Origin of the sequence: Planotetraspora phitsanulokensis, from assembly GCF_016863295.1 — a bacterium.
GTDB lineage: Bacteria > Actinomycetota > Actinomycetes > Streptosporangiales > Streptosporangiaceae > Planotetraspora > Planotetraspora phitsanulokensis.
The window spans coordinates 56950-113634 of the sequence record NZ_BOOP01000031.1; the positions used below are offsets into that span (position 1 = coordinate 56950).

The 56685-nt window shown below is 71.0% G+C and carries 51 protein-coding genes (1 of these 51 only partly in view); 27 read left to right on the forward strand and 24 right to left on the reverse strand.

Going from position 1 to position 56685, the window contains the following annotated elements; all coding sequences use genetic code 11:
* The first annotated feature begins 6 nt into the window (after positions 1-6).
* The 4 genes from Pph01_RS30870 (at position 7) to Pph01_RS30885 (ending at position 3482) form a co-directional block, all read left to right on the forward strand.
* Positions 7-810 carry an ABC transporter ATP-binding protein gene (locus Pph01_RS30870; protein ID WP_204076696.1) on the forward strand — a complete coding sequence of 268 codons (804 nt, stop codon included), beginning with the start codon at positions 7-9 and terminating at the stop codon, positions 808-810.
* A gap of 121 nt (positions 811-931) precedes the next feature.
* Positions 932-2119: a thiolase family protein gene (locus tag Pph01_RS30875; RefSeq protein ID WP_204076697.1), complete on the forward strand. Its 1188-nt coding sequence runs from the start codon at positions 932-934 to the stop codon at positions 2117-2119.
* Positions 2116-2793 (forward strand): 3-oxoacid CoA-transferase subunit A, encoded by a 678-nt coding sequence (locus tag Pph01_RS30880; protein WP_204076698.1) that lies wholly within the window; start codon positions 2116-2118, stop codon positions 2791-2793. The genes Pph01_RS30875 and Pph01_RS30880 overlap by 4 nt, the downstream gene beginning before the upstream one ends.
* The gene (locus Pph01_RS30885) at positions 2790-3482 is read left to right on the forward strand and encodes a 3-oxoacid CoA-transferase subunit B (RefSeq protein WP_204076699.1); all 693 of its coding nucleotides are present in this window, start codon (positions 2790-2792) and stop codon (positions 3480-3482) included. The genes Pph01_RS30880 and Pph01_RS30885 overlap by 4 nt, the downstream gene beginning before the upstream one ends.
* A 13-nt stretch (positions 3483-3495) precedes the next feature.
* Here Pph01_RS30885 and Pph01_RS30890 read toward each other — a convergent pair whose 3' ends face one another.
* From Pph01_RS30890 to Pph01_RS30900, 3 genes are read right to left on the reverse strand one after another with little or no spacing between them, the layout of a single operon-like run.
* Positions 3496-3858, reverse strand: a complete 363-nt coding sequence (locus Pph01_RS30890; protein ID WP_204076700.1) for a nuclear transport factor 2 family protein — start codon at positions 3856-3858, stop codon at positions 3496-3498.
* A 14-nt stretch (positions 3859-3872) separates the two neighbouring features.
* Positions 3873-4871: a sigma-70 family RNA polymerase sigma factor gene (locus tag Pph01_RS30895; RefSeq protein WP_204076701.1), complete on the reverse strand. Its 999-nt coding sequence runs from the start codon at positions 4869-4871 to the stop codon at positions 3873-3875.
* Positions 4868-6289 carry a DHA2 family efflux MFS transporter permease subunit gene (locus tag Pph01_RS30900; protein WP_204076702.1) on the reverse strand — a complete coding sequence of 474 codons (1422 nt, stop codon included), beginning with the start codon at positions 6287-6289 and terminating at the stop codon, positions 4868-4870. Before Pph01_RS30900 ends, Pph01_RS30895 begins: the two co-directional genes overlap by 4 nt.
* Positions 6290-6416: 127 nt before the next feature.
* Between Pph01_RS30900 and Pph01_RS30905 the strand changes: the two genes are divergently transcribed.
* The 4 genes from Pph01_RS30905 (at position 6417) to Pph01_RS30920 (ending at position 11388) form a co-directional block, all read left to right on the forward strand.
* A complete protein-coding gene (locus tag Pph01_RS30905; protein ID WP_204076703.1) occupies positions 6417-6719 on the forward strand; it encodes a hypothetical protein in 303 nt (100 codons plus the stop codon).
* A gap of 187 nt (positions 6720-6906) precedes the next feature.
* Positions 6907-9078 (forward strand): phosphocholine-specific phospholipase C, encoded by a 2172-nt coding sequence (locus tag Pph01_RS30910; protein ID WP_204076704.1) that lies wholly within the window; start codon positions 6907-6909, stop codon positions 9076-9078.
* A gap of 219 nt (positions 9079-9297) precedes the next feature.
* Positions 9298-10401 (forward strand): acetamidase/formamidase family protein, encoded by a 1104-nt coding sequence (locus Pph01_RS30915; protein ID WP_204076705.1) that lies wholly within the window; start codon positions 9298-9300, stop codon positions 10399-10401.
* A gap of 153 nt (positions 10402-10554) precedes the next feature.
* The gene (locus tag Pph01_RS30920) at positions 10555-11388 is read left to right on the forward strand and encodes an oxidoreductase (RefSeq protein WP_204076706.1); all 834 of its coding nucleotides are present in this window, start codon (positions 10555-10557) and stop codon (positions 11386-11388) included.
* A gap of 34 nt (positions 11389-11422) precedes the next feature.
* On the opposite strand, the gene Pph01_RS30925 is transcribed toward Pph01_RS30920, so the two are convergent.
* Both Pph01_RS30925 and Pph01_RS30930 read right to left on the reverse strand, forming a co-directional pair.
* The gene (locus tag Pph01_RS30925; protein ID WP_204076707.1) at positions 11423-12259 is read right to left on the reverse strand and encodes a helix-turn-helix domain-containing protein; all 837 of its coding nucleotides are present in this window, start codon (positions 12257-12259) and stop codon (positions 11423-11425) included.
* Between the two features lie 66 nt (positions 12260-12325).
* Complete coding sequence (locus Pph01_RS30930) at positions 12326-12772, reverse strand: MarR family winged helix-turn-helix transcriptional regulator (RefSeq protein WP_239117143.1); 447 nt, start codon at positions 12770-12772, stop codon at positions 12326-12328.
* A gap of 59 nt (positions 12773-12831) precedes the next feature.
* Between Pph01_RS30930 and Pph01_RS30935 the strand changes: the two genes are divergently transcribed.
* Entirely contained in the window at positions 12832-13206 is a 375-nt protein-coding gene (locus tag Pph01_RS30935) for a hypothetical protein (RefSeq protein WP_204076708.1), read from the forward strand.
* A gap of 28 nt (positions 13207-13234) precedes the next feature.
* Positions 13235-13570: a YrdB family protein gene (locus Pph01_RS30940; RefSeq protein WP_204076709.1), complete on the forward strand. Its 336-nt coding sequence runs from the start codon at positions 13235-13237 to the stop codon at positions 13568-13570.
* A 31-nt stretch (positions 13571-13601) separates the two neighbouring features.
* Here Pph01_RS30940 and Pph01_RS30945 read toward each other — a convergent pair whose 3' ends face one another.
* Positions 13602-14384, reverse strand: coding sequence for a GNAT family N-acetyltransferase (locus Pph01_RS30945; RefSeq protein WP_204076710.1), 783 nt, complete (start codon positions 14382-14384; stop codon positions 13602-13604).
* A 336-nt stretch (positions 14385-14720) separates the two neighbouring features.
* Here Pph01_RS30945 and Pph01_RS30950 point away from each other — a divergent pair, with 336 nt between their 5' ends.
* On the forward strand, positions 14721-15242 hold the full coding sequence (locus Pph01_RS30950) for a cupin domain-containing protein (protein ID WP_204076711.1): 522 nt from the start codon (positions 14721-14723) through the stop codon (positions 15240-15242).
* Between the two features lie 74 nt (positions 15243-15316).
* On the opposite strand, the gene Pph01_RS30955 is transcribed toward Pph01_RS30950, so the two are convergent.
* On the reverse strand, positions 15317-16333 hold the full coding sequence (locus Pph01_RS30955) for a LysR family transcriptional regulator (RefSeq protein ID WP_204076712.1): 1017 nt from the start codon (positions 16331-16333) through the stop codon (positions 15317-15319).
* Positions 16334-16506: 173 nt separating this feature from the next.
* On the opposite strand from Pph01_RS30955, the gene Pph01_RS30960 reads away from it, so the two are divergent.
* The 5 genes from Pph01_RS30960 (at position 16507) to Pph01_RS30980 (ending at position 21371) form a co-directional block, all read left to right on the forward strand.
* Positions 16507-17334 (forward strand): thioesterase family protein, encoded by an 828-nt coding sequence (locus tag Pph01_RS30960; RefSeq protein ID WP_239117144.1) that lies wholly within the window; start codon positions 16507-16509, stop codon positions 17332-17334.
* Positions 17331-18077 (forward strand): SDR family oxidoreductase, encoded by a 747-nt coding sequence (locus Pph01_RS30965; RefSeq protein WP_204076714.1) that lies wholly within the window; start codon positions 17331-17333, stop codon positions 18075-18077. The genes Pph01_RS30960 and Pph01_RS30965 overlap by 4 nt, the downstream gene beginning before the upstream one ends.
* Before the next feature lie 54 nt (positions 18078-18131).
* Complete coding sequence (locus Pph01_RS43455) at positions 18132-18614, forward strand: alpha/beta hydrolase (protein ID WP_204076715.1); 483 nt, start codon at positions 18132-18134, stop codon at positions 18612-18614.
* Positions 18556-19086 (forward strand): alpha/beta hydrolase fold domain-containing protein, encoded by a 531-nt coding sequence (locus tag Pph01_RS42980; protein ID WP_275412893.1) that lies wholly within the window; start codon positions 18556-18558, stop codon positions 19084-19086. The genes Pph01_RS43455 and Pph01_RS42980 overlap by 59 nt, the downstream gene beginning before the upstream one ends.
* Positions 19087-19172: 86 nt before the next feature.
* Positions 19173-21371, forward strand: coding sequence for a hypothetical protein (locus tag Pph01_RS30980; protein ID WP_204076717.1), 2199 nt, complete (start codon positions 19173-19175; stop codon positions 21369-21371).
* A gap of 95 nt (positions 21372-21466) precedes the next feature.
* Here the strand turns inward: Pph01_RS30980 and Pph01_RS30985 are convergent, their stop codons facing one another.
* Positions 21467-23383 (reverse strand): Xaa-Pro dipeptidyl-peptidase, encoded by a 1917-nt coding sequence (locus tag Pph01_RS30985; protein ID WP_204076718.1) that lies wholly within the window; start codon positions 23381-23383, stop codon positions 21467-21469.
* A gap of 306 nt (positions 23384-23689) precedes the next feature.
* On the opposite strand from Pph01_RS30985, the gene Pph01_RS30990 reads away from it, so the two are divergent.
* From Pph01_RS30990 to Pph01_RS31000, 3 genes are all read left to right on the forward strand, one after another.
* Positions 23690-24430 (forward strand): haloacid dehalogenase type II, encoded by a 741-nt coding sequence (locus tag Pph01_RS30990; protein WP_204076719.1) that lies wholly within the window; start codon positions 23690-23692, stop codon positions 24428-24430.
* A gap of 93 nt (positions 24431-24523) precedes the next feature.
* On the forward strand, positions 24524-25423 hold the full coding sequence (locus tag Pph01_RS30995) for a LysR family transcriptional regulator (RefSeq protein ID WP_204076720.1): 900 nt from the start codon (positions 24524-24526) through the stop codon (positions 25421-25423).
* 159 nt (positions 25424-25582) lie between these two features.
* Positions 25583-26344 (forward strand): SDR family NAD(P)-dependent oxidoreductase, encoded by a 762-nt coding sequence (locus Pph01_RS31000; RefSeq protein ID WP_239117145.1) that lies wholly within the window; start codon positions 25583-25585, stop codon positions 26342-26344.
* A gap of 158 nt (positions 26345-26502) precedes the next feature.
* Here the strand turns inward: Pph01_RS31000 and Pph01_RS31005 are convergent, their stop codons facing one another.
* Complete coding sequence (locus tag Pph01_RS31005; protein ID WP_204076721.1) at positions 26503-29145, reverse strand: CHAT domain-containing protein; 2643 nt, start codon at positions 29143-29145, stop codon at positions 26503-26505.
* 103 nt (positions 29146-29248) lie between these two features.
* Here Pph01_RS31005 and Pph01_RS31010 point away from each other — a divergent pair, with 103 nt between their 5' ends.
* From Pph01_RS31010 to Pph01_RS31020, 3 genes are read left to right on the forward strand one after another with little or no spacing between them, the layout of a single operon-like run.
* Positions 29249-30562, forward strand: coding sequence for a S8 family peptidase (locus Pph01_RS31010; RefSeq protein WP_204076722.1), 1314 nt, complete (start codon positions 29249-29251; stop codon positions 30560-30562).
* Positions 30563-30582: 20 nt separating this feature from the next.
* Positions 30583-31185, forward strand: a complete 603-nt coding sequence (locus Pph01_RS31015) for an RNA polymerase sigma factor (protein ID WP_204076723.1) — start codon at positions 30583-30585, stop codon at positions 31183-31185.
* A gap of 16 nt (positions 31186-31201) precedes the next feature.
* Complete coding sequence (locus tag Pph01_RS31020; protein WP_204076724.1) at positions 31202-31660, forward strand: carboxypeptidase-like regulatory domain-containing protein; 459 nt, start codon at positions 31202-31204, stop codon at positions 31658-31660.
* Positions 31661-31719: 59 nt separating this feature from the next.
* Here Pph01_RS31020 and Pph01_RS31025 read toward each other — a convergent pair whose 3' ends face one another.
* From Pph01_RS31025 to Pph01_RS31050, 6 genes are all read right to left on the reverse strand, one after another.
* Positions 31720-32439, reverse strand: coding sequence for a C1 family peptidase (locus Pph01_RS31025; RefSeq protein ID WP_204076725.1), 720 nt, complete (start codon positions 32437-32439; stop codon positions 31720-31722).
* Positions 32420-34555, reverse strand: a complete 2136-nt coding sequence (locus Pph01_RS31030) for a hypothetical protein (protein ID WP_204076726.1) — start codon at positions 34553-34555, stop codon at positions 32420-32422. Before Pph01_RS31030 ends, Pph01_RS31025 begins: the two co-directional genes overlap by 20 nt.
* The gene (locus Pph01_RS31035) at positions 34552-34851 is read right to left on the reverse strand and encodes a hypothetical protein (protein WP_204076727.1); all 300 of its coding nucleotides are present in this window, start codon (positions 34849-34851) and stop codon (positions 34552-34554) included. Before Pph01_RS31035 ends, Pph01_RS31030 begins: the two co-directional genes overlap by 4 nt.
* 4 nt (positions 34852-34855) lie before the next feature.
* On the reverse strand, positions 34856-36022 hold the full coding sequence (locus Pph01_RS31040) for a transglycosylase SLT domain-containing protein (RefSeq protein WP_204076728.1): 1167 nt from the start codon (positions 36020-36022) through the stop codon (positions 34856-34858).
* A gap of 10 nt (positions 36023-36032) precedes the next feature.
* Positions 36033-37112, reverse strand: a complete 1080-nt coding sequence (locus Pph01_RS31045; protein ID WP_204076729.1) for a hypothetical protein — start codon at positions 37110-37112, stop codon at positions 36033-36035.
* Between the two features lie 147 nt (positions 37113-37259).
* Entirely contained in the window at positions 37260-39026 is a 1767-nt protein-coding gene (locus Pph01_RS31050; protein ID WP_204076730.1) for an ABC transporter ATP-binding protein, read from the reverse strand.
* A gap of 500 nt (positions 39027-39526) precedes the next feature.
* Here Pph01_RS31050 and Pph01_RS31055 point away from each other — a divergent pair, with 500 nt between their 5' ends.
* On the forward strand, positions 39527-41023 hold the full coding sequence (locus Pph01_RS31055) for a M1 family metallopeptidase (protein WP_204076731.1): 1497 nt from the start codon (positions 39527-39529) through the stop codon (positions 41021-41023).
* Positions 41024-41120: 97 nt separating this feature from the next.
* On the opposite strand, the gene Pph01_RS31060 is transcribed toward Pph01_RS31055, so the two are convergent.
* Positions 41121-41747 carry a response regulator gene (locus Pph01_RS31060; RefSeq protein WP_204076780.1) on the reverse strand — a complete coding sequence of 209 codons (627 nt, stop codon included), beginning with the start codon at positions 41745-41747 and terminating at the stop codon, positions 41121-41123.
* 8 nt (positions 41748-41755) lie between these two features.
* Positions 41756-42949 carry a sensor histidine kinase gene (locus Pph01_RS31065; RefSeq protein WP_204076732.1) on the reverse strand — a complete coding sequence of 398 codons (1194 nt, stop codon included), beginning with the start codon at positions 42947-42949 and terminating at the stop codon, positions 41756-41758.
* Positions 42950-43247: 298 nt separating this feature from the next.
* Here Pph01_RS31065 and Pph01_RS31070 point away from each other — a divergent pair, with 298 nt between their 5' ends.
* Positions 43248-44351: an acyltransferase family protein gene (locus Pph01_RS31070; RefSeq protein ID WP_204076733.1), complete on the forward strand. Its 1104-nt coding sequence runs from the start codon at positions 43248-43250 to the stop codon at positions 44349-44351.
* A gap of 8 nt (positions 44352-44359) precedes the next feature.
* On the opposite strand, the gene Pph01_RS31075 is transcribed toward Pph01_RS31070, so the two are convergent.
* Complete coding sequence (locus Pph01_RS31075; RefSeq protein WP_204076734.1) at positions 44360-45169, reverse strand: site-specific recombinase; 810 nt, start codon at positions 45167-45169, stop codon at positions 44360-44362.
* A 169-nt stretch (positions 45170-45338) separates the two neighbouring features.
* Between Pph01_RS31075 and Pph01_RS31080 the strand changes: the two genes are divergently transcribed.
* A complete protein-coding gene (locus Pph01_RS31080; protein ID WP_204076735.1) occupies positions 45339-46568 on the forward strand; it encodes an MFS transporter in 1230 nt (409 codons plus the stop codon).
* 30 nt (positions 46569-46598) lie between these two features.
* Here Pph01_RS31080 and Pph01_RS31085 read toward each other — a convergent pair whose 3' ends face one another.
* From Pph01_RS31085 to Pph01_RS31110, 6 genes are all read right to left on the reverse strand, one after another.
* Positions 46599-47576, reverse strand: a complete 978-nt coding sequence (locus Pph01_RS31085) for an aldo/keto reductase (RefSeq protein ID WP_204076736.1) — start codon at positions 47574-47576, stop codon at positions 46599-46601.
* A gap of 346 nt (positions 47577-47922) precedes the next feature.
* Positions 47923-48303 carry a hypothetical protein gene (locus Pph01_RS31090; RefSeq protein ID WP_204076737.1) on the reverse strand — a complete coding sequence of 127 codons (381 nt, stop codon included), beginning with the start codon at positions 48301-48303 and terminating at the stop codon, positions 47923-47925.
* Positions 48304-48311: 8 nt separating this feature from the next.
* Positions 48312-48764 (reverse strand): hypothetical protein, encoded by a 453-nt coding sequence (locus Pph01_RS31095; protein ID WP_204076738.1) that lies wholly within the window; start codon positions 48762-48764, stop codon positions 48312-48314.
* Positions 48761-49651, reverse strand: a complete 891-nt coding sequence (locus tag Pph01_RS31100; RefSeq protein WP_204076739.1) for a hypothetical protein — start codon at positions 49649-49651, stop codon at positions 48761-48763. The genes Pph01_RS31095 and Pph01_RS31100 overlap by 4 nt, the downstream gene beginning before the upstream one ends.
* A 238-nt stretch (positions 49652-49889) precedes the next feature.
* Positions 49890-50861: an acyl-CoA desaturase gene (locus Pph01_RS31105; RefSeq protein ID WP_239117146.1), complete on the reverse strand. Its 972-nt coding sequence runs from the start codon at positions 50859-50861 to the stop codon at positions 49890-49892.
* Between the two features lie 295 nt (positions 50862-51156).
* Positions 51157-54567 (reverse strand): S8 family serine peptidase, encoded by a 3411-nt coding sequence (locus tag Pph01_RS31110; protein WP_204076740.1) that lies wholly within the window; start codon positions 54565-54567, stop codon positions 51157-51159.
* 239 nt (positions 54568-54806) lie between these two features.
* Here Pph01_RS31110 and Pph01_RS31115 point away from each other — a divergent pair, with 239 nt between their 5' ends.
* Positions 54807-56024: a threonine synthase gene (locus tag Pph01_RS31115; RefSeq protein ID WP_204076741.1), complete on the forward strand. Its 1218-nt coding sequence runs from the start codon at positions 54807-54809 to the stop codon at positions 56022-56024.
* Positions 56025-56311: 287 nt separating this feature from the next.
* Positions 56312-56685: the 5' end (the start) of an Ig-like domain-containing protein gene (locus tag Pph01_RS31120; protein WP_204076742.1), read on the forward strand. 3607 nt of this gene lie beyond the right edge of the window; 374 of the gene's 3981 nt are visible here — the first part of the coding sequence; it begins with the start codon at positions 56312-56314; the stop codon falls past the right edge of the window.

Sequence of the window (56685 nt, forward strand, 5' to 3'; positions counted from 1 at the left end):
ACGCCCATGCTGGATGTGCGCGGCCTGCAGAAGGTCTACAACGGAGGCGCACGCCAGGTCGAGGCCATTCGCGACCTCACGTTCACGCTCTCCGCCGGAGAGCTCGTCTGCCTGGTGGGACCGTCCGGATGCGGCAAGACCACCCTTCTCAAGTGCATCGGCGGACTGCTCACGCCGACCTCCGGTGAGGTGCTGCTGCAGGGCAGGCGGGTCACCGGCCCGCCGCCCGGCATGGCGGTGGTCTTCCAGGAGTACGGCAGGAGCCTGTTCCCCTGGCTGCGCGTGGGCGAGAACGTCGAGTTGCCGCTGCGCCAGAAGGGCCTGCCGAAGGCCCGACGCAGGGAACTCGTCACCGAGGCGCTCGCCGCGGTGGGGCTGGCCGACGCGGAATCGGCGTACCCGTGGCAGTTGTCCGGCGGGATGCAGCAGCGGGTGGCGATCGCCCGGGCCGTCGCGTTCGAACCCGAGGTGCTGCTGATGGACGAGCCCTTCGCGGCCGTCGACGCGCAGACCCGGGCGGATCTGGAGGACCTGGTCCGCGCGCTGTGGCACAAGCTCGGGGTGACCATCCTCTTCGTCACCCATGACATCGACGAGGCCGTCTACCTGGGGCAACGTGTCCTCATCCTGTCCTCCTCGCCTACAGTCGTGCGGGAGGAGCTCACCATCGATCTGCCCGACACCCGCGACCAGCTGCACACCCGTGGCGACCCGCGGTTCACCGCGCTCCGCACCCATGTCCAGGAGCAGATCCAGGCCGCCAAGCGGGGGCTGCCGTCGCCCTCGACGGCCGGCGACGAGGAGGCGTGACGGGCACGCGGCCGTGGCCTCCCCCCTCTCGCCCGAATCGCCCGCGGAGGGCTGCAATACGCTGGCTTCGTTCACTTAGAGAACCATTGTTCGCATGCCAAACAGATGAGGAAGGGGTGGCATGGGTTCGGCCTACGTCTACGCCGCGGCGCGTACACCGTTCGGGAGGTTCAACGGGGCGCTCGCCGGCATCCGGCCGGACGACCTGGCGGACACCGCGTTGCGCGGCGTCCTGGCCAAGGTCCCGGAGCTGGATCCGGCGGAGATCGGCGATGTGGTGTGGGGCAACGCCAACGGCGCGGGTGAGGACAACCGCAACGTCGGCCGCATGGCCGTGCTGCTGGCGGGGCTGCCGGTGACCGTGCCGGCCACCACGGTCAACCGGCTGTGCGGGTCGAGCCTGGACGCGGCCATGATCGGCTCGCGGACCATCGAGAGCGGCGACGCCGACATCGTGGTGACCGGGGGAGTGGAGTCGATGACGCGGGCCCCGTGGGTGTTGCCCAAGCCCTCGCGCGCCTTTCCCGCGGGCGACGCGACCGCCGTCTCCACCACGCTCGGCTGGCGGCTGGTGAACCCGCGGATGCCCAAGGAATGGACGGTCTCTCTCGGCGAGGCCAACGAGCAACTGGCGGAGCGGTTCTCCATCCCGCGTGAGCGGCAGGACGCCTTCGCCGTGCGGTCGCACGCGCAGGCCGACGCGGCATGGAACGCCGGGTTCTACGACGACCTGGTCGTGCCGGTCGACGGCGTCGGCCTCGCACGGGACGAGGGGATCCGGCCCGGCACGACGCCGGAGGTGCTCGCCGGGCTGAAGCCGGCCTTCCGCCCTGACGGCACCATCACGGCCGGAAACGCCTCGCCGCTGAACGACGGCGCCTCCGCGGTCCTGCTCGGGTCGGAGGCCGCCGCGGGCCGCCTCGGAGCCGACCCCGTCGCGCGCGTCGCCGGCCGGGGCGCGTCCGCGCTCGAGCCCCAGATGTTCGGATACGCGCCGGTCGAGGCCGCCAACCAGGCATTGCGGCGGGCGAACATCGGCTGGCGCGACGTCGGCGCCGTGGAGCTGAACGAGGCGTTCGCCGTCCAGTCGCTGGTGTGCCTGGACGCGTGGAAGGTCGACCCGGAGATCGTCAACGCCAAGGGCGGCGCCATCGCCATCGGTCACCCGCTGGGCGCGTCCGGCGGGCGCATCCTCGGCACGCTCGCCCACGTGCTGCGCGAGCGGCGCGAGCGGTGGGGCGTCGCCGCCATCTGCATCGGCGTCGGCCAGGGCCTCGCCGTGGTCCTCGAGAACGTGAGCGCGCGATGACCGCGGTCCTCGGCGATCCCGACGAGGCCTTAGCCGGGATCGCGGACGGCTCCACCGTCCTGATCAGCGGCTTCGGCATGGCCGGCATGCCGGTCCGGCTCATCGACGCGCTGATCCGCCAGGGCGCGGCGGATCTGACCGTGGTCTGCAACAACGCCGGAAACGGGGACACCGGCCTGGCGGCGCTCCTCGCCGCCGGGCGGGTGCGCAAGGTGATCTGCTCGTTCCCGCGCCAGAGCGACTCGTGGGTGTTCGACGGGCTCTACCTCGCGGGGAAGGTCGAGCTGGAGGTCGTGCCGCAGGGCACCCTCGCCGAGCGCATGCGCGCGGCCGGCGCCGGCATCGGCGCCTTCTACTGCCCCACCGGGGTCGGCACCCCGCTGGCCGACGGCAAGGAGACACGCACCATCGACGGCCGCGACTACGTGCTCGAGTACCCGATCAAGGGAGACGTCGCGCTCATCGGCGCCCACATCGGCGACCGGATGGGCAATCTCGTCTACCGCAAGACCGCCCGCAACTTCGGGCCCGTCATGGCGACCGCGGCGACGTTGACGATCGCGCAGGTGAGACGGGTCGTCGAGACCGGCGAGCTGGACCCCGAGGCCGTGGTCACCCCATCGATCTACGTCGACCGGATCCTGGACCTGAGCGAAGCGGAGGCCGCCCCATGATCATCGCCCCGGACCCCGCCGGCCGTACGACGGAACACCTCGGCCGCGGCCCGCTCAGCCGGGACGAGCTCGCGGCCGTCGTCGCCCGGGACATCCCGCGCGGTTCCTTCGTGAACCTCGGCATCGGCCAGCCGACGATGGTCGCCGACCACCTTCCGGCGGACGCGGGGGTCGTCCTGCACACCGAGAACGGCATGCTCGGCATGGGGCCGGCCGCCGACGGCGACGAGATCGACCACGACCTCGTCAACGCCGGCAAGATCCCGGTGACCGAACTGCCGGGCGCGTCGTACTTCCACCACGCCGACTCCTTCGCGATGATGCGCGGCGGCCACCTCGACGTGTGCGTCCTCGGCGCCTTCCAGGTCTCCGAACGCGGCGACCTGGCCAACTGGCACACCGGCGCCCCCGGCGCCATTCCCGCCGTCGGCGGCGCCATGGACCTGGCCACCGGCGCCAAGGACGTGTTCGTCATGATGACGCTGTTCAGCAAGGACGGGACACCCAAGCTCGTCCCCGAATGCACGTATCCGCTCACCGGGCTGGCCTGCGTGAGCCGCCTCTACACCGATCTGGCGGTCTTCCGCATCACGCCGGACGGCGTCACGGTCGTCGAGACGTACGGCACGACCGTGCGCGAGCTCGCCTCCCGGCTGGACGTCGCCCTGCGCACCCTGGACGACGACTAGCGCGGGTAGCCGGTCAGGAACCGTCTGGGCCGCGGGCGCCCATGCCGGAGACGATCAGGCCGTCGCGGAAGGTCAGGACCTCGACGGCCGATTGACCGGTCTGATGCCGGTAATCGATCACGATGGTGTCGAGGCCGACGTACACCGCGACGACCTCGAACCGCAGGCCGGGATTGCGCCGCAGGCCCTCGGCCCAGTACGCGCGCAGCGCCTCGACGCCGCGGACGACACCGTCGGACCCGTCGATGATCCGTGCGGCCAACGGCGACCGGAAGACCACCTCATCGGCGTAGTGCGTCATGATCCGATCGAGGTCATGGGAATTCCAGCCCGCCGCCCACTCCTCGGCGAACCGCCGTGCCTCAGCGTGATCCATGCCTGCTCCTGCCATCACGATCCCGTCCCCGCCTGGACCTGCCCAAGGGCCGCCGCGCCCGCGCTCCTTGGCGGACGGTCGAGCGGGAGGCCGAAGGAGCTGAACAGGTCGGCGCGGTGGAAGGCGAGCACCGAGGACACGCCTTCTCCGGTCAGGGTGAGCACCTGGATCGAGTGCGCGTGGAAGACGCCGTCGCGGCCGCGGACGTACTTCGCGAACGCCGGCTGCCCGTTCGCGGACGTCTCCACCATGAGGCGCAGGCCCGCGCCTGGCGTCAACTTCGCCCGGATCAGGCGCAGTACGTCGGCGCGGCCGTCGAACCAGGTCGGGATCGGCGGCATCTCCCACCGGGTGTCCTGAGTCAGCAGATCTTCCAGGGCGGCCAGGTCCGCCGTCTCGAAGGCCTTGGCGTACTGGTCGAGCAGGGCACGGCGTGCGGGCTCGTCCGGTTCGCTGAACTGGTCCTCGGCGGGTGCGAGCCTGGCCAGTTCGGCCCGGGCCCGCTGGAGCGCGCTGTTGACCGCCGCGGTGGTCGTCTCGAGCAGACCGGCGACCTCGGACGCCTGCCAGGCGAGCACGTCACGCAGAATCAGAACCGCGCGCTGCCGCGGCGGCAGGTGCTGCAGCGCGGCGACCATCGCCAGCCTGAGGCTCTGCCGAGTCCCCACGACCTGAGCCGGGTCGGCGCTCATCAGCAGGTCGGGGAACGGCTCCAGCCAGCGGACCTCCAGGGCCTCCGCCTCGATGTCATCCGGGTCGATGCCGGGAGCGCCCAACGCCGACGGCACCATCCGGCGGCTGCTGTGCTGAAGGGCGTTCAGGCAGACCCGGGTCGCGATCCGGTAGAGCCAGGTCCTGACCGACGAGCGGTGCTCGAACTCCGCGAACCCCCGCCACGCCCGCAGGTACGTCTCCTGCACCGCGTCCTCCGCGTCGTGCAGGGACCCGGACATCCGGTAGCAGTGGGCGAGCAGTTCGCCCCTGTACTGTGCGAACTCGTCCTCGAGGTTCATCTCAACTCCTCGACCGGCTCCTGCCGGGCGGCCGGTGCGCCCGGACGTGTCGTACGCGGCATGGCGATCCCGAGTCCCGCGAGTGCTCCGAGCAACGACAGTACGCCGCAGACGGCCAAGGCTCGGGAGAACCCGGTGGTGAAGGATTCGTAGCCCCCGGCGGCGGCGAACACCGCGGCCAGGACGGCGACCCCGACGACGCCCCCGAGCTGCCGCATCATGCTGTAGACGCCGGAGGCGATGCCGACGGCCTCGCGGGGCAGCGCTCCGATGCTGGCGCTCTGCGTCGCCGGCATCGCCATCGAGACGCCGCAACCGGCGACGATGAGCGGTGGCACCAGTTCGGAGTAGTGGACGGCGCCGCCGCTGATCCGGCTGATCCAGAACATGCCGGCCGCCTGCAGGGCCAGCCCGGTCACCACCAGCGGACGTTCACCGATCCGGTCCACAAGACGGCCGGCGACGGGCGCGATCACGAACAGCGTGGCCGTCCATGGCAGGAGCTGCAGCCCGGCCTGCAACGGGCCGGAGCCGAACGCGGCCTGCATGAACTGGGCGAGGAAGAAGACGGCGCCGAAGAGCGCCGCGGTCAGGAAGAAGCCTGCCGCGTTGCCGGCGGAGAACGCCCTCAACCGGAAGAACGCCAGCGGCACCATCGGCTGCGGCGTGCGCCTCTCCCAGGCCAGGAACCCCAGCAGCAGGAGGCCGCCGAGCACGAACGACCCGATCACCTCCGGGCTGTTCCATCCCACAGCGGCCCCGCGGACGACGCCCCAGACGACGCCGAGGACGGCGAGGGTGATCAGCGTCGCTCCGCCCGGATCGAGCCGGCGAGCCGCTCCCGTGCTCTCGGGGATCCACCGCAGGACGAGGACGATCGCCAGGGCACCCACCGGCACGTTGATCCAGAAGATCCACTGCCAGGCGAGCCCCTCGGTGACGGCGCCGCCGATCATCGGACCGCCCAGCACCGCCAGACCGGTCAGGCCGCTGAAGACGCCGATCGCCCGGCCGCGGCTTTCTGGCGGGAAGGCCGCACCGAGCAGGCTCATCGCCAGCGGCATCACGATGGCCGCGCCGACTCCCTGGACGGTCCGGGCGGCTATCAGCATCGGCACCGAGGTCGCCAGCGCGCAGACGCCCGACGCGACGGAGAAGAGGGAGAGTCCGGCCGCGAACGTCCGGCGCCGGCCCCACCGGTCGCCGACCGCCGCGGCGGTCACCAGCAACATCGCGAGGCTGAGGCTGTAGGCGTTCACCGTCCATTCCAGCTGTTCGATCGAGGCGCCGAGATCCCGCCTGATGGTGGTCAGCGCCGACGCCACCACCAGGACGTCGAGCGCCACCATCACCGAGCCGAGCGAGGTCAGGCCCAGCACCCGGCGTTGCTCGACAGTCGTCCGTTCCTTGCCACTCACTGAGGTCCTCCAGAAGTTCGCCGTCACCGGTACTGACAGCGACGGGGGAGCGAATTCATCGCGGCGATGAGTTCGGAGTGCCGGCGTTGTCAGAAGGAGTGACAGTCGACGACCGAGGAGAACCGTGATGACCACAGCAGTGATCCGCTACCAGACCAGGCCCGAGGCCGCCGACGAGAACCAGCGCCTGATCGAGAACGTCTTCGCTGAGCTGGCGAGCACGGCGCCGCCCGGCCTGCACTACAGCTCCTTCCGGCTGGCCGACGGCGTCACCTTCGTCCACGTGGTCGATGGTGAGGGCCTGCCCGGACTGGCCGCCTTCCAGGAGTTCCAGCGCGGCCTCGGTGACCGGCTCGCCGTCGGTCCCGTCCGCGACGACGCCACCCTGGTCGGCTCGTACTCCTCCGCTGTGGTGCGAGTGAACGGGTAGCGCGAAGGCCCGGCGAGTCGGCCCGTCCCACGGGACGTCGCCCGGCTCGCCGAGCCGCTTCCGGCGCTCGCGTCACCTTGGTCTTGCGCAACCGGCAATTCGGGCGTCGGTTTGCCGTCGCTCTCGGGCAAGGTCGTGGGGCCACGATCTTCGGGCACGTCTTTTCGTTTTCGGAGGTCTTGAGTCAATGTCCAACTTGTCCCGGAGAAACTTCCTCGGCACGGCCGCCGCCGTCACCGGAGCGGCCGCCGTCGGCGCCGCGTTGCCCGTGAGCGCTGCCGAAGCCTCCACGCAGAGCAAGCCCGGCAACCAGCACAAGCCGCACGGCGACATCCGTGACATCAAGCACGTCGTCGTGATCATGCAGGAGAACCGCAGCTTCGACCACTACTTCGGCGCACTCAAGGGAGTGCGCGGTTTCGGTGACCGCTCGACCATCCTGCTCCCGGGTGGCAAGACCGTTTGGGAGCAGCCGAAGACGCTGACGGCCGGGGCCGACACGCAGTACCCGTGGCGGCTCAGCGGAGCGAAGACCTGGAGCGGGGCGACGCCGCCGAGCGCCGAGCTCGGCGCCGCCAACTACGGCGGCACCAGCCACGGCTGGACCGACCAGCACGGCGCCTGGTACGGCGGGCTCATGAACGGCTGGTACTACGCCAAGGGCGGGCCGACCACCCTGGGTTACATGGACCGCCGCGACCTGCCGTTCCACTACGCCCTCGCCGACGCCTACACGGTCGGCGACGCCTACCACTGCTCCGTGCTCAGCGCGACCGGGCCCAACCGCACCTACCTGTGGGGCGGCACCATCAACGCCGACCACAAGCACGGCACCTTCACCGCATACGACGGTGGCGACGAGCGCGGCAAGTTCCTGCCGTGGAAGTCCTACGCCGAGACGCTCCAGGAGGCGGGCGTCAGCTGGCGGGTCTACCAGTGCGCCGACGACTACGGCGACAACGGCCTGGAGTACTTCGACACCTTCGCCAAGCTCGACCCCACGCAGGGCGGGAAGGCCGCTCCGGGCAACGTCTACTACGACAACGGCGTGAAGAACGTCCCCGAGCCGATCACCGGGCTGTCGGGCAACGCCGACAACCTCATCGCCGCGATCCGCGCCGACGTGGTCAACGGCACGCTGCCGCAGGTGAACTGGGTCGTGAACAACCAGTTCTTCTCCGAGCACCCGGTCACGGCGCCGAGCAACGGCGCGTACTTCCTCCGCGGTGTCCTCGAGGCGCTCAACGCCGACCCGGACGTGTTCAACTCGACCCTGGTGATCATCAACTACGACGAGAACGACGGCCAGTTCGACCACGTCCCGCCGCCCATGCCGGCGCCGGGCGAGGCGGACGAGTTCGTCTCCGGCACCATGGCCGCCTACGGTGTCAAGGAACCGCTCCCGGTGGGGCTCGGTTTCCGCGTGCCGCTCCTCCTCATCTCGCCCTGGACCCGCGGCGGCTGGGTGACCTCGGAGGTCTCCGACCACACCTCGGTCATCCAGCTCCTCGAGAAGTGGACCACCGCGCTCGGCAAGCCCGCCGTCTCGCCCAACATCAGCGACTGGCGGCGCAAGGTCTGCGGCGACCTGACGGGCGCCTTCGACTTCGACAAGCCGGTGTACGGCATGCCCGACCTGCCGGCCACCGGGGCACTCGTCCCGGAGACCCGGTACACCCCGCTGCCCGGCGACAACACGATGCCGACCCAGGAGGCGGGGACCAGGCGGGCGCGCCCGCTGCCGTACCAGCCGAACGCCAACCTGGCCGGGTTCACCAGCGGAACCTCCGGTGTCGTCGCGAATCTGACGTTCAGCAACGAGGCCGAGTTCGTGACCAAGGCGAGTCACTTCGCCGTGTACAACAACCGGGGCGGAATCCCGACGCTGGCGCAGTACCCGGCCGCGTTCCCCGGTCAGTACACCGTCGACGCCCACGCGACGGCGTCCGGAACCGGCGCCGTGGGCGCCTCCGCGGGCGACACCGCGTACGACATCACCGTCACCGGGCCGAACCGGTTCCTGCGCCGGTTCGTCGGTGACGTCGCCGCCGCCGGCAAGGACCTCGTCGTCGAGGCGGACTACTACGACGGCAAGTTGACCAAGCACCCGAAGCTGAAGCTCTGGCTGCGCAACCACGGGGACTCGCGCGTGACGTTCACGATCACGCACAACAACTACATCTCCGGCCAGTCGCACACCGTGAAGGTCGACGCGCACGGCAAGGAGGCGTGGACGGTGAACCCGCTGAAGGAAAGCGACGGCTGGTACGACGTGACCGTCACGGCCGACTGCGACGAAGCCTGGTCGCAGCGGTTCGTCGGCCACCTCGAGACCGGTGAGGTCAGCGTCACCGGCTGACCCATCGCACCGGGGCCGGCCCTTCCCGCCGTGTTCGGGCGCATCGCGACCGAGCCCGCAGGGGAGGGCCCGGCCCTGTCCGGGCCACCGGTTCGGTCACTTCGCCGGGGCGAGTCGCGGCGGCGAGTTCGTCGTGCGGTATCAACAGGGCAATATCAAAACGGAACGCGCCCTGGCGAAACCCCTGGCGATCGTCCCTTCCCCCGGAGGCCGACTGACGTGAGACCACCCGAGTCGCCCGCGACACCGACCGACCCGCCCGGCTCTACGGAGGCCTTCGGCACCGCGAGGGGCGGGCCGTTCACCGGAGAGGTGGTCACGTCGTGGTCGCCACCGCCCGGCCATCCGGAACCGGTCGTGCTCGAGACCACCCGGGAGACCGCGATCTGGGGTCACTTTCCCACCGACCGGGCGCCGGTGCTGACAGTGGACTCCGGCACGGTGGTCAGGATCGACGCGGTGAACCAGGCCGGGGTGTCCGCCGCCGAGGGGCCGGTCGCCTACTTCGAGAAGCTGGGCGTGCCCGCCGACCAGGTGCTGCCCGAACTGGTGGAGGTCGCGGCCAACCCCCGCCCGGCCGGCTCCAGCGGCCACATTCTCACCGGGCCGATCCACGTGAGGGGCGCCGAACCCGGAGACGTGCTGGAGATCCGCATCCTGGACGTCTCCCCGCGCGTCCCGTACGGCGTGAACAGCACCGGCCCGGGCGCGGGAGTCTGCGGAGATCTGCTGGACACGGCCTCGACCCGCCTGCTCCGGCTGGACGATTCGGGCCGTCATTACTCGTTCGGCCACGGCATCAAGGTCCCGTTCAGGCCCTTCGCGGGGATCATGGGGGTCGCGCCGCCCACGTCTGCCGGCTTCGTCTCCGCCAACCCGCCGGACCGGTGGGGCGGCAACCTGGACTTCCGCGACCTTGTCGCCGGTACGACGCTGTACCTGCCGGTCTTCCAGCCGGGCGGCATGTTCTACACGGGCGACACGCACGGCGCACAGGGCCACGGTGAGGTCGACCAGACCGCCGTCGAGCACTCGATGGCGCTCACCGTGCGGTTCGTCGTCCGCAAGGGCGGGGGTCTGGAGTGGCCGCGGGCGGAGAGCGACGAGTATTTCTGGTGCATGGGCATCGACGCCGACCTCGACGTCGCACTGCGGATCGCGGTCAAAGAGGCCGTCGCCCATCTCGTCCAGGTCACCGGAGGCGAGCTGACGATCGCCGACGCCTACGCCCTGTGCAGCATCGCCGTGGACTTCGTCGTCGCCGAGGCGGTCGACGGCAACAAGGTCGTCGTCGCCTACATCGCCAAGTCCCTGCTGCCCTGACACAGGCCTTCCCGCCGGTCCAGGGGACGTACGGCCGGGCTCCCGATCACGGGCGCCCGGCAGGACCCCGGTGCCATGTCACCCGTCACCCTCGCCAAGAATGTCTTCGCGGCCTCATGACAACCAGCACCAGAGAGAAGGAAACCGATCACCATGTCCACCTGGCTGATCACCGGATGCTCGACCGGCCTCGGCAGAGCCCTCGCCGAAGCCGTGCTCGCCCGCGGCGACAACGCCGTCGTCACCGCCCGCGACGCGTCGAGCGTGCTGGACCTCGCGGCCGCCCACCCCGGAACCGCGCTCGCCCTCGCTCTCGACGTGACCGAGCAGGCCCAGGTCGAGGAAGCGGTGCGCCGCGCCGAGGAGCGCTTCGGCGCGGTCGACGTGCTCGTGAACAACGCCGGCTACGGATACCGCGCCGCCGTCGAGGAAGGGGACGACGCGGACGTGCGGCGCCTGTTCGCGACCAACTTCTTCGGCGCCGTGGCCATGATCAAGGCCGTTCTGCCCGGGATGCGTGCCCGGCGCTCCGGCGCCATCGTGAACGTCTCCTCCATCGGCGCCCGGATGACACCCGCGGGCTCCGGGTACTACGCGGCGACGAAGGCGGCGCTCGAGGGCATGACAGGCTCGCTGCGCAAGGAACTGATGCCGCTGGGTGTCACCGCCTTCGCCGTCGAACCCGGCGCGTTCCGCACCGACTTCGCCGGCCGTTCGCTCACCCAGTCCGCCGAGGCCATCCCGGACTACGCCGAGACCGCCGGAAGGCGCCGCAAGGAGCACGACACCGTTCACGGCACCCAGCCGGGCGACCCGGGCAAGGCGGCGCAGGCGATCATCACCGCTGTCAGCTCACCGGAACCGCCGGCTCTTCTCCTGCTCGGCACGGACGCGGTCGACGCGTTCCGCGGTGTCCTCGACGCCGATCAGGCCTCCCTGGACGCGTGGGCCGAGCTCAGCACCGGCACCGACATCGACGAGCGATGACCACCTGAGCGCCGGGAAGTCGAGGTCCGCCCCGTCAGTGCCGATCGGCGGGACTTCCGGCGAGCCTGCCCAGCCTGCGGAACGCGCGTTCGGAGGAGGTGTACGGCTCGGCCTGGCCGACGACGAGCTGCTGGGCGGTGGGGCTGCCGACGCGGAACATCTCGTAGTGGAGGGTGATTTCACCGACCACGCCATGGCGATAGGAAATGGACCAGTGCGTCCTGGTGCGGACCTCGTGGCGGGCCCATATCTGCTGAAAGTCCTCGCTCCCGTGCGAGAGTTCCTCGACGAGATCCTGGACGAACGGGTCGTCTCCGCCTGTTCCCAGTGCGGCCCGGAAGTGGCCCGTCACGTCCTCGGCCTGCTGTCTCCAGTCCAGGTAGAACTCGCGCGCGACGGGGTTGAGGAAGATCAACCGCAGCAGGTTGTCGCAGTCGTCCAGCCCGTGGTACAGAGCTGAGGCCAGCGGGTTCTTGACCAGGATGTCAAGACGGCGGTTAAGCGCGAACGCGACCGCGTGATCGCAGCCCTCGATGAACTGCAGCACGTACGGGCGCAGCCAGTCGTAAGGGCCGACCGGACCGTGCCGGGACGCCCGGTGGCGCGCAAGATCATGAAGGTGCTGGGTCGCCTCGGCATCGAGCCGGAAGACCCGTGCCAAGGCGTCGAGCACCTGATCCGACGGATTGCGTTCCCGCCCCTGTTCCAGCCGGATGTAGTAGTCGGCACTGACGCCGGCCAGCAGCGCGACCTCGTCCCGGCGTAATCCAGGCGTCCGGCGGCTGCCGATGTTCGGCAGCCCCACCTGATCAACGGTCGTGACCTGGCGTCGGGCGCGAAGAAACGCTCCAAGAGGGCTCTTGCCGTCCATATTGACAACCTACGACCCGGCCGGGTCAAGGAGTTTGCCAGGTCTGGGGGCCGGTTGAGTCGGCTCCTATGGCAGGCCCGCCTGTGCGGTGAGGACGGCGAGCGCCTGTCCGAGTGCCGCGGCCTGATCGGGGGTGAGGGCGGCGGTGAACTCTTCGTCGAGGGCGCGGGCCTCGGCCGCGCACTTCTCCAGCAGTTCCCGGCCGTGCGCGGTGAGGGTGAGCACCTGGCGCCGCCGGTCCTGCGGATCGCGCACGCGCTGGACCGCTCCGAGCGTTTCGAGATGGTCGGCCAGTGAGACCACGAGGCTGGGGGCGACGCCCATCTTCGCGGCCAGATCCTGCTGCGAGACGGCGGGACCGAGGCTGAGCACCGTCATCAGCCCCGCGTGCTTGACCTTGAGGTCGTAGGCCTCGATCTTCTCCGCGAACCGGTCACCGGCCAGCGTGCCCAGCGTGCCCAGCCGGAACACCACCGTCGCAGGCAGCCCGGCCGCCCCCTTGACGTCGTCCATGCCCACAATGATAGCGTCCCAGCATCATTCAGAGTGTGAATCATTCATGGAGAGATCGAATGAGTGCAATCGTCAGTGCCGACCATGTGATCGCTGTCGCCAACGGCGCGGTGGCGCTTCTTTCAGGGGTCTCCTCCGTGGCGGGCGTCATCAATCCGGGCCTGGGGCTGCCCAAGGGCGCTCCGATCACCGCGGGGGTCGACTTCTACGCCAGGGCGTACGCGGTGCGCGCCGTCCCGCTCAGCGCGGTCGCCCTGGTGATGCTCGCGGCCGGAGGCTCGGCCGGACTCGCCGCCCTGCTGACCGTTCTGGGCCTGGCTCAGGTCGGCGATTCCGTGCTCGGCGTCATGCGACGCCACCTCGGCATGTCCGTCGGCGCGGGGGTGTGCGCCCTCGTCCACCTGGTCTCGGCCTGGTGGATCGCCTCCCACTGATCTGTCTCACCGACCCCAGGAGCTCGCGATGTCGTGGACCGCTGTCAAAGACGCCGACCTGTTACTGGCCCTACTGCTCGAACTGGCGGTCTACGCCTCGGCCTGCTACTGGGGGTTCACCCGTGGCTCGACGAGGCTGATCAAAGTACTGGCCGGGCTCGGGGCGCCGGCCGTCTTCATCGTCGTGTGGGGCGGGTTCGGCGCCCCCACGGCGAGCCACCCGCTGCACGGCCTGGCCCGGGTTGCGCTGGAGATCTGCTGGTACGGGGGAGGGGCCGCCGCTCTGGCCGCCTCCCGGGGCCGCCGCGCGGCATCCGTCTTCGTGGCCCTCTATCTGCTCAGCACGGCCGTCCAGCACCTCTGACCCGCCTGGCGGGCGGCTCCGGCGGCGCGGGTCAGCTCTTGGGCTGATACACGTACGGGGTGGTGGTGCTCAACTGCGCGAACCCCAGGCGGGCGAGGATCGGAGCGCTCTGGTCGGACGCGTCGACCTGCAGGTAGCGGTAGCCGCGTTCGAGGGCGATGCGGGCGCGGTAGGCGATCAGGGCGCGGTAGATGCCACGACCGCGCCAGGCCTCGACGGTGCCGCCGCCCCACAGTCCGGCGAAGTCGGTGCCCGGAATGAACTCCGACCGCGCCGAGCTGACCGGCACGTCGCCGGCCATGGCCACGACGGCGACGACCGTGTCGGGAGCCTCGGTGAGCTGCTCGAGGAGTTGCCGCCTGATCCTCGAGCCGTCGGTGTCGAAAGCCTGATCGTGCACGATCGCCATGAGGTCGACCCCGGCCTCGTCGGTCACCTCGCGCAGCGTGATCCCCTCGGGAGGCGCGACGGCGGTGGACAGCTCACCGGCCTCGGCGACCATCACGGCCTCCTGCGGCTCGGCGGTGAACCCGGCCGCGAGGAGCCGCTCGGGCAGGTCGTGGGGGAGGTCATGGCTGTAGAGCTTCCATTCGAATTCCAGCCCCAGCCCGGCGAAGTGTTCCACCTGTTCGGCGATCGCCGCGTCCGCGGACTCCGCGTCGAGGGCGGACCACAGGACGCCGTTCCACCCGCTCTCGCCGCCGGTCTGCCGCGTCGTCGTCTCCGTCCTGTCGACCCGGGCTCCGGGGCTGTCGGGCCGGGCGTTCCTTCGCATCTGGGTGTCGAACGTCGCCAGTACATCGTCGTTATTCATCCGTACATCCGAGCAGTGATGGGATGAACGGCGCAATCGGGTTTCCGAGGACGTCGTGCCGCCAAGCGGCCGTCGGTCACCTGCCGTGTGCCGCGTGGTTCATCGCTGATCGCGATTGCCGGTAGCGCATCTGTTCATCTCCCGAGATTTCCCTTCACGGCAGCATCTAGGCCGAAACATCCCACTCGCGGTCATGAGGCGGTCCGCAACGCCCACGCGGCCGGACCCGAGATCGCTCGGCCGGCACCCGCTCGTCTCTTCGTCGACGAGATCTCGCCGCGCCCGCTCGAAGCGTACGGACGACCTCAGCGAATCCTCACAGGCAAGGAGAATCCCATGAGTCTTCCCTTCCAGGTCCCGGGCGGGACCGACACCCAGCACGTCAACGGCGCCATCCACGTGCCCGCGGGCGAGGGCATCACCAAGTGGGTGGTCGGCGACGTGTACACGCTCAAGATCCTCGCGGAGGAGAGCAACGGCTCGCTCGGATTCATCGAGGGCTCGATCCCGGCGGGCGCCGGGCCCGTGGCGCACATCCACACCGACGTCGACGAGGCGTTCTACCTGCTCTCCGGGGAGCTGGAGTTCCTCGACGGCGACCGCACCTTCATCGGCAGGCCGGGTGACTTCGTCTTCATTCCCCGGGGACACCGGCACCGGTTCAAAAACGTCGGCGTGCACCCCGCCCGGATGCTCTTCCTGTTCACCCCGGGAGGCCCGGAGGGAGCCTTCGTCGAGGGCGGAGACGACCCGCGGCCCGGTGAGCAGCCGACTCTCTGGGGGCCCGAGCGGTACGCGCCGATGATGGAGCTGGCCGCACGTTACGGCTCCGTCCTCCTCCCGGAGGAGAACCTGTAGCGGCCGCCCCCGTTCGAGCCGTTCGACAGGACGGTTGCCCGGGCGCCATGAGGCGGCCGCCCGGGCCGCCGCCGTCACACCTGGTGCGACCGCGAGTCCACCGGCCGGCCAGATGAGCCGGCCGGCTCGTGGGCGCGTCCGGGATGGACGTGGTCCGGGTGGCCGCCGCCCGGCGCGGACGGGAGGAGAGCCCGGTCGCGGCGCTCGGCGGCGGCCGTCGTCCGGATGGCCTCGAACAGGGCGAGTGCCGCCGGGGTGAGCTCACGGTCGGCGGGGGCGGCGATCGAGGTGGCGAACACCGGCGCGTGCTCGCTGATCGAGACGAGGCACACGTCGGCAGCCTCGTCGACGACCGATGGCGGCAGGACGGCGACCGCGAGCCCGTAGTGAACGAAGTCGACGATGCTCGACATGTCGCCGACCTCGTAGTGCACCTTGCGCTCGACGCCCGCCGCCTCGAAGGCGCGGTCGACGACGATCCTGCTGCCCCAGTTGACGGGAGAGTCGGCGAACGCCTCGTCGGCCAGCTCGTGCAGTTCGACGTCGTCGCGACCGGCGGCCCAGTGCTCACGAGGGCAGACCAGCCGCATGACCTGACTCGCGATCGGGGTGAGGGTGAGGGTGCGCGCCGCCCCGGCCGGGAGCGCGACGAAGGCCAGATCCAGGCGGCCCTCCCGCAGGTCCCGCGCATGTTCGGCGCTGGCGCCGCAGCGCAGTTCCACGTTCACGCCCGGGTATTCCTCGCGGAAGCCGGCCAGCAGCCTGGGGACGCTGACCCAGGGCGGGCGCTGGGACTGCATGACGCCGAGCCGCACCGTACCCCGCAGGCCGCCGCTCAGCTGGTCGACGACACCGCGCATGGCCTCGGCGGCGCTCAGCGTGCGCCGTGCCTCGGCGAGCAGCAGCCTGCCCGTGTCGGTCAGCTCGACCATGTGCGTGGTCCGCTCGAACAGCGTGACGCCCAGTTCGCGCTCCAGGTTGCGCACGGCGGCGGAGACCGCCGACTGGACCAGGTGCAGCCGTTCGCCCGCGCGGGTGAAGCCGCCCTCCTCCGCCACGGCGATGAAGGCGGCCAGATGTCGTAACTCCACCCTTCCAGGGTCTATCACGGTCTGCGATTACCGATAGCTCATCTGTTCATCTCCTGAGATCTCCATCTACGACAGCATTTGAACCGAAATGTCCGAACTAGTCAGTAAAGGCGGATTCGATCTGACGACCGGGACGACGTGAACCTCGCATTGAACGACGAACGGGGATGCATATGGGCACATTTCGGGAAGCCGTATCGGTCGTCCGGCGCGGCGACGTCTACGAGGCCGACCTGGACCCGCAGTGGAGCGTGGGCGGGAAGCTGCACGGCGGATACCTGCTCGCGGTGATGGGCCGCGCGGTCTGCGACGGCGCGGGCGACGGTCATCCGCATCCGAGCGTGGTCAGCGGGGTATTCGCCGCCGCGCCCGTCCCGGGCCCGGCCGAGATCCACGTCGAGCCGCTGCGGACCGGGAGGAGCGCCACCCAGGTGCGGGCCCGCCTGACCCAGGACGGCTCCGTCCGGGTCGAGGCCTTGATCACGCTGGAGCGGCTGGAGGAGGCCGGCCCGTGGTGGTCGGGACTGGAGCCGGTGGACCTCCCCGAGGAGCGGTACTGCCCGCGGACCCCGCCCGTGGCGCCGGGCGGAGCCTTCCCGGTGCCGCTGATGGAGGTGGTCGAGCAGCGGCTGGACCCCGGCCGCCTCGGATTCCTGTCCGGCTCGCCGTCCCGCCGCGGCGTCATCGCGGGCTGGCACCGCCTCGCCGACGGTTCCGACTGGGATCCGCTCTCGCTGCTCGTCGCCCTCGATCCCGTCCCGTCGGTCGGCTTCGACCTCGATCTGCCGGGCTGGGCTCCCACCATCCAGATGAGCGCCTACATCCGGCGCGTCCCCGCGCCCGGTCCGCTCCGCGTCCGCACGCAGGCCGCGGACGTCACGAACGGGCGGTTGGACGAGACCGTGTACGCCTGGGACGGTGAGGACCGCCTGGTCGGCCAGGCCACCCAGTTGGCGGCGGTCCGCATGCCGGCCTCCACTCCGGCCGCCCGAAGCCGATGACCGCCATCGAGGGAGCCGCGGTGCTGGTCACCGGGGGACAGCGGGGGCTGGGCGAGGCGTTCGCCGCCGAATTCCTGAACTTCGGCGCCGCGAAGGTGTACGCCACCGCGCGCGTGCCCGCACCGGCGGGCGACGCCCGGATCGAGCCGGTCGCCCTCGACGTCACGGACGAGGCGGCGGTCGCCGCGCTGGCCCGGTGCGCACGCGACGTCTCGATCGTGGTCAACAACGCCGGACTGCCCGCCCGGGGATCGATCATGGCCGAGCCCGTCGCGAACGTCCAGGCCGTGTTCGACACCAACGTCTTCGGCCCGTTGCGCGTCGCCCGTCACTTCGCACCGGTCCTGGCCGCCAACGGCGGCGGCGCGATGGTGAACATCCACTCCGCCCTGTCCTGGGCCGCGGGCGCGGGAGCGTACGGCGCGTCGAAGGCGGCGCTGTGGTCGGTGACCAACGCGCTGCGCGTCGAACTGGCCAGGCACGGCACCCAGGTCCTGGGCGTCCACCTCGGCTACACCGACACCGACATGACGAGCAGCCTCGCGGTGGTCAAGAACGACCCCCGCCAGGTCGCCCGGGACGTCCTGGTCGCCCTGAGCGAGGGGCGGACCGAGGTCCTGGCCGACGACGTGAGCCGGCGGTTCAAGGCCGCACTCTCCGGCCCCGTCGAGGGACTGTCCTGGGCAGTCGTCGACGGCGAGGTCGTCGTCGGCGACTTCCGCGCGAACCGCCGTGACACGTAGGGGCCGTCCGGCCCGCCACGGCGGGCGCATCACACCACAAGCAAGGGGCACATCGTGAACACCAGACACCTCGTCGACCCGCAGATGATCGCCTTCGTGGACGCCTTCCCTCCGATCGTCCTGAATCAGGAGACCCTGCCGCAGGTGCGCGTCATGGGACCGCGGCTGTTCCCTCCGGCGGCCGCCCAGGACGACCTGGTCATCCGCGAACGGCACGTGCCCGGCCCGGACGGCGCGCCGGACGTCCGCGTGATCGTCACCTCTCCGGCCGGACGGACCGGTGCGTCCCTGCCCGCACTGGTGTGGATCCACGGCGGCGGCATGGTGTCCGGGGCCGCCGAGCAGAGCCAGGCGCTGATCAACGAGTTCGCCGGCGAACTCGGTTGCCCTGTGGTCTCCGTCGACTACCGGCTCGCCCCCGAGACCCGGCACCCGGCACCCGGGACCGCTGGAGGACTGCTACGCCGCCCTGCGATGGCTGTACGCCGCCGCCGGCGAACTCGGCGTCGACCCGGGCCGCATCGCGGTCGTCGGTGAGAGCGCCGGCGGCGGGCTCGCCGCCTCCCTCGCCCAGCTCGTCCGGGACCGGGCGGAGATCCCGCTCCGGGCCCAGCTCCTCATCTACCCGATGCTCGACGACCGCACCGCCGCCGAGACCGACCCCAACCCCTGTACCGGCGAGTTCGTCTGGACCCGCGAGAGCAACCACTTCGGCTGGGCGTCCCTGCTCGGCCACGAGAACGGCGGCGAGCGGATCGCCGCGTACGCGTCTCCGGCTCGCGCCGACGACGTCGGCGGCCTGGCTCCCGCCTTCATCGCCGTCGGCTCGCTCGATCTGTTCCTCGATGAGGGCGTTCGCTACGCCTACCGCCTGATGCGCGCCGGAGTCCCGGTCGAACTCCACGTCCAGCCCGGAGCCGTGCACGGCTACATGTCCCTCGACGTCGAGGCGGGCAGGCGGCTGCGGCGTGACGCGGTCGACGCCCTTCGCGCCGCCTTCGCCGGATGACCGTCGTCTCTGCCCGAAGGGGACGAGGTGCTCGCCCCGAAGGGCAGGTCTGTTGACGCGCCTGACGCGATGGCGAACGTTCGTGGGTGATGGAGTTCTCTCAGGAACGACCCGTACGGCGACCGGAATCGGAGCGGCCGGTCGTTCCCCCGCGCATGGCCGTACCCGGCCTTCTCGGTGTGCAGCGGGAGGCGGGCAACCGGGCCGCGGGTGTGCTGGTGTCCCGGCAGACGGCGGCGGAGATCTCGAAGGAGATGGACACCTTCGCCTGCGAATACCTCGGGATGACGGGCGACCTCGAGGATCTGTGGAACAAGAAGGGCAGGGATCTGCCTGCTGCGGTGAACGACCCCGTCTTCCGCGATCTGTGGTTCAAATCCGTAAATAGCCGGAAGATGGACATCGACAACGCGTCACGCTCCTTGCGTGGCGTCTTCGAGGCCGACACGAAGAACGCCACCCGGGACCTGGCCTCGGCCAAGAAGCGCTCGCTCGAGGATCTGGCACGCGGGCTTGCCGCGGCAGCCAAGGAGAACCGGTCACGGCCCCCAGAGCCGACGGGCGTCGAGGACCATGACAAGGCGATGAGCCGGGTGGCCGGTGAGCGCAGGCTCAACGTGCGAGATCTGATCGACACCGCCACCCTCGTGGATTTTCTGCGCAATTGGGATGAGTTGCTGCGGTCCGTTCCGGTGGGAAGCAGGAAGCCGGACACCTTCCAGCCGTTCGGGCAGCAGCCCACCCCGCCACCGGCCGCCGGCGACCCGTTCGGCCTGATGGCGGGGCCGCGCGGCCCGGGCCCGATCCTGTTCGACCCGAGGGAGTCGCGCGAGAAGTTGCTGCAGCGCGGCGGAGAGGTGGTGATCGACGAGACCCGCCTCGCCGTGATCGGCAAGGTCTACGCCGAATGCGCCGCGAACGAGCGGGACTTCCGGCAGCTGGCCGACGCGCTCATCAACGAGGACGCCAACCTCGCCGCGCTGGCGCAGGCGCCGGACCCGACGCTGCTGCGTCGCGTGAGCGGCCTGAGAGGCTCGAGCGACGCCGAGGCCGGCAGCGTCATCACCCGGGTGACCAGGGAGAACATCAAGCATCTCGACGACCTGCTGGGGAAACTGCCGACCCTGGACTGGAAGGCGCTGCGGGTCACGCACGACCTGCTGCTCAGCGGGGCGTACTCCGGCCCCTCCGGGGTGTCCTGGCAGAACCTCACCGAGAAGACCTTCATCGAGGGGTACTTCAAACGGAAGGCCGAGGCGGAACGCGCCGCCGCCGAGCGCAGGATGTACGGCGAACTCGTGCTGGGCGGGCTGTCACTGATCGCGCTGCTCAGCCCGGCCGCTCCGCTCGCGGCCGCCGTCCTGGCCACGGCCGACGTCTACGGCGCGGCGACGGCGGTCGGCGCGATCGGCGAGTCCCGCAGAGCCGACAAGCGAGCCGACGACCTGGGCGCCGCGGCCGGGGCGGGATTCGGGGACCCGGAGGAGGCCAAACGGGCGCGTAAGGAGGCCGACGATCGCAAGGCGGGTCTGGCCATGGACCTGCTCATGGCGGCGCTGCCGTTCGTGCCGGGGGCGGCCAAGGGCGTGAAGACGCTGCACTCGGAAGGCAGGTTCACCGCCTTCGCCGACGAGGCCATGGCCATGGCCCGGGCGTTGCACAAGGATCAGCGTGGGGCCGTCCGGATCGACGTGCTGCTGACCGGCGGACTGTCGGCCGCCGTCGGCGTCCCCGCACGCAGGGAACAGGTGCTGGACCACATGGTCGGCATGATCAAGGCCGAGACCCGCCGGACGAGACCGGTCCTGGTCGCCCCGGCGCTCGCGGCCCGTCCCGGCGCCGAGCGCCTGCTCCACGCCGGCAGCTACTACGGCCTGCCCGACTATCAGCGTTGCCACCTCATCGGCCCAGGAGTGGGGTTCGACGAGTATCCGATCCTCCTCGGGCCCGGTACGGCCAACGCGTTCACCAACAACCACATCGAAGGGTTCATGCGCGGCCATCGGAAGTCGGGGAGCATCGTCGACTACACGGTCCTGTACTCCGGTTACACGGGCGAGGAGTTGCGGCCCTGGCTTCGGAGCCTCCTGGGGAAGGCCGACCCGGAGATCATCGCCCGCCTGCAGCACGACAACCTCCGCATCGAGCCCTTCCTCAAGGTGGCGACCTACGACATCAACATCACCGACGTCGCCGGCCGGACTCGGCTGTACCGGGCGAACATCACCATCGGACTGCCCGGATCCGGCCAGGTCACCCTTCTCAAGCCGACCCTGGTCCCCTGACGTGCGGGGCTCTCACGGGCTCGCTGCGCCGCCATGTCCCAGACAGGCGAGGGCGGGCCGCCGGGTGGCGGCCCGCCCTGTCGTCGGGATCGGGATCAGCCGTTCGCCGAGGTGAACTCGCCCGCTCCGCCCACGAGCGGCAGCATGACGGTGCTCTTCGTCGTGTCGAGGTGCAGCGTCGCGCCGGGGGTGGGCCGGATGGTGTACTCGTAGTCGCTCGACAGCAGGACGACGCCGATGCTGTGGCCCGCAGGGAACACGTAGTCATGCGGCTGCATGTCGAAGTCGAGGCGGTACTTGCTGCCCGGCTTGACCGGGGTGGTCTTCCAGATCGACGTGCGGTTCTGCGGATCCGTCCAGCCCCGCGTGATGATCTTGGCCTTGCCGTTCTGGTCGTAATCCACGAGCAGCGCCGTGACGTTCGCGGCCGGCTGGCCGAACGACATCCGCAGCGACACCAGCGGCGTGCCGCTGAGCCTGACCGCACCGGACAGCGTCCCCGACTTGTAGGCCAGACGGTTGGGAGACGTCGCCGCGTCGGCGAGAGTCTGCGCCGTCTTCGTCGCGTCGTCGACGATCGTCTCGGTCACGGGCTTGCCCTGGCGGGTCTTGTCGTCGGTGAGGACGCCGGCGGCCCCGCTCGTGCCGGGCGCCAGGTTGAGCTCGGTGTCCTTCGCGGTCGGGTCAGGCCACTCGGGGTATTCCACCAGCGTCCTGTCCTCGCGCTGGATCAGGGCTCGGGGGTCGTTCTCCACGCCGTTCTTGTAATCCCACAGGTAGCGGGTGAACCAGCGGTTGAGCACGTCGACACTGGGGGAGCCGCCATGCCCACCCTGGTGCAGGTAGATCTTGTGCGGCACCCCGCGCGCCTTGAGCGCTTCGTACCACTGCGCGGCGTGCTTGGTCTTGACGTTCCAGTCGTTGAGCCCGTGCGCGACCAGCACCGCGGCGTGGACCTTGTCGACGTCGTTCATGTAGTTGCGCTCGTCCCAGAAGGCGTTGTAGTCGCCGGTCACCCGGTCCTGCGCCTTCGCGAGCTCCTCGATGACGCTTCGGCAGATCTGCTTGTCCGCGCGGGTGTAGACGTACTCCGCGAGCACATCGGTGTCCTCGCCCTGGTAGCCGCCGGCGGCGACGACGGCGCCGTTCGCGCGGTAGTAGTCGTACCAGCTCGAGATCGCCGAGATCGGCACGATGGCCTCGAGCCCCTCGACGCCGGTGCTCGCGACCGCGTTGGGCAGGGTGCCGTTGTACGAGGTGCCGATCATGCCGACCTTGCCGGTCGTCCAGGTCGCCTTGACCTCCGCGCCGGTCGCGTCGTAGGCCTTCGCGCGGCCGTTCAGCCAGTCGACGACGGACTTCGCACCGATGGTCTCGTTACGCCCGCCGGTGGTCGGGCAGCCGTCGGACTTGCCGCTGCCCAGCGACTCGGCGTGGACCACGGCGAAACCACGGGGCAGCCAGTTGGACTCGTGGCTGGTGCTGATGGCGGGCTGCGGGCCGGTGGCCGCGGCGCTCGCGGCGGCGCCGTCCCCTTCCGCGGTCGCGGCGGCCAGCCGCTCGTCGGCCGCCGGGTCCAGCACCGAACCGCCGCGGTTCTGCCAGCCCTTGCCCGGGCGCAGAGCCTCGTAGAGCTCGTGGTCGACGTCGTGGTTCGTGATCGGGTTGCCACCTGCGTAGTAGGGGCTGACCTCGTAGACGACAGGCGACTTCAGGCCGTCCGTCTCGGTCTCCCGGAGCCGGGTGACCTCGGCGTGCACTCGGTCGTTCCGTCCGTCGCCGTCGCTGTCGATCGGGGTCTGGACCCATACTTCCTGGCGGATCCAGTCGTTTCTGTTCGATGAGAACACCGGCTGGGCCATGCCGTTCTGGAAGACCGGCCCGACGGGGGCGTTCGCCGCGGCGGGTGCCGGGTTCGCGGCGATCCCCGTGAGGGTCGCGGTGACGGCGAGACCCAGCGCCGCGGCGGCGCCACGTGCTGATCGAAGACTCCGGAGGACGGTCGGTGCCACAAGGCCTGTCGTTCGGCGCGGTATGGACATCGGCAAGCTTTTCCCTAGCGATCAGGCGCCCGGGACCGGGGGGACCGGCCACGTGCGGAGTTAAAGGGACCGTAAAGTCGGCCCGTTTGACGCTATGGGTTGAAGGCACCGAATGTCTTTGGACGGCCGTTCTCTCTTGATTGCGGCGTTTCCTACAAATGTCGAGATCGGCGCGAGGTGACGTCACCGTGGCCCGGCACCGCGCGGCGCCCTGGGAGCCGCGGTTTTCCGGTGAGGCCCCCGGGTACGGCCTCGGGGAGGGAACAGGGGGAGATCATGAATCACTCCACGCCCCGGACCCGGCGGCCCTCGGACGGCGAGTGGGCCGGCGGGGAGCCGGCGGTGCTCGTGTTCGACGTCAACGAGACACTGATCGACTTCGAGTCGATGAGCCCGCTCTTCGAGAAGATCTTCGGAGACCGGCGCGTCATGCGCGAGTGGCTCGGCCACCTGTTCATGTACTCGATGACCGTCACCCTGTCGGGTCTGTACGAGGGGTTCTTCACCCTGGGCCAGGGCCTGCTCAAGATGGTGGGCGACGTCCACGGCGTGGAGGTCGCCGACGCCGACGTCGAGGAGATCAGGCAGGCGATGCTGACCATGCCCGCCCACCCCGATGTGGAGGAGGGCCTGACCAGGCTCGGGGACGCCGGATTCCGCATGGTGACGCTGACGAACTCGCCGCCGAACCCGCAGGGGCGGAGTCCGCTGGAGCACGCCGGTCTCGCGCGGTTCTTCGAGCGGCAGTTCTCCGTCGAGACCACGCGCGCCTTCAAGCCCGCCCCGCAGTGCTACCACATGGTGGCCCAGGAGCTGGACGTGCCGCCGTCCTCGTGCTGCATGATCGCGGCGCACGTCTGGGACACCATGGGAGCGCAGAGCGCCGGCTTCACCGCGGGGCTGATCACCCGGCCGGGCAACGCGCCGCTGCCCGTGGCCTCCCTGCCCCAGCCCGACCTCGTCGCGCCGGATCTGCCCGCCCTGGCGGGCCTGCTGATCTCCCGCCGGCGTCCCTGACCCGCACCCGGTGACCTGAGCTCCGGAGCGCGCGCGGCCTGCCGGAGGCCGCCTGCCTGCGGACTCCTCGCGGACGTGTGGTGCCATGGGCGGATGGAGTTGCGGGAACTACGTGCCTTCGTCGCCGTGGTCGAGGACGGGGGACTGTCGGCGGCGGCCCGTCGGCTGCATCTCAGCCAGCCGGCGCTCTCACAGACCATCGCGACATTGGAACGCCAGCTGGGCGTGAAGCTGCTGGTGCGCAGCAGCACGGGGGTGTCGCCCACGGAGGCGGGGACGACCCTGGTCGCCGAGGCGCGTGCCGTCCTGGCGCGGCATGATCAGGCGCTCCGGACGATGGCGGCGTACTCGACCGAGGGGGCGGGGGTCCTGCGGCTGGGGATTCCGCTGGAACTGCCCTCGGATCTGCTCGGCCCAGCGTTGGACCGGCTGGCCGCCGTCTGCCCGGAGACCCGGGTCCAGGCCCGGCACCTGCCCACGGCCGCGCAGCTCGCCGCGCTGAGGGCCGGTGAACTCGACGTGGGCCTGCTCCGCGAGCGGCCCGGAGGGCCGGAGTTCGACGCGATGCCGGTGGTCAGGGAGAGCCTGGGCGTGCTGCTGTCCGCCGAGCAGGCCGCGGAGATCTCCGGTCCTGACGGCATCCGTCTGGAGGCGCTCGGCGGTCTGGAGTGGCTGAGTTTCCCCCGATCCGGCAGTCCCGCGTGGTACGACGAGGTGGTGGCGATCCTCCGCAGCCATGGTGTGGACATCGGCCCGCCCGCCCCCGAGGGCCAGGCGCTGATCGCGGAGGTCAAGCTGGCCGCCGTCGCCGCGGGCAAGGCCTTCGCGCTGGCGCCGCCGAACTGGGCGCAGGCGCTTCCCGACTCCGTCTCCTGGTCCGCTCTGATCGGCTCCCCCCTGGTGCGGCGCACCTGGGCGGTCTGGCCGGCCGCCTCACGCCGCCGCGACCTGGCCAACTTCATCGCGGGCCTCGAGGAGCCCGGCGTCTCCTGAGCGCGGCGGGGACCGCTCGAAGCCCGGCCGATGGCGGCCATAAGCCGTCGCGATGAAAGTTTCGGAAGCTCACGGGCGGCTTCGGGCTTACACCCCGCGAGGCCGTCGGCGAAGGCATGGCGACGGCCGGACACGAATCAGTGATCAGGGGTGAAAGGCATGACCGGACGAGTGATGACCGCGGAGCTGTCGGGCACGGGGGCGCTGGTGACCGGAGCCACCAGCGGCATCGGACGGGAGGCGGCCAGGGCACTGGCCGGGCTGGGCGCCGAGGTGGTCCTGTCGGGCCGTGACGAGCTGCGGGGCAAGCAGGCGGTCGAGGACATCCGGGCGCTCGGGGGCCGGGCGCACTTCGTGGCGGCCGACCTGCGTGACGAGGAGTCCGCTCGTTCGCTGGCGCAGAGCGCGACCGCACTGCTCGGCCATGTGGACGTGCTGGTGAACAACGCCGGCGTCTACCCGTTCGGTCCCACGACCGAGACGAGTGAGCAGGACTTCGAGGCGGTCTACGGGGTGAACGTCAAGGCCCCGTACTTCCTGGTGGCCGAGCTCGCTCCGGCCATGGCCGGGCGCGGCCGGGGCTCGATCGTCAACGTGACCACGATGGTCGCGGAGTACGGCCACGCCGGTTACGCCCTCTACGGGTCGAGCAAGGCGGCGGTCGTGTTGCTGACGAAGTCCTGGGCGGCGGAGTTCGGCCCGAAGGGAGTGCGGGTCAACGCGGTGAGCCCCGGGCCGACACGCACCGAGGGCACCGCATCCATGGGCGACGCTCTGGACTCGCTCGCGCAGACTCTGCCCGCGGGGCGGCCCGGGACGCCGGAGGAGATCGTGGAGGCGATCACGTTCCTGGCCTCGCCGCGGTCGAGCTTCATCCATGGGACGACCCTCCACGTGGACGGCGGCCGCTGGGCCGTCTGACCCGCGCCCGCCGCTCGGCGGCCGGCCGGTTCCCACCGGCCGGCCGCTGCCCGGCCTCCGGACGCGGGCACGGAAGGCGCGGGAGGCGGATCCCCGCCGCGTCGGCGATGTCGCCGGTGGACAGCGCCTCCTACCCGCGGCGGGGTTCGACGAGGCGTTCACGAGGCGTCCGGCAACGCCGTGTCGGCTCCCATGCAGACGAAGCCGGCGGACGCCGCCATGGCGTCCCTGCCGCCGGCCTGCTGAGTCCGGGCCAGGGCCTCGGCCGCCGAATGCCCCTCCCGCAGCAGCCGGTGCACGCCGACCATGACCGGCGCGGTCTCGGCGTCGGGGACGGACACCACCGGCGCGATGATCGTCTGTGCGCCCAGCCCCAGGAACGTGGCGCTCAGGCCGAGCAACTCGTCTCCGGCGCGCACGACCGACCGGCCGCTGTCGCAGGCCGCCAGGACGACCATGTGCGGCGCCCGGTGAAGCCGCTCCAGGTCGTAGATGGTCAGCGGGCCGTCGGCCAGCAGGAGCGAGGAGAACAGGGGGTTGGTGGCGTGGAGGCGGCCGTGCGCCGCCAGGTGCGCCAGGCGGGATCCGTCGAGGGCGTCCAGGACCCGCTCCGCCGTCGCCCCCGCGCCGACCAGCAGAGCGGGCGCCCCGTGCAGGGACGCGACCGTCTCCGCCTCGGCCCGCGCACCGGGCAGCCCCGGACCCGCGGCCGCCATGATGTGCCCGCCCGCGTCCCGGACCTGGGCGGCCGCATGCCACAACGTCGCCGACGGGGAGACGGTCACGGCCCGCCCGGAACAGGACGGCAGGACCGACCACGCGAGGGACTGCAGCGGCCCGCTGGGAACCACGACCAGCGGACGGTCGGCGACGGCGTCCATGAAGGGCCCGAGCAGCATCGCGTCGAGCTGGGCGGCGGCGTCGCGCAACATCGCCTCGGCCGCGGCCCTGCTCGCGGCCGGGACACGGCCGGTCAGACGGCGCAGCGCGAACGGAATCCGGTCGATCAGGTCGCGAACCGGCATGAGGGGCGCGAGTGACTCCACCCGGAGGCGCCCGGCGATGACGCTGACCGCGTGCAGCCGGTCGGCCAGCTGGAAGAACTCGATGAGCGCGCTCTCCCCGATCCGCTCGCGCAGGAGGGCGACGGGCACGGGGCGGATCGCCGGCGTCCTCACCGGCGGCCGGCGGCGGCAGTGGTCGCGGATCCGGCGCTCCAGCGAGATCTGGTCCCGGACGAGGTGGGCGCTGTCGCGGCCCGCTTCGCGCGCGTCCTGGATCTCGTGCACGGTCGCGCGCAGTTCGGTGAGGGTCGCGGCCAGCACGGGGTCGTCGGGAGGGCGCGCTGGGCGCGTCAGCAGTCGGCTCACCCGCGCCTGTTCCGCCCAGGTGAGGACCTTTTCCGGTCTGCCGTCACGCAGCGCCATGCGCAGGCCGACGGCGGCCAGCTCGGCCCGGAACTGTGAGCCGTAGGCGCGCAGGTCGGTGGCGCCCAGGGTGGCACGGTGCTCGTCGAGCACGCGCAGACCGGCCCGGACGGCGGTCGCCGCGCCGCGGACGTCGCCCTTCTCCATGCGGAGGAGTGCTTCCGCCTGCCACGCGCGGCCGCGAAGGAGGGCCGGCCCGTGCAGGCGTCCCTTGGCCGCCTCCTCGAGCGAGCGGCGGCCCCGGGCGACCGCCCCGCGGTCGAAGGCCGCCTGAGCCGCGAGCAGCCGGGCTTCGACCGAGCTCGCGGGCCAGTGCGCGGCGGCGAGCGCGGTCGCGGAACGTTCGAGCGCGCCGACGAGAGCCGGGTCGCCCGGCGCCCTCAGCGCCTCGGACCGCAGGACCACGAATCTCGCCAGGACGGACCATTCGCGCCTGCGCTGCCGGCCGAACTCGACGACGGACCGCCGGGCCTCCTGGAGGGAACGCTCGTGGTCACCTTGCAGGATCGCCGCCCGCGCGAGCAGCAGCCGCACCTCCGGCAGACCGATCACGCGGTTGCGACGCTGGAGTTCCTCGACGGCCTCCTCCGCCGCGGCCCGCGCCTCGGCGACCAGACCGGCCGACAGCAGCAGTTCGCTGCGGTCGATGAGCAGCCAGCCGAGTTGATGCGTGCCGAGCGCGCGGAACCGTTCCTCGGCCACGTCGAGGTGGCTCAGCGCGGTGGGGATGTCACCGTGCACGGCGGACACCCAGCCCAGATTGAGCCGGACGATCGCCAGCGACAGGTCGAGGCCGAGCTCCTGGCACAGTTCCTGGGCCTCGCGCAGGTCGGCTTCGGCCGCCGAGAACTCGTGCCGGTACCCGTGCACGATCGCCCGGTTCGACAACACCCGCTGCAGCCACAGGTGGTCGCCCGCTCGCCTGAGGGCGGGGACCGCCGCCCGGTAACACGCGAGCGCGTCGCCGAGGCGGCCGAGATGGTTGAAGACCGCGGCGCGCTGGGCGTCCGCCCGCGCGCGTGCCACGCCCTGCAGATCGGGCAGCGCGGTGTCGATCTCGCGCAGCGCCTGGTGGGGGCGGCCGCTCAGGCTGAGCACGAACGCCAGCCGGATCCTCGCCTCCGCGGCGACCGCCGACGACCGGGCGCGCCTGCCGAGCCTGATCGCGGCACGCAGATGTCCCGTCGCGGTCCTGAGGTCGTACAGATGCACGGCGGCGATGCCCAGCGCGCGCTCGGCGACCGACTCCAGGAGGAGGTCGCCTCTCGTACGCGCCTCGGCGGTGACGTCGGCGGCCCACGCCGTCAGCCGCGCGGGGTCGGCCTCGGCCAACCGCAGCATCTCCTTGGCGGGATCGGCCTCCGTCGTGTTCACTTCCCGAAGTGTGCCGGATAGTTCTTCGGCCGTGATGTATCAAACCGGAGATAACACTCCTCTGTATGAGTGCGGTATTCCGTCTCATGGAAGGGGACGTCACGTGGACATCGAGCGGCAGATACGAACGGGATGCGAGGCCTACGCGGACGACCAGCTCGTCGTGGAACTGGCGCACCGGCGGATGGTCACGGACATGATCGAGGAGTGGGCGGGTCGCGGGGGTGATCCGGCCCCGGACAAGGCCTGGGCGGAGCACGACAGAAGCGAAGCGCTCGGCCTGGCCCTGCTGGACCTGCCGGGCCTCCCGGCGGTGGACTCCGTCCTCCGCGGGGACGCCGAGATCCTGGCGGCGGCGCAGGCGGCGCAGGACAGGGCCTACCCGGGGGAGGCGGTGCCCGCGGTCGACCTGTTGCTTTTCGCCCTGCGGAAGCGGGCCCGCGACCAGTACGGCGGGTGGAACGTCACCGTCGGCAAACACCGGCTGCTGGACGGGGTCGAAGGGTCGCCGTACACGGGGGGCGCGGGAACCGAGGTTCCCGAGGCCGCCGAGGCGTTCGCCCTGCCCCGCACGCCGGACTCGGGTGAGCGGCCCGTGCGGGTCGCGATCCTGGACAGCAGGATCGCCGCCCATCCGGCGCTGGCGGGCAGATATCTCGCGTCGAGCGACGCGCTGCTGCCGGCCGGCGCGCAGGAGCCGCTGTCGTCTCTGGCCGGGCACTGCACGTTCGTGGCCGGGCTGATCCTCCAGCGGGCGCCGGACGCCGAACTGCTGATCAGGTCCGTGCTGGGCGACGACGGTGTCAGCGTCAGCTCATGGGACGTCGCCAAGAGGATGGCCGGTTTCCTCAACGAGGACGTGGACCTCCTGAACCTCTCCTTCGGCTGCACCACCGTCGACCACGCCGTCCCGCTCGTGCTCGCGCGGGCAGTCGAGCGGCTCGCCCCCCGCATGCTGCTCGTCGCCGCCGCGGGGAACCACGGAGCCGCCCCGCCCTCGCGGGACGGGCAGGTCACGGCCGCGACGCCGGTCTGGCCCGCAGCGTGCGACGAGGTCGTGGCCGTCGGCTCCTTCGCCGCCGGCTCGCTGGAGGAGCGGGCGGCCTTCAGCCCGAACCTGCCGTGGGTCGACCTCATCGCGCCGGGTGAGAAGGTCCGCAGCCTCTACCTGGACGGTGACGTCCGCCTCCGCGTGCGACAGGGGGACGAGCTCACCGATTCGGGGCTGACCTGCTTCGCCGGGTTCGCGACCTGGAGCGGGACCTCGTTCGCCGCGGCCGCCGCCAGCGGGGAGATCGCCCGGCTGGCTCAGGAGAAGCGGATCGGCGTTCACGAGGCACTCCGGCTCGTCCGCGAGCCCGGCGCGACCTCCCTGCTGTCTCACGAGGACGTCCGGCCGTTCGCCGTCGATCACTGACTTTCCGCCTAGGAGGTCCCATGGCAGAGGATTCCACCCTCGCCGACCTCGTCGTGCGAGCGCAGAAGGGCGATCAGGACGCCTGGGGCCGCCTCGTGGAGCGCTATGCGCCCTTCGTGTGGGCGATCTGCAATCGTTACCGGCTGAACCTGCAGGACAGGGATGACGTCGCTCAGATGGTGTGGCTGCGCACGGTCGAGAAACTGGGATCGCTTCAGCAGCCGGAAGCGTTCGCGGGCTGGCTGGCGACCGTCACCCAGCGGGAATGCCTTCACGCTTCGCGGGCAGTACGCAGGCGCGAGAGCAACGAACACGCTCTCGACCTCGAGAGGGAGATGGGCGACGAGTCGGTGATGATCGGCCAGGAACTGGAGAGGTGCGAGCGCCGGGCCGCACTCCGCGCGGCCTTCGCGCAGTTGCCTCCGCACTGCCGGCAGCTGCTGCTCCTGCTCGCGCAGGAACAGCAGCTGTCCTACCGCGAGATCGCCGAACGGCTGTGCCTGTCCATCGGCGGGATCGGACCCACCCGGGGCAGATGCCTCGCCAGACTCCGCCGGAGCCCCCATCTGAAGGGTTTTCTCGGCCCCGCGGCCGGGAGCGCGGGAGGCGGCGGCGATGTCTGATCGGATGCCTGAACCGATGCCTGAGCAGTGGAGAGACGACGAACTGCTGGCCGAGCTCGCCATGGCCCTTCGGGACGCGGACGAGGTGCCGCCCGAGTTCGTCGAGCTGGGCAAGGCCATGTTCGCCTGGCGGGACATCGACGGCGAACTCGCCGCGCTCATGTACGACTCCGAGTACGACGGCGACCGTGCCGGGGCTCTCCGGAGGGACGAGTCCGCGCCGCTGAGGGCGCTGACCTTCTCTTCGGCGGAGCTGACGTTCGAACTCGAGATCATCCCCGACGCCGTGCTCGGCCAGGTGGTGCCGTGCCAGGTGCTCAACGTCCACGTGAGGGTGCTTTCCGGCGAGGACGTCGTCGTGACCACGGACGACGTCGGCTGCTTCACGATCCGTCCCATCCCGGCGGGCCCGTTCTCACTGCACTGCCGTACGGAGACGGGAACCAGGATCGCCACCAACTGGATCAACATCTGAGGAGAAAGAGACCGCGGGCCCGCGCGGAGACGCGCGGGCCCGCGGCCATCGTGCCGGGGTCACCGATCGGTGACCAGCGTCACCTCCCCGTCCTCGTCGATCAGGCGCTGCAGGATCTCGTACGGCAGCCACACCAGCGGGTACGAGGTTCCCCAGGAGTTGACCAGCCGTACCGCCTGGCGGCTGTCCGAGGCCCGGTAGACGCAGATGGCGTGCCCGCCGCGGACGGCGCCGAGGTCGCCCTTCCCGATCCAGCCGCCGTCATCGGGACGATCGAAGTTCGAATACCAGTTGCAGCCCAGCACGACAGGCGTGCCGTACGCGATGCAGGTGCGGACCTCGTCGACCGTGGTCGCCCAGCGGTTGGCCGCGATGCCGTCCGTGAGCGAGACCGCCTGGCGGCGGCCGCGGAAGAGCCGGCAGTGGCCCTCGTCGCGCAGGACGTCCATGGCGGCCCTGACCGAGGTGCCCTGGTCGTCACCGGGGTTGGTCGACGGCCATTCGTCGACTTCCTTGGCGCGGGACCACAACCAGCGCGCGTCGTACAGCGGCCGGTTGAGCACGGACATCATCCAGGACGAGGAGAAGCCGACGCATGCTCCCTCCCGCTGCTGGTCGTAGAGGCGGCGGAAGGCCGGGAGCGGCAGGGCGCGCTCGACCACCGGCACGGTCTGCGGGGCGATGGCGGAGTAGGGGTAGCGCTCGACGTGCCGCCAGTCGGCGGGTGCGCGCCTGCCGAGTGGCGGGGCGCCGGTCGCGTCACCGTTCGTGATGCTCATCGATGGTCTCTTCCGTGATCGAGGGGAGTGGGATGGCCAGCCCGTCGCGGACGAGGCGTGCCCAGGTGGTCACCGCGTCCACACCGATGTCCTGGCCGAGCCGGACGCTGAGTGCGGCGGCGAGCGCCGCCGGGTCCGGATGATCGGCGAAGGCGCGCGGGCTCGAGACGCCGAGCAGGATGAGGGCCTCCCTCACCGGTCTCGGCAGGACGGTCAGGGACAGCAGCGCCACCTTGTCGAGCAGCGCGGCGAGGTCGACTCCGAGGTTCAGGCCGGCGAGTGCCGCCGATCCCGCCGGGGCGGAGGCGAGCCGGGCGAGGTCCTCCACCGAGTAGACCCGAAGGGCGTTGAGCCGTGCGACGGCGTCCGCGCTCAGCTCGGTGAGCACGGACAACGGCTGGTCGAGCTGGTCCGCGTACGGCAGCCGCGCGCCGAGGACGGGCCGTACGCGCATCCGGATCTGCCCGAGCTGCTCGTCGACGGGCGCCCGGTCGACGACCTTCGCCCGCACCTGGCCGAGCCGGTCGAGCTGCACCGCGACCGGAACGCTGAGGTCGAGCTCGTCCACCACGTACGCGCCCACCGTGCTCGGATACCGGGCGAGCTCGCTCTGCATCCGGTTGACGGCGGTGGCGATGGTCTCGCCGAGCTCGTGCAGGACGACCTCTCCGTCGGGACGGGGAACGCCGGCGATCTCCAGGAGCACCGTGCCGGTGCCGGCGGCGTCCCAGCCGACCTCGTCGTCGAGGGTGGCCACGAGGGCGTCCGCCGCGTAGAGCCGGAAGAACAGGGCGGGAGGGACGTCGGCGGGCAGAGCCAGGTCGAAGGTGCCGTCCTGAGCGGTGTACGTGGCGGCGCCGAGCAGGCCGCCCGGTCTGGGGACCTTGTCCCACGCCTCGACGCGCAGCCCGGCCACCCCGGACCGGGTGACCTGGTCGACCAGCCGCCCGGCGACGCGGAAGACGGCCGGCGCAGCAGGGGGCAGGTCCACCTCGCAGAACACCGAGGCGGCGTCCGCGTGCCACGCCGCGGTGGTGACCCGCTGCTCGCCCACGCGGACACCGTCCCGATAGAGACGCAGCCCGAGATCCGGCCGGCCTCCGTCGGGGGAGGGCGGCACGCTCACGGAGAACCGCCCGTCGCCGTCGGTGGAGGTCTGCTTCAGCAGCACGTCGAAGCCGACGCCGTACACCTCGACCAGCAGACCTGGCACGGGGGTGCGGGCGGCGCGGTCCAGGGCCTGGCCGCCGAGCCGGTAGGCGGGCGGCCGGTCAGGCGGCACGTCCAGCACCAGGCGGACGTCGCGCAGCCGGAGGTCCGCCCATGCGGCGGGCCAGTCGACGGTCGCGACCCGCTCGTCCCGCGACCAGACGGCGAAGGTCGGCACCGGCGGGGTGTCGAGCACCTGGGCGAAGCCGAGCGTGAAGTCGCCGGAATCGCCGGTCGTGGCGTCGCCGACCGGGTTGGCCCACTGGCCCGACCGGTCCAGCAACTCGACCCGCAGGCCGCCCAGTCCCGATCCGTCGGCCTTCCGCGCCACCTTCCCCGTGACCTCGAAGTTCCCGGGCGGGGAGAAGACGACGTCCGCTTCGGAGTCCTTCTCGGTGACGGACCAGGAGCCGACGAGGGGCCGGTCGCCCTCCAAGGAGAGCCGCAGCTCGGTGGGGACGCCCGGGTCGGAGAGCCGCAGGGCGAACCATCCTCCCCGTCCGGTCGCGGCCTTCTGCCGTACGCCGGCGAGTGTGGACGCCGTGACGGTCAGACGCTCCGGGGCCGGGTCCTCGCCGATCAGGGCCCGCCCGAAGAGCGGCCGTGACCGGCCGTCCCGGTCGTCAAGCCAGATGACGGGCTGCCCGCCCCGCCTGTCCTCGACCGGGACCTGGACGACGGCGACGAGCGCCCTCGGGTCGAGGTCGGCTGCCCCCTTGCCGTGGTGCACCCGCAGCACGACGTCCCCGCGCGACGCGGGAACGTCGAGCGCGAACCGGCCGTCCGCGTCGGTCTGGGCGGCCGCCACCGGTAGGTGACGGCCCGGGCGGTCGCCGACCTCCCAGGCGCTCACCGTGGCGTCGGCGACCCCGGCCCGGTCGCCCCGGTTCAGCAACGTGCCCTTCATCCGTCTCCCTCTCCCTGTTCGGCGGGCAGGTACCGCACGCCCACGATCAGGTGGCCGCCGGCGCCGGACGGCAGGCCGACCAGCGAGGCCGTGGCCTGACCCGGTTCGCGCTTCGGGAGCAGCCGCATCGCGACCGGGATCCTGAGACGGACGGCCGACCACGTCAGCACGGTGGGCGTGATCCCGGTCTCCCCGAAGGCGTCCAGGCTGTCCAGTCCGCGCTCGTCGAGCGCGAGTTGCGCGTCCACGAGCCCGTCGCCCGTGGCCGCGAGCAGATCGGTCAGCGCGACTTCCATGCCGTCACCTCGGGACCGGGATCTCGAGGTGGTACGCGGGGTCGGTCGGAGGTTGCAGGAAGCGCCTGACCCGGCCCTCGGCTTTGACCGCGCGTTCGAAGGCGGCCTGGTCGCGCACCGAGCTGGGGGCGACGTCGATGACCGTGAGCACCCGCGGATCCGCCGTGTGCCGCGACACGTTCTGCGCCCCGATGGCGACGATCTTGCCTTCCATGTCGGCCTTGATCGCGGCAGGATCCCGGCCGGCGGCCTTCGACGAGACGTACACGTCGATGACCTGGTCGCCGTACGAGCCGTAGAGCTTCTTCTGCGCCGCCGGGCCGTACCGCTCGCAGTTGTCGTACATCACCCGCGCCTGGTCCCGGGGTGAGCGCTGGGTGCTGGTGACCAGCGCGTCGGACAGCCCGGCCGCGCGCAGCACGTCGGTCAGCACCCCGAGCGCGTAAGGCGGGACCGCCTCCCTGCTCGCGGACTCCGCCCAGCGGACGGTCGGCTGCGGGGCGGCGACCGCTCTCGGAGGCGGGGAGGGGGACGAGCCGCCGAGCAGCACGTCCAGGCCTACCGCCGGCTTGGTGGGATGCTCGCGGAGGACGGCGACCGCGTCGTTGAGGAAACGGACGAAGCGGTCGACGTGCGCCCCCGTGCCGATCGGGTACTGCCGCAGCTTCCATCGGTTGCCGGTGCCTCCCTGGTAGTGCAGCCGCCCCGCGTTGTAGGCGGCCGCCACCAGCGGCGGGTCGAGCGAGGTCTCGCGGGCCTGCTTCGCGATGTACGCCGTCCCCGCCGTGATCGAGTTGCCCGGCACGAGCAGCCACGCGCGGTCGAGGCTGAGCTGGAGCGTCTCGCGGGCGGTGGAGATGAGCGTCTGCGTGAGCCCGGCGCTGACCCGGTGCGGAGTGGCCTCGTCGGAGGTGTAGCCGGGCTCCTCCCTGACCGCGTCGGCGTTGCCGCCGGACTCGGTGCAGATGGTCGCGATGATCAGCTCGGCCGGGACCCGGTACGTCCTGGCCGCGATGTTGATCTGCCGGGAGTACGCGTCCCAGACCCGGGTGACCGTGCGCGGGCTGCCCTGCGTCCGTTCGACGCCGGTGCCGCTGATCTCCACGCCGGCGGGGACCAGGCGCCAGGTGACGCTGTCCTGGTAACCGTGGAAGTCGGTGAGCCCGGCCATCCCCGTCCCCTCAGACCGAGATGGCCGCGGACTGGCTGACCAGGCCGAAGCTGACCCTGACCAGGGCCTGTACCGGCTGGTCCTGGTCGGGCGCCGCCACCTTCCTGCTGATGTCGATCGACATCTCACCCTGGGCGTTCGTCTTGCCCGGGCTGGTGAAGTTGAGCGTGGGCTCGCTGATGGTGATCGACAGGTTCTTGTCGTCGTTCGGGCTGCCGTCGGTCTTCTTGAGCACGGCGGTGATCGCGACCTTGTGGGCGGTCACCGGCTTGGTCTCGTCGTTGTCCTGGTGGACGTCGGTCCGCGCGCCGACCTGGAGTTCGAGCCTGGGCCCCTTCTGCAGCACGAACGGCTGGGGGAGTTGCACGTCGGAGCGGGGCTCGAGGGTCGCCTCCATGTGCAGCTTGCCCGCGGCGAGGTCCTGGCTGAGGGACGCGTCGACACCGGTGGCGGTGTTGCTGTAGGAGGTGCTCGCGGACGCGCTCATTCCGCCGCCGAAGATTCCGAATCCGCCTCTGACGCTCGCGCCCGCGGAGAACGCGCGCTGCTGGACGTTGAAGCCGCTGCGGGAGTTGAACTCCTGCACGTTGGCGTCGGCCTCGAGGTAGACCCGCCTCCACTGGTAGGCGGTCGGCATCAGGTAGTTGATCAAGGGCAGTTTCTGCATGTGGACCTCGCCCTTGTCCATCGTGCCGTCGTCGTCCTTGATCTGCTGCTCGAAGACCGCGATGACGTCGATCTGCGTCTCGGAGAGCGCCTTCGCCGTCTCCCTGAGGTTCTTGTCCAGCTCCGACTGCGCGGCGGCCACGGCCAGCCCGACGCTCTTCACGAGCTCGCCGAACGCGACGCCGTTCCCGGTCATCTCGTCGGCCACGTTCGAGTCCGCCGCCGTCTCGCCGACGGTGAGCGGTTCCGCCCTGGCCGTCGCCACGCCCATCTCGCGGATGGCCTCCATGGTCGCGGAGACGTCGCCGGGAACGGCTTCCGCGCCGGGTACGGCCAGGGCCGCTTCCGCGGCTTCGGCGCCCGTGGGCTCGGCCTGCTTGCCGGCTGCCGTCCTGGCGGGGCGGGGCGTTGGCTTGTCGGTCATGATCCAGCCTCCATCTGCTGAGTTCCTCTGACCTATCCAGAGGGGGCGGGAAGACCGGCTGATACATCGAATCGAGGAAAAGTCGCCATTCGGGCCGCATCCGCGCACACGGGCGCCCGGTCCGCCGTCAGCGGACCGTGCGGCACGTCACGCGCTGCGCAGTGACGTGCCGCGCGACCGGGACAGCCGGAGCCGGATCCGCCCGGAGTCCCGGACGGCTTCGAGCACCACCTTCTCGGCCGCCTCCGGCACGAGGCGCAGGTCATGGGTGATGAGGATGGTGGTGCGCCCGGACATCAGCCTGCGGAGCGGTTCCATGATCCGCGCCGCCGTGGGCTCGTCGAGTCCGGTCATCGGCTCGTCCAGGACCAGCACCGGTGTGTCCCGCAGGATCGCCCGGGCGATGGCGATCCGCTGCCGCTGGCCGCCGGACAGCAGACGTCCCCGCTGGCCGATGGGCGTGTTGTAGCCCTGGGGGAGCCCGCGGATGAAGTCGTGCGCGCCGGCCGTGACCGCGGCCTCCACGATCTCGGCCTGGGTCGAATCCGGGCGGCCGTAGGCGATGTTGTCGCGCACCGTCCCGGAGAAGACGAGGTTCTCCTGCTGGAGGAGGGTGACGCGGTCGCGCAGGACGTCGCGCGGCAGGTCACGCAGGTCCGTCCCGTCGAGCAGGATCCGTCCCCTGGTGGGGTCGTAGAACCGCAGGAGCAGCTTGGCCACGGTCGACTTGCCCGCGCCGCTCGGCCCCGTGCACACGACGAGCTCCCCGGGCAGCGCGCTGAACGACAGGCCGCTCAGCGTCGGCCGGGACCGGCGGGGATAGGTGAAGCCGACGTCGAGGAACTCGATGTGGCCGAGGCTCGAAGAGCTCGGGGCGAGGGCGGCGGGCCGGTCGGTGACGGCGGGGCGGGCGCGAAGCACCTCCATGATGCGGTCCGAGCCCGCGCCGGCCTCCGAGACGGTGAGCGCGATCTCCCCGAGCCCCTGGACCGCCGGATACAGATAGGCCAGATAGGCGGCGAACGCCAGCAGCCCGCCGAGGGTGAGCCGGCCCGCCGCGATCTCCCACGCCCCGAACCCGATGATCACGAGCAGGCAGACGGTCTCGATGACCTGTACGGCGGGGCCGTACAGGGCGGACAGCCGGGCCTGCGAGATGTTGGCGGCCATCCAGCCGCGGCCCGCCTCGTGCAGCCGCCCCGACTCGGCGGCCTGGCGGTTGTAGGCCTGGACGACCGGCTGGTTCGACAGGGCCTCCTCGATGGCGCTGTTCATGACCCCGTTGCTGAAGCGCTCACGCGCCGCCGCCCGCCTGAAGCGCGATGCGAAGGCCTTGGACACCAGGAGGAACGCCGGGACCATCGTGAAGGTCACCAGGGCGAGGTCCCATCTGATGAAGAAGGCGGCCGTGGCGAACAGGACCGCGCTGATCACCGCGGTGATCAGCCGGATCAGTCCGGAGCCCACGAGTTCCTCGATGGCCTCGATGTCGTCGGTCAGCCGGGCCATCAGATCGCCCAGCCTGCGGTTCTCGAAGAAGTCGGGGGTCAGCGTCTGGAGATGGTCGAACACGTTGTCGCGCAGGCGCAGCAGGAAGCGCTCCCCGCCCACGGCCGCGCTGAACGCGCTGACGAAGGAGGCCACGGCCGCGACCGCGGCAAGACCGATCCAGGCGAACGCGGGTGCCCAGAAGGCGGTCAGGTCCTGGGTGCTGAGGACCTCGTCCGTGATGAGCCCGAACAGCCGGATCGCGATGATCTCGCAGACGGTGGCCAGGATCGCCATGAGGACACCTACGACGAGCAGCCAGCGCAGCCCCCGGGTGTAGGGCCAGAACCGCCGGAAGCTCTTCCGGATGGAGACGATGGGCGCCACCGAGGGGGCGTCCTGCGCCGCGCCCGTCGCGAAGCCCATGAAGGAGGGGAGCCGACGGGTGACCCGCCGGCTCCGCTCTGGTCCTCCAGATGTGGTCACCACCACCAGCGCCTACGCCAGCGGCGCCAGCGACGGAAGCGCCTGCGCCTGCGTCGCCTGCAACAGCCCCAGCTGTCCTCGGACATGCTGAGGTTCGTCGGGAAGATCTTGTTCAAACTCATCGATCCCTCCCTTTGCTCGATTCCCCCGGGTATGTCTAATTCCGACATTAGCCCCAGAAAGGGCGAAATCGCCACGCGGGGGGCGGGTGAGGCGGCTCACTTTTGCGGATGGGCCTGAACTGCGGGGATGGCGAGCGCGTTGAGGCGATTTCCCGCGGCGTATGCCGGCCGCCCGCGCCCTGGTGAGGATCCGCCGTACAAGGCGGGCTTCGGTGCCCGGTCAGGGGGCGCAGGTGCGGCGTACTTCTTGGGGGGGCATTTCCTGCTCGGACATTTAACGCGTATCAAACTTTTATAGTTGCCTATACGGTTTCGTCCGTGAATCGCCCCATCCTTTACGTCGCGCTCGTGCCGGCATTACTGATAACCGGCTGCACGGCGGAGCCCTCTCGAGTCCCTCAATCCGCCGCCACCGTGCCCGCGACAGGACCCGCCGCCGCGTCGCCGACCCCGGCCGAGGACGCGTACGCGGCCTGGCAGGCCGGGCGCTCGACGCCCGTCGCCGACCCGATCTACCCGAAGCGGGGGACCGACGCCCTCGACGTGCTCCACTACGACCTGGCGCTCGACTGGTCGCCGTCCAAGCGCGTGTTGACCGGCACGGCGACCCTGCAGGTCCGGCCGACGAAGGACGCCGAGTCGTTCAGCCTCGACTTCGAGCCCTACGACATCGACTCGCTGACGGTCGACGGCGCCTCCGCGACCGGCGAGGTGACCAAGGAGAAGCTCACCGTCGCCACCCCCGTCACCGCGGACAAGCCGTTCACTCTCGTCGTGGCCTATCACGGCAAGCCGAAGACCGTCCCGATGCCGTCGAAGCGCGGTGACACCCATCCGCTCGGGCTCACCGTCGACAAGGACGGCGGCCTGTGGACGATGCAGGAGCCGTACGGGGCTCTCACCTGGTATCCGGCGAACGACCAGCCGTCGGACGAGGCGCTCTACGACATCGCCGTGACGGTGCCGAAGGGCTGGTCCGGCATCGCGAGCGGCACCCCCAAGGGGCAGGACGGAAACACCTTCCGCTACCAGAGCACCGACCCCGTGGCGTCCTACCTGACGACGCTCGCCGTCGGGAAGTACAAGAAGGTCACCGCGAAGGGCCCGCACGGGCTGCCGCTGACCTACTGGTACCGGCCGACCGACAAGCGTGCCCTCCCCGTCTTGAAGAAGTCCCCGAAGTACCTGACCTGGCTGGAGAAGAAGTTCGGCCCCTATCCCTTCCCCAGCGGCGGCGTCGTCATGGTGGACTCCGACTCGGGGATGGAGACCCAGCAGATGGTCACCCTGGGGTCCGCCGTGTTCTCTTTCGGCGCGGACCAGTTCGAGCTGGACGTCGTGCACGAGTACGCCCACCAGTGGTTCGGCGACGCCGTCACACCGACCAATTGGCAGGACCTGTGGCTCAACGAGGGCTGGGCACAGTACGCCCAGTTGGTCTACGAGAAGGAAACGGCCCACCTGACGAACGCCGACTTCGACGCCTGGTTCCGGCAGGCCGACGCGGCCCTGCGCAAGAAGTACGGCCCGCCCGGTCACCCCAGGCCGTCGGAGTTCGCCATGAGCAACGTCTACATCTGCGGGGCGGCGATGCTCCGCCAGCTGCAGAGCACGATCGGCGACAAGAAGTTCTTCGCGCTCGCCCACGCCTGGGCGCAGGACCACCGGAACACCCAGCAGACCCGGAAGTCCTTCACCGCCTTCGTCAACGAGCAGACCGGCAAGGACTTCACCGCGTTCATCGACGCCTGGCTGGACTCGCGGACCACCCCGCCGAAGTCGCTGAAAGACCGCAAGGGAACGAATCAAACCTGACAGGTGAGAGGCGAGGGAACTCCCGGGCGATCGGGAGTTCCGCCCGCTTCCGTCTGCCGGGTTCGCGTCGCGGGCGACCGGAACGTACGCCGGCGCCTCAATCGACCAGGCGGCGTTCCCACGCCCACGCCGCGATCTCCACCCGGTTGCGGGCGCCGAGTTTCATGTGCACGCTGCCCAGATGCGTCTTGACGGTGCCGACGGCGATGAACAGGCGCTCGGCGATCTCCGCGTTGGTCAGGCCGCGGGCGGCCAGCCTCACCACGTCGAGCTCCCGCGGCGACAGGCCCGCGTCGTCGCGCGCCGGGGCCGGGGGACTGAGGTGCTCCAGCAGCCGCACCGTGATCGAAGGGCTGATCAGGGCGTCGCCCGACACCGCCGCGCGGACCGCCTCCACCAGCAACGCCGGCCCCGAGTCCTTGAGCAGGAACCCGCACGCGCCGGTGCTCAGCGCCGTGTGCACGTATTCGTCGAGATCGAAGGTGGTCACCACGACCACCTTGATCGGGTCGGCGACGCCTTTGCCCGCCAGCAGCCGGAGCGCCTCCAGGCCGTCCATCCTGGGCATCCGGATGTCCAGCAGCGCCACATCGGGCCGGAGCCGCCGGGCCAGGTCGACCGCGGCCACGCCGTCCGCCGCCTCGCCGACCACCTCCATGTCCGGCTGGCTGTCGATGATCATGCCGAACCCGGTACGGACCATGGCCTGATCGTCGGCGACCATCACCCGAATCACCGCGCCGCCTCCTGATTGAGCGGCAGCGCCGCGTCGACCACCCAGCCGCCGACGGCACCGGGCCCGGCGGAGAACCGCCCTCCGAGGGCACGGACCCGCTCGGTGAGGCCCATGAGACCGTACCGGTGTTGTCCCCGGGGCGCGACGGCGCGCGGGGTGACGCCGTCGTCGGTCACCCGGACGAAGAGCCACTCCGGGCCGCGGAAGACCTGCACGTCCACCGACCGGGCGCCTGCCGCGTGCCGGCGGGTGTTCGTCAACGCCTCCATCACCACCCGATAGGCCGTGGTGGAGACCTCGACGGGGATCCCGTCCAGCTCTCCGTCGACGTGCAGCCGGGTCACCGGCGCACCCGAACCGTTGAAGCCCGCCAGCAACGGGTCGAGATCCGTCAGCCCGGCCAGCGGCGTCAACGGCGCGTCCGGTCCGGCGTCCGGGTCGCGCAGCACGCCCACCATCCGACGCATCGAGTTCATCGTCTCCGCACCGGCCTGCTCGATCTGTTCCAGGGCGAGGATCACCCGCTGAGGATCCTGCTCGGCGATGAACCGCGCGCCCTGTGCCTGGACCACGATCCCCGTGACGTGGTGGGCGATGAAGTCGTGCAGTTCCCGGGCGAACTCGGCGCGCTGCTCGGCCCGGACCGTGGCGAGAGCCTGCTCCCGTCCGCGGTCCAGGAACCGCATGTAGGCCCCACCGGCGGTCGCGCCGGCCGCGCCGAGGGTGAGGAGGAGCGCGGCTATGACGTACGCGTCGTCGGTGACACCGCGCAACGGCAGCAGGATGAGGGCCAGCCCGAGGGCCAGAACCGCGGCCACCGCCGACCGGGGCGCTCCCCGGCGTGCCACCACGTAGAGGCTCGCGAGCAGGCCGCAGGTCTCGGCGAAGCCCCATACGCCCGTCGCGGCCAACCCGGCGGCCAGCGTGGCGCCGGTGACGACGATCGACACCGCGGCGAGCAGCAGAGCCAGCGTCGGCAGGCGCCGGGAGCTCGGCGGGTGCGCGGGCAGCCAGACCCTCACGGTGGCCACCGCCAGCCCCACCCGTACCAGGGACAACACAAGGGCGCCGTCGCCGTAGAGGTGGAGCATGCCGAAGCGGAGGTCGATGATCCCGAGCACCGCCATCACCGTGAGCCCGGCCAGCTGGCCCAGGCGGAACCCCCAGTGTCGGATCTGCGGCGTCGTCATCGCGACCAGCGTAGTCAGAGCGCAGGGGTGCCGATATCGGCCGAAAGGCAGAGCCGGTGCCGTGAAGATCCCTGCCCTGGGGCCGATGTGCCGCCCCGGGCCCGGCGGCGAGGCTTCTCCAGAGCCGACGGCCGTCTTCCGGAGGCTCGCTCCGGTCCGCTCCAGCAGAGCGTCCCGCCCCCGCCTGCCCTGGCCCTGAGGGGTCCGTGCACCGCCTGAAGCGGTGAACCCGGCCGGAAACCGAATCAGCCGTCCGGGGCGCGAGCGCGCCCTTACTCACGCATGGCCAAGGAGAATCGTGACGACCGTTCGGATTCACGCCGGGAACGCCCGGACCGCGCCCGGCGCCGATGCGCCCAGGCGACGGGCGCAGTGGGCGGACGTCGCCAAGGGCGCGTGCATCATCCTCGTGGTGTTGTGGCACGTCATCGTCAAGGACTATCTGCAGATCAGCTGGCATGTCGGCCTGCCCGTCCCCAGTGCCTGGGGAACGCTGGGCGAGCAACTCCTGCCGCTCCGGATGCCGCTGTTCTTCACCATCTCAGGGGTCTTCGCGGCGAACGCCGTAAACCGTCCGTGGCGGGTGCTGGGCAGGTCCCGGATCGCCAAATTCCTGTACTTATACGCCGTCTGGCTGCTCATCCACACCGCGATCCTGGCCGCGGTCCCGAACTTCCCCACCGCCCACGCCGATTCCGTGCTCGGGCTGGTGGAACAGCTCACCATCACCCCGTCCAACCTCTGGTACCTGTACGCCCTCGCGCTCTATTTCGCGTTCGCCAAGGCCGTACGACGGGCGCCGCGGCCGGTGATCCTCGCCGCCGCCGCGGCCCTGTCCGTCATCACGGCCGCCGGCGTGCTCGCCACCCCGGGCGACCGCGGTGGCTTCTACCAGAACCTGGTGTTCTTCCTCGGCGGTCTGTACTTCAAGCCCTATGTCGAACGGTGGGCGGCGACCGCCACGAACCGCCGCCTGGCTCTGACCTTCGTCGTGTACGCCGCGGCGCTGGCGATCATGGCCGTGGCCGGCGCCCAGCACTGGGTGGGGGTGTGGCCGGTGGTGTCCATCGCGGCGGTGGCCTTCGGCGTCACCGCCGCCGAGCGAGTGAGCAGGTGGCGGCAGGTGGGTGACGCGCTCGCCGCCCTTGGACGCCGAACGCTGCCGATCTATGTCATCCACATGCCGCTGCTCGCCCTGCTGCACCGGTTTCTCGTGGGCCCGATGTCCAGGCTGGGCGGCGACGGCCAGGCACTCGCGGTGGCGGGTTACCCGATTCTGCTGACCACCGTGGTGATCGGCCTGAGCCTGGCGATCCACCGCGGGCTCCTGGCGGCGCGCGCGACGTGGTTGTTCGAACTCCCCGGGTCGCGGCGGCGGCCGGCCGCGCCGGGGCCGACCTGAGCGCGCGTCTACGCCGACGCGCCGGCCGCCCTGAGCCGCCGCAGGGTCCAGCCGCGTCCCGCCGGGTCGAGATGCCTGGTGGCCGCCGCGAAGAGCTCGGCCGCCTGGCGGTAGGACAGCCGCCCCCGCCCGGTGACGGGGCAGCGGTCGCGGGCCGCCGTGCTCGCCGCCGCCCGCCGGCTCGCCAGGAACACTGGCCCCGTCGTACGGCCGGCCAGCAGCAGGGGCAGCAGGCGGCCCGAACCGGCTCGCCAGCGGATGCCCGGCTCTCCGCGCACCCGTCGTCTGATCAGGTCGAGGTCGTCGGCGTTCAGCGCGAGCACACGCTCGATGGGGGCCGTCGTCTCGTACAGCAGGCGCCAGCAGGTCTGCTCGCGGAGCGGCGCGGGGAGGGCGAAGACCTCCGTCACCTGCCCCGGCGTCAGCGTGGAGGGCGCGGACGACGGCGTGGCGGGCGGGCGTAGCCCGTCAAGCGGGTCCGCGTCGATCCAGCCCCGCATCCGCCACCAGGAGATCGCCCCGCGGAGGATGGACAACTCCCTGCTGACGGTGCGCGGGTCGGCCGTTGCGGCCCGCCGTGCGAGGGCGTCCTCCAGCCGCTCCGCGGCGCCGGAGGCGTCGAGCAGGGCCATCGGCACGATCGGCGCGGCGGCGCCCCGGCGTCCCTTCCCGTCCGGCGGCGTCCTCGCGACGAGCGCCCACGCCCACGTGGCCAGGGCGATGCGATAGACGCGGCGGGACGCCTCGCTCAGGCGTAGGGCCGCGAGGTAGTGCTCGACCGCCACCGCGTATTCGACGGGAGCCGGGGGCGACGTCATGCGTGGCTCTTTCCGCAGTAAATGACCGGATCGGGAGTGCGCATGGGGAGTCTAACCCGGCAGCTCCAAGCGGCTGCCCGGCCGTTCTCGGCCCTATGCAGTAAAGGGACTCAACCTTGTTGAGCCGCAATCTTGAAGGATCGCCCGTGACCCCGCAGGGTGAGGAGGCATGGCGAGGACACGGCTGCCGGCCGCACTGGCGCATCACGACCTGAGGCTGTTCTTCATCGGGGAGTCGGCGTCGTTGCTGGGCTCGTCGATGGCGACGGTCGCGGTGACCTTCGCCGTGCTCGACGGAGGAGGGATCGAGGCCGACCTCGGCTTCGTGATGGCGGCGCGGATCGTCCCCATGGTGGTCCTGATGCTCGTGGGCGGCGCGGTCGCCGACCGGTTCGGGCCCCGCCGGGTCATGGTCGTCTCCGACGTGCTGCGCTGCGCCGTGCAGGCCGTGCTGGCCGTCTTGCTGCTGACAGGACGGCCCGCCGTCTGGACGTTCGTGGTGCTGCTTGCGATGTGGGGAGCGGGCGAGTCGTTCTACGCCCCCGCGCGGGGTGCGCTCATCCCGGAGATCGCGGCCTCGGGCGAGCCGTACGAAGACAAGCTGCGTGACGCCAACGCGCTGGCCGGTATGGCCGGGTCACTGGCGTCCGTCGCGGGGCCGGCGCTCGCCGGGCTCGCCGTGGCGACGGCCGGCTCCGGCGTGGTCGTCGCGGTCGACGCGCTCACGTATGTGGTCAGCGCCGTGGCTCTCCTCACCCTGCGCGTCCAGGAGCGACCCTCGCGGGCGGCGGGCCCCGGGGGAGGGGCCGCGGCGTTGCTCGAAGGCTGGGCGCAGTTCCGGTCGAGGACCTGGCTGTGGGTGACGACGTTGCAGTTCACGCTGTTCAACCTGCTCGTATGGGCGCCGTTCCTCGTGCTCGGACCGGTCGTGGCGCACGAGCGTCTCGGCGGTGCCCGCGACTGGGGGGTGATCATGGCGTTCTACGGCTCGGGCGCGGTCGTGGGCGGCCTGGCGTCGCTGGGCGGCCGCACCCCGCGCCGGCCGCTCGTCGTCGCGACGGTCGCCACGGCGGGCTGGGCCCTACCCTCGGGCGCCATCGCCGCGGGCCTCCCGGTGCTGCCCGTGGCCGGGGCCGCGTTCGTGGCCGGGATCGGCTCGGCGGTCTGCGGGATGCTCTACGCGACCACCAACCAGCGGCACGTGCCGGCCGAGGTCATGGCCCGGATCACCTCCCTCACCACCGTGGGGGCGTTCGCCCTCGGGCCGCTCGGCCTGGCCCTGGCCGGTCCGGTGGCCGCCCTGGCCGGGACCACGGCCGTGCTGGGATTCGGGGCGATCTGGCAGATCACCACCGGCCTGGCCGTGCTCGCCGTACCGGACGTGCGGAGGCTCGGGTGAGCGCGCGCCCACACCCGTCGTCCCGGACCGTCAGAAGCCCTCCGGCGCGTGGGGCACGTAGTGCTCCCCGAGCCGCTCGAGTTCGCCGGCGTCGAGCCGCAGGTCGACCGAGGCGATCGCGTCGGTGAGATGCTCGATCTTCGTCACGCCGACGATCGGCGCGGTGACCGCCGGCTGATGGTGCAGCCAGGCGAGGGCGACCTGGGCGCGGGTGACTCCCCGCTCCGCGGCGATTGCGCCGACGGTCTCGGCGATCCTCCGGTCGGACTCCTCCGCCTGCTGGTAGAGCCTGCTGCCGAACGCGTCGGTCTCGCTCCGCCGGGTGGTGGCGTCCCAGTCGCGGGTGAGGCGCCCGCGCGCCAGCGGGCTCCACGGCAGCACCCCGACGCCCTGGTCGAGGCAGAACGGAAGCATCTCCCGCTCCTCCTCCCGCATGAGCAGGTTGTACTGGTCCTGCATCGACACGAAGCGGGTCCAGCCGTTGAGATCGGCGGTGTACTGCGCCTGGGCGAACTGCCAGGCCCACATGGACGAGGCGCCGATGTAGCGGACCTTTCCCGCCCGGACGAGATCGTGGAGCGCCTCCATCGTCTCCTCGATCGGCACGTTCGGGTCGTGCCGGTGGATCTGGTAGAGGTCGATGTAGTCCGTGTTCAGCCGCCGCAGGCTCTCATCGGCCTGGGTGAGGATCGCGGCGCGCGACAGGCCGCCTCCGTTCGGCCCGGGACCCATCCGGCCGTGGACCTTCGTGGCGATGACCACCTCGTCGCGCTTGGCGAACTCGCCCACGAGCCTCCCGGTGATCTCCTCGCTGGTTCCGGCCGAGTAGACGTTGGCGGTGTCGAAGGTGGTGATGCCGGCCTCGACCGCCTGCCGGATGAGCGGCCTGGCCTGGTCGAGGTCGAGCGACCAGGCATGGGTGCCCCGATTCGGGTCGCCGAAGCTCATGCACCCCAGCACCACCTTCGAGACCTCGAGCCCGGAGGTGCCCAGACGCGCGTATTCCACAAGTGCTCCCATCTCGATGCCCTACTCGATCAGAATAGGCAGGCGTAGAACGGTGGAACGGGGTGGCTGTCGACTGGGCGGCCGGACGCTCGTTCGTCCTGGTCGACGATGAGACCGGTACCGATCCCGTGTTCTGGGGGATGCGGCCGAAGGGGGCATGCCGATCACGTCGCCGCCGTGCCGACTCCTCCGGAGGGCTACGTGCCGGAACCGCACACCGGCGGGCCCGAGGTCGTCCAGCCACGCGCCGACTATGACGACGACGAATGAGGAGTGGGATCGCCTCGGTATGCGGTGCCCAGGTTCGCCGCGCTCGACGAGCAAAGGCTCAGCGACGATCTGAGCGTCATCGTGTCTGGCCGCTCGTCGAGGTGACGGGTGTGGCTCGGCCGGGTTCCCGGTGCGCGCCCCACGCCAGGATGCCCGCGGCCAACAGCGCCAGGAGGAGCAGGAGCGTCCCGAGTCGCAGGCAGATTGTGGCACGCCTGCCCCGATCGGGGGCGAATGCCCGGTAACTGTCGAGCCGCGACTGCACCCCTGCCCACAGAAGCACGATTCCTGTGACCAGCATCGCACCGGTGGTGGTGACCGCGACGGCGTCTGGGCCGGTGCCACCCGCCGTGAGCAGCACTGAGACCACGGCGTTCCCCAGCCCGAGGAGTACTGAGATCACCTGGAGAAGATCGGCGGACCGCCCGGTCGCCTCCCAGAAGGAGCGTTGCGCCATTGGGCCGCTCACCGGTCCAGGGGAAGCCGGCCGAAGCGCATCTCCACCATCTGCGCCATCTCCCGGCTCCACCGCTCGGTCTCCACCAGTGCCCCGATTCGGGGCCGGAGCATCTCCGTGGCCTCCGCGAACCGCCGCCGGTCTCGGTCCAGCCGCCGCCGCGCCGGGCGCAGCAGCCAGCGCCACGCGGCCAGGGCCCAGGCGCACGCGAACGCCACGACAGTCAGGAGCCAGGCGAAGACCGTCTGGCCGTGAGCCGCGACGGTCGCGTCGCCGGAGATGTACAGGCCCAGCCCGCCGAGGACGGCGATCGCCAGCAGCAGGGGTATCCAGGACAGGAATTTCGCGACGTCGTGCCGGAACGTGTGCGTGTCGATTTGAGCGCGCAGGCTCTCCAGCCATTCCAGGTCGCGTATGAACGCCTCTGTGCCCGGTCCGGGCGCCCGCCCTCCGCCGGTCACAGCCGCTCACCCAGCACGGACAGGAAGTGGCGGGACAGCGACCGGGAATCCGCCTGGTCCATCTTCGGCCGCGCGGTCAGCTCGGTTCCGAAGGCGTAGTTCTCCAGCATGCAGGAGAAGGGAACGACGTCGACCCGCAACTTCTGCTTCCCGACCTGGCTGGTCAGCGCCTCGAGTATGTCGGTGAACTGGTGCGACAACTTGGCGATGTCCGCGTCGGAGGACTCGGCGCCGCCGGGAATGTAGTGGTCGCGGGCTTCGCCGATCCGGTCCCAGTACAGGTCGGTCTTGGTCACCGCCAGGATCAGCCAGACCGGCCCGTCCGACCGGTGCCACGCGTTGCCGAGCAGCCGGCAGACGCGGGCGAACGTCCGGTTCTCGTCGCCCAACTTGCGGCGGCGCAACGCGGCGAGGTCTATCCGGCCGCCCGCCTCCCGGGTCTGGGCGGCGAATTCGATCGCCTCCTTCTCCCAGAACCTGTCGTAGCCGAAGGCGACCGTGTAGACGACCCCGGACGGGTAGAACCCGTCGCTGAGCAGCCGGTCCAGTTCGACGTCCCGCTCGTAGCTGGCCTGGCCGGGCGGGACGTGCAGATGGATCCTCCGGGTGCCCCGGGGCGTGGTGACGTCCAGCCGATGCAACTCGGCCTCCTCGCTGCGCCTGGGCGGGTCGGCGCCGCTCGGGTCATGGCGGGTCAGCGCCTTGACCATGCAGGACTTTCCGGATCCGCCCGCGCCCGCCAGCATCACGGCCGCGTCAGGCGCACGCAGCCGGGACATGAGGGGCGCGGAGCGGACGGTCACCGAGTCGGGCGGTTGCTGTACCACAGCGTCGACCGCCCGGTCCCATCCGGCGCGGACGTCATCCCAGGACCGCAATCTGCTCATGCGTTCTCTCCGCCCCGCAAGCTCTGCTCAGCAAAGCAGACCGCATACGGACGGACACGGCATTCCTTCAACTTCGGGATCAAGTTGTTAAGGTGCGGGCGCGCCCGAAGATTTCCGGGCAAGCGCGTTCACCCAGTCCCACCGCCGGCGAGCCCGTCAGCACCAGGACGGCGGCGACAGCCACCCACCGCCACACCCATGCCCGGGATGCCGGCCGAGCCTGAAGATCGATATCCGATCATGCGCCTCGCGCGTGCTCCACGCGTTCGAGGCGGGCGAGCCGGGCCGGCGTCGGCCACCGCACGTCGTGGACGAGATCGAGCTTCTCGAAGATCCAGATGAGCCGGGCCGAAATGTCGATCTGGCCGGGCCGTACACCGTGCCGGGCACACGTCGGGTCGGCGTGGTGCAGGTTGTGCCATGACTCGCCCATGCTCAGGATCGCCAGTGGCCAGAAGTTCGCCGACTTGTCCCGCGTGGTGAACGGCCGGTCGCCGATCATGTGGCAGATCGAGTTGACCGACCAGGTGACGTGGTGGAGCAACGCGATCCGGACCAGGCCGGCCCAGAAGAAGGCGGTCACCGCCCCCCACCACGACCAGGTGAGCAGGCCACCGAGGACGGCCGGAAGGATCATCGTGGCGGCGGTCAACGGACCGAACAGCCGGTGGACCAGGCGAATGTCCCGGTCGGAGAGCAGGTCGGGGATGAACCGCCGCTGGTTGGTCAGGTCACGGTCGAGTACCCAGCCCAGGTGGGCGTGCCAGAAGCCGCGCGCCAACGCTGCCGGAGAGGTGCCGAACAGCCATGGTGAGTGCGGGTCGCCCTCCTTGTCGGAGAAGGCGTGGTGACGGCGGTGGTCGGCGACCCAGTGCAGGATCGGGCCCTGAACCGCCATGCTGCCGACCACCGCCAGCGCGACCCGGAGGCTGCGGCGGGACTTGAAGGCGCCATGGGTGAAATAGCGGTGGAAGCCGACCGTCACGCCGAGGCACGTCACCGTGTAGAAGAACGCGGCGAGGATGACGTCGACCCAGCCGAGCCCCCATCCCCAGGCGACCGGCACGGCCACCAGCACCGCCAGCAGCGGCACCGCGACGAAGAGGTAGACCGCCACATGTGCTGGAAGCGGACGCCTGCCGTCGAGGATCGGTTTCGGACCGGGCACGGTCCCCTCTGCCGACATTGGCTGGGCAACGACATCGGCCATCAGGTCACCTTTGCTCCGCAGTGTTAGGCAGACCTTAGCCCGCCGGAGCGTCCGGGACTCCGCTGTCTGGCGAACCGTGGTGGGTCAGCACATGAACGCGCCGTACGGCGAGATCTCTGGACGGAGGCTGCGAACCTGCGCACGCCCGGAGGAAGCCGTCGTCACCACTCAGCGAGCAGTGTCGACGAGAGCCGGGGACGCCGCCAGAAACCGGCCCCCTCGCTCGAAGAGGAAGACCGGTTTCGGCGGGGAGAGCGCGGTCCGGCTCGGGGCCGGACCGCGCCGCCGTGAGACGTCAGCCGGCGCGGTACGCCCGGATGATCGTCTGATCGATGCCGCTGCCACCGCCGGCGGCGGCCTTCACCCGCAGTGAGACCGCCTGCCCGGACGCGGCCGCCGGCAGATCGGCCTGGTAGACGTCCCCGTCGGCGTGGACCCGGGCCGGGCGCCAGGTGGCCCCGTCGTCGGTCGAGCTCCACACCTGGAACGAGGTGATCCGCTGGGCCGGCACACCCGCCGCCTGCCTGACGCTGAACGCCGCCTGCGCGCCTGTCGGGTGGTTGGCGGGGTCCAGCGGCAGCGCGTAGTCGACGGACAGCAGGGGCAGCGGGACGCTCCCCGTGCCGCTCGGGCCGGCCGAACGGAACGTCCACGAGGTGGTGACCCGGGTGGAGACCGGCAGCACCAGGCCGGTCGCGACGTCCAAGGTCAGCCGGTAGTCCGCCGCCTTCTCCGGCACGGCGAAGTCGGCGCGTGTGGCGGCCTGTTCGCCGACGAGTTTCCCGTCCCGATGGAGCGACAGCGTGCGGGTGACCCCGATGGTGCCGCCCGCGAGACAGTCGGCCCGCTGGTGCCGGTCGGTGAGCATGACCAGGTCGACGTGCAGGTTGCCACGGGTCCTGGCCGGCGGCGAGGCGCAGCCGTACTCCGCCCCGGCCGGGTCGTCGTACCAGTCGGAGTGCAGCGGTTGCCGCGCCCAGACCTTGGCCTGCCGGCTGCCGGGCGGGTAGCTGCGCGCGCCCTCCTGGGCGAGGAGGCTGCCGTAGATCCCCTCGTCCTGCCACAGGAACCCGGGGGAGACGTAGTCGGTGCGAGCCGCCGGCAGGTCGTAGGTGCGGTTCTGGGTCAGGTACCACCCGTCGGGGGTGTACCCGTACCGCCGGAGCGAGGTGACCATCCCGGGCGAGTCCATCTGGCTGAACCGCTGGTCGATCCGCGCGAGCCCGGCCTGCTCGGCCTTGGTCACCCGGTACGCCGGATCGGCGGGGACGCCGTCGCCGAACTGCCGGATCAGGTCGTAATGGTACGGGGCGGCCGTGTTCTCCGGCGATTCCAGGCCGAACGCCGTGTAGGCGCGGATGCTCCCGATCCCGGGGCGCCGCAACTGCCCAATGGACAGACTCGCCTTCTCGCCCCAGCCGGAGACGACGTCGTACCAGGTCAGGCCGCCCCGCGAGGTCTGCATGTAGGTGAAATCGGCAGTGGTGGTCCTGGTGGGGACGCCGTCGACCGACGCCGTCACCCGCTTGGCCTGTGCGGGGTCCAGCTTCATTGTCCGGTCGGCGCCGACGGTGACGTCGGTGTCGCCGACGAAGGTCCCCCACTGCTCGCTGGTCTCGGGGTCGTACGCGGAGTAGGCGCCGGTCACGGCGTACCGGCCGGCCGGTACGCGCAGCGTGGCGGTCTCCCCGGGGGAGAGGAACGCGCCGCCCCCGTACATCAGCGGGTCGTCGAGGTTGGTCACCAGCACGTTGACCCAGTCCGACGCGGTAGGTGACATGTCCGGCATGTCGACTGTGTTGATGGTCAGGTCGTAGCTGGGCGGCTCGACGTAGAAGGTCACCGGGGTGCTCGCGACGAGCTTCCCGCCAGTGGTGCGGGCGGTGACGGTGGCGGTGTACAGGCCGGGCTCGCCGGTGAACGCCGAGCGGGCGATCCGCAGGGTCGTGCCGCCGGGCATGCCGCGGCTGAGCCGCACCCGGTTCGCCGACAAGGACGCGGCGCCGCGTGGCCCGGCCCTACCGACGTGGTCGGCGACCGTGACGCCGAGGTCGAGGGTGACGGCCGCCGGGGACGGGTCGCCGGTCCAGCCGAGCTCCGCCTCGGCGGTTCCCGACTGGGGGTGACGGAACGTGCCGAGGGCGACCACCGGCTGGTCGCTGACCGGACCGGACAGCGCCCGTGCCGCGTTGAGCCGGCCCGCTCCGACGGCGTACGGGTCCGCGCCGGGCAGTGGGTCTGCGGCGCCGACGAGCGCGGCCTTGAGCCGGTCCGCCTTCCATTCGGGGTGCCGCTGGGCGAGGAGCGCCGCGGCGCCCGCGACGTGCGGGGTGGCCATCGAGGTGCCGGACGAGGAGACGTAGTACGCGTCGACGGGCGGGCCCAGCGTGGTGCCCGCGGCCCGGGCCGCGACGATGTCGACGCCAGGCGCGACCAGTTCCGGCTTTGCCGCCCGCGTGTTCATCAGCGGTCCGCGGCTGGAGAAGTCCGCCAGCCGGTCGGAGCCGTCGACGGCGCCGACGGTCAACGCGCCCGCGGCGGCTCCGGGTGAGGTGACCGCGCCGCCGGTGTTGCCCGCCGCGATGACGAACAGCGCGCCGGTCTGTTCGGTCAGTGCGTCGACGGCGAGCGAGAGCGGGTCGGTTCCGTCGCTCGGATCCGTGCCGCCGAGGCTCATGTTGACCACGTCGGCCCGGGAGGCGGCCCACTCCATGCCGGCGATGATCTGCGAGTCCGTGCCGAAGCCGTCGTCGCCGAGGACCTTGCCGACGAGCAGGCGGGCGTCCGGCGCGACGCCGCGGCGCTCGCCGTGAGAGGCGGCTCCGGTGCCGGCGATGGTCGCCGCGACGTGGGTGCCGTGGCCCTTGTGGTCCACGGCGTCGCCGCCGTCGACGGTGAAGTCGGCCCGGTCGACGACCCGGCCGGCCAGGTCCGGATGGGTGAAGTCGGCGCCGGTGTCGAGGACGGCGACGCGGGCGCCCTTGCCGGTGTAGCCGGATTTCCAGGCCTGTGGCGCGGCGACCTGGCTCAGGTTGCGGTCGAGCCCGGTGGCGCCGAACCCGGTGGTGCCGAGGGCGGTGGCGCCGAGGGCGGTGCTGGCGAGTGCAGTGGCACCGAGCGCGGTGGTGCCGAGCCCCGAGGTGTCGAGCGCGGTGGCCTCGACCTTGCGGTCGAGCCAGACCTTCGTGGCCCCGGCGAGGAGGGGGCTCGCGGCCAGCTTGGCGGTGGCCGCTCCCTTCTTCGGGATGTGCCCGGCGACGGCGCCGATGCTCGGCAGCGGCCGTACGCCGCCGAGAGCCGCGACTCGCGCGCTCGCCGTGGGCCGCACGATCACCGGAAGCTCCGCGGTGGTGGCGTCGTCGTAGCCGTCGTGGATCAGCGTGGTGACGTCGAAGAGCGCCGGGTCGAGGACCGAGCCGACCTGCGCCGCCACGCGCGCGGGGACGACCCGCACGTGCCCGTCGGGGCCGCAGCTCTTCCGGATCACCCCGCTGGGGTCGGCGGGCCGCACGGTGACCTTGGGACAGCCGGAACCGGTGGTCACGACGGTGACCTCGTCACCCGTCAGGAGGGTGACGGTGTACGTCTTCCCGCCGTCGGGGGCTCCGGCGGCGGGGTGGGCCGCCGCCGGGTGGCCTGGCACAGAGTTCAGCACCGTGGCCGTGACGGTGAGCGCCAGTAGCGCCCACCGCGTTTTCTTGAGCATCTCGCTCCCTACTTCGGTTACTTGACCGCGTGTACGCGGCCGGGAGCAAGATATTTGTAATGTCCATTTACTCCTATATCAGGCTGGTTTCGGCTAGGAAACAGTGTCGATCAGAGCCGCCGGATCGCCTTGGGGGACGGGCATGAGGCTCCGGACGGCGGACCTTCGGTGTGGCCGTCGGGAGGCGACCGGGAGGACGTATGGGTATTTTGTCGAGAAAAAGGCGTAAAGGAGCAGTTATGGGTTTCAGTCACTTGTCTAACCTCGAATGTGGGCGCTGCGGGGCCGAACACGACAGCGAGCGCCCGCAGAACCTGTGCACGAGGTGCGGGTCGCCGCTGCTCGCCCGCTACGACCTGACGGCCGTCCGCGCCTCTGTGAGACCTGAGGAGTTCGCACGCCGTTCTCCCGACCTGTGGCGTTACCACGAACTGCTTCCTGTCAGGAGCCCGCAGACGGTGACCACCCTCGGCGAGGGGATGACGCCGCTGTCGCCGATGACGCGGTACGGCGAGCGGATCGGCCTGCCGCGGCTTCTGATGAAGGACGAGGGACTGATCCCCACCGGGTCGTTCAAGGCCCGCGGCGCCGCGGTCGGGGTGTCCCGGGCGGCCGAGCTGGGGGTCGAGCGGCTCGCCATACCGACCAACGGCAACGCCGGCGCGGCCTGGGCCCTCTACGGCGCCCGGGCCGGACTGACGACCACCATCGTCATGCCTGTGGACGCACCGGAGATCACCCGCCGGGAGTGCGTGGCCTCCGGGGCGGACCTGCACCTGGTGGACGGCCTGATCAGCGACGCCGGACGGATCGTCGGCGAGGTGGTGGCGGCCTCGGAGGGCCGGGTCTTCGACGCCTCGACGCTCAAGGAGCCCTATCGGATCGAGGGCAAAAAAACCATGATGCTCGAGATCGCCGAGCAGCTCGGCTGGCGGACGCCCGACGTGATCCTCTACCCGACGGGCGGCGGGGTGGGCCTGATCGGCATCCACAAGGCTCTGGGGGAGTTGCGGGAACTGGGCTGGATCTCGGGTCCGCCGCCCAGACTGGTCGCCGTCCAGGCCGAGGGGTGCGCGCCGATCGTCCGGGCGTTCGAGCAGGGGGAGCGGGAGAGCCGCTACTGGGAGGGCGCCCGGACGGTGGCGTTCGGCATCAACGTGCCCAAGCCCCTCGGCGACTTCCTCATCCTGGACGCGCTGGCGGAGACGTCGGGGACCGCGGTCACGGTCACCGACGACGAGTTGCTCGCGGAGTTGCGTGAGGTCGCGGCGGCGGAAGGAGCGTTCGTCTGCCCGGAGGGGGCCGCGGCCTTCGCGGCGGCCCGGAAACTGCGCCGGTCGGGCTGGATCGACCCCACTGAGCAGGTGGTGGTGCTGAACACCGGAGCCGGGATCAAGTATCCGGGGACGGTCCCGGTGGACGCGCCGGTCCTGGCCGCGGACGGCCGTCTCGTCTGACGAGCGGACGCCCATCTCGCCTGACGAGAAGGGCATGCGCCCGCCCTGGTCACCGAGTGCGCCGACCAGGGCGGGCGCTTTTGTCGGTATGACGACCAGATTCCCGAATTGAAACGTTTGTGTGTCGTGGGTCTTTACATCGGCTCGCCGAATGGATTAGAACGAGATTCATCCGATGTTAGCCAGACCATCACGGGCTGCGAAGCCACGCTTACGGTGAACCATGCCCAGGATGCAATGCATTCATCGGATCACTGCTTCATAGTGCGTCAGCCCTGGAGGGCACTGTGCAGATCACCCCCCGTCGCCGGGTCCCCATCCGGCGCACTCTCTCGCTCTGGTCGGCGCTGCTCGCCGCGCTGGCCGGGCTCGTCGTCGTCGACTCCAGTACGGCCGAGGCCGCCGCGGCGGCGACGACGGCCTGGCTGGACGGAGCGTTCCACCTTGATTCGGACGGAGTCGTCAGCCGTTCCGACCTCGTCCTCGGACAGCCGAACGTGGACCCCATCGCTTCCATGCCGCTCGGCAACGGGTCGCTGGGCGTGTCGGCGTGGGCGGCGGGCGGTTTCACCGCGCAGCTCAACCGCTCCGACACCATGCCGGACCGCAAGTCGCCCGGTCAGCTCAACATCCCGGGCCTGTCTGTGATCACGCACGCCGC

Excerpts from the sequence above, each read along its gene's own strand:
- Pph01_RS30935 (WP_204076708.1), top strand. The coding sequence starts at position 12,832 with ATGAGTGCAATCGTCAGTGCCGACCATGTGATCGCTGTCGCCAACGGC.
- Pph01_RS31105 (WP_239117146.1), bottom strand. The coding sequence starts at position 50,861 with ATGGCCGATGTCGTTGCCCAGCCAATGTCGGCAGAGGGGACCGTGCCC.
- Pph01_RS30895 (WP_204076701.1), bottom strand. The coding sequence starts at position 4,871 with ATGAACCTCGAGGACGAGTTCGCACAGTACAGGGGCGAACTGCTCGCC.
- Pph01_RS30960 (WP_239117144.1), top strand. The coding sequence starts at position 16,507 with ATGGGCACATTTCGGGAAGCCGTATCGGTCGTCCGGCGCGGCGACGTC.
- Pph01_RS30905 (WP_204076703.1), top strand. The coding sequence starts at position 6,417 with ATGACCACAGCAGTGATCCGCTACCAGACCAGGCCCGAGGCCGCCGAC.
- Pph01_RS30965 (WP_204076714.1), top strand. The coding sequence starts at position 17,331 with ATGACCGCCATCGAGGGAGCCGCGGTGCTGGTCACCGGGGGACAGCGG.
- Pph01_RS30890 (WP_204076700.1), bottom strand. The coding sequence starts at position 3,858 with ATGGATCACGCTGAGGCACGGCGGTTCGCCGAGGAGTGGGCGGCGGGC.
- Pph01_RS30930 (WP_239117143.1), bottom strand. The coding sequence starts at position 12,772 with ATGGACGACGTCAAGGGGGCGGCCGGGCTGCCTGCGACGGTGGTGTTC.
- Pph01_RS30870 (WP_204076696.1), top strand. The coding sequence starts at position 7 with ATGCTGGATGTGCGCGGCCTGCAGAAGGTCTACAACGGAGGCGCACGC.
- Pph01_RS30990 (WP_204076719.1), top strand. The coding sequence starts at position 23,690 with ATGAATCACTCCACGCCCCGGACCCGGCGGCCCTCGGACGGCGAGTGG.
- Pph01_RS31080 (WP_204076735.1), top strand. The coding sequence starts at position 45,339 with ATGGCGAGGACACGGCTGCCGGCCGCACTGGCGCATCACGACCTGAGG.
- Pph01_RS31065 (WP_204076732.1), bottom strand. The coding sequence starts at position 42,949 with ATGACGACGCCGCAGATCCGACACTGGGGGTTCCGCCTGGGCCAGCTG.
- Pph01_RS31030 (WP_204076726.1), bottom strand. The coding sequence starts at position 34,555 with ATGAAGGGCACGTTGCTGAACCGGGGCGACCGGGCCGGGGTCGCCGAC.
- Pph01_RS31040 (WP_204076728.1), bottom strand. The coding sequence starts at position 36,022 with ATGGCCGGGCTCACCGACTTCCACGGTTACCAGGACAGCGTCACCTGG.
- Pph01_RS31090 (WP_204076737.1), bottom strand. The coding sequence starts at position 48,303 with ATGGCGCAACGCTCCTTCTGGGAGGCGACCGGGCGGTCCGCCGATCTT.
- Pph01_RS31045 (WP_204076729.1), bottom strand. The coding sequence starts at position 37,112 with ATGACCGACAAGCCAACGCCCCGCCCCGCCAGGACGGCAGCCGGCAAG.
- Pph01_RS30910 (WP_204076704.1), top strand. The coding sequence starts at position 6,907 with ATGTCCAACTTGTCCCGGAGAAACTTCCTCGGCACGGCCGCCGCCGTC.
- Pph01_RS30880 (WP_204076698.1), top strand. The coding sequence starts at position 2,116 with ATGACCGCGGTCCTCGGCGATCCCGACGAGGCCTTAGCCGGGATCGCG.
- Pph01_RS30995 (WP_204076720.1), top strand. The coding sequence starts at position 24,524 with ATGGAGTTGCGGGAACTACGTGCCTTCGTCGCCGTGGTCGAGGACGGG.
- Pph01_RS31015 (WP_204076723.1), top strand. The coding sequence starts at position 30,583 with ATGGCAGAGGATTCCACCCTCGCCGACCTCGTCGTGCGAGCGCAGAAG.
- Pph01_RS31060 (WP_204076780.1), bottom strand. The coding sequence starts at position 41,747 with ATGGTCGCCGACGATCAGGCCATGGTCCGTACCGGGTTCGGCATGATC.
- Pph01_RS30950 (WP_204076711.1), top strand. The coding sequence starts at position 14,721 with ATGAGTCTTCCCTTCCAGGTCCCGGGCGGGACCGACACCCAGCACGTC.
- Pph01_RS31115 (WP_204076741.1), top strand. The coding sequence starts at position 54,807 with ATGGGTTTCAGTCACTTGTCTAACCTCGAATGTGGGCGCTGCGGGGCC.
- Pph01_RS31050 (WP_204076730.1), bottom strand. The coding sequence starts at position 39,026 with ATGGGCTTCGCGACGGGCGCGGCGCAGGACGCCCCCTCGGTGGCGCCC.
- Pph01_RS31000 (WP_239117145.1), top strand. The coding sequence starts at position 25,583 with ATGACCGGACGAGTGATGACCGCGGAGCTGTCGGGCACGGGGGCGCTG.
- Pph01_RS31110 (WP_204076740.1), bottom strand. The coding sequence starts at position 54,567 with ATGCTCAAGAAAACGCGGTGGGCGCTACTGGCGCTCACCGTCACGGCC.
- Pph01_RS30925 (WP_204076707.1), bottom strand. The coding sequence starts at position 12,259 with ATGGACGGCAAGAGCCCTCTTGGAGCGTTTCTTCGCGCCCGACGCCAG.
- Pph01_RS31020 (WP_204076724.1), top strand. The coding sequence starts at position 31,202 with ATGCCTGAGCAGTGGAGAGACGACGAACTGCTGGCCGAGCTCGCCATG.
- Pph01_RS30875 (WP_204076697.1), top strand. The coding sequence starts at position 932 with ATGGGTTCGGCCTACGTCTACGCCGCGGCGCGTACACCGTTCGGGAGG.
- Pph01_RS31035 (WP_204076727.1), bottom strand. The coding sequence starts at position 34,851 with ATGGAAGTCGCGCTGACCGATCTGCTCGCGGCCACGGGCGACGGGCTC.
- Pph01_RS30940 (WP_204076709.1), top strand. The coding sequence starts at position 13,235 with ATGTCGTGGACCGCTGTCAAAGACGCCGACCTGTTACTGGCCCTACTG.
- Pph01_RS31075 (WP_204076734.1), bottom strand. The coding sequence starts at position 45,169 with ATGACGTCGCCCCCGGCTCCCGTCGAATACGCGGTGGCGGTCGAGCAC.
- Pph01_RS30945 (WP_204076710.1), bottom strand. The coding sequence starts at position 14,384 with ATGAATAACGACGATGTACTGGCGACGTTCGACACCCAGATGCGAAGG.
- Pph01_RS30885 (WP_204076699.1), top strand. The coding sequence starts at position 2,790 with ATGATCATCGCCCCGGACCCCGCCGGCCGTACGACGGAACACCTCGGC.
- Pph01_RS31025 (WP_204076725.1), bottom strand. The coding sequence starts at position 32,439 with ATGAGCATCACGAACGGTGACGCGACCGGCGCCCCGCCACTCGGCAGG.
- Pph01_RS31100 (WP_204076739.1), bottom strand. The coding sequence starts at position 49,651 with ATGAGCAGATTGCGGTCCTGGGATGACGTCCGCGCCGGATGGGACCGG.
- Pph01_RS30920 (WP_204076706.1), top strand. The coding sequence starts at position 10,555 with ATGTCCACCTGGCTGATCACCGGATGCTCGACCGGCCTCGGCAGAGCC.